Source organism: Pseudomonas citri, assembly GCF_025336485.1.
GTDB classification, from domain to species: Bacteria; Pseudomonadota; Gammaproteobacteria; order Pseudomonadales; family Pseudomonadaceae; genus Aquipseudomonas; species Aquipseudomonas citri.
Genome location: NZ_JAODAB010000001.1, coordinates 285569 through 341868, shown reverse-complemented (window position 1 = coordinate 341868; position 56300 = coordinate 285569). Strand labels below are relative to the sequence as shown.

General features: G+C 61.5%; 54 protein-coding genes and 1 pseudogene (2 of these 55 running past the window's edge). 25 read left to right on the top strand and 30 right to left on the bottom strand.

Annotated elements, in window-relative coordinates:
* Positions 1-28, top strand: the 3' end of a protein-coding gene (locus N4Q37_RS01520) for a putative bifunctional diguanylate cyclase/phosphodiesterase (RefSeq protein ID WP_260954697.1). Its footprint begins 2051 nt before the window's first position; 28 of the gene's 2079 nt are visible here — the last part of the coding sequence; the start codon falls outside the window, past its left edge; it ends in the stop codon at positions 26-28.
* Between the two features lie 12 nt (positions 29-40).
* Here N4Q37_RS01520 and N4Q37_RS01515 read toward each other — a convergent pair whose 3' ends face one another.
* Both N4Q37_RS01515 and N4Q37_RS01510 read right to left on the bottom strand, forming a co-directional pair.
* On the bottom strand, positions 41-364 hold the full coding sequence (locus tag N4Q37_RS01515; RefSeq protein WP_053122893.1) for a protealysin inhibitor emfourin: 324 nt from the start codon (positions 362-364) through the stop codon (positions 41-43).
* A complete protein-coding gene (locus N4Q37_RS01510; protein ID WP_260954696.1) occupies positions 364-1425 on the bottom strand; it encodes a M4 family metallopeptidase in 1062 nt (353 codons plus the stop codon). Before N4Q37_RS01510 ends, N4Q37_RS01515 begins: the two co-directional genes overlap by 1 nt.
* Positions 1426-1572: 147 nt before the next feature.
* Between N4Q37_RS01510 and N4Q37_RS01505 the strand changes: the two genes are divergently transcribed.
* Positions 1573-1914, top strand: coding sequence for an FKBP-type peptidyl-prolyl cis-trans isomerase (locus N4Q37_RS01505; RefSeq protein WP_260954694.1), 342 nt, complete (start codon positions 1573-1575; stop codon positions 1912-1914).
* A gap of 90 nt (positions 1915-2004) precedes the next feature.
* Entirely contained in the window at positions 2005-2757 is a 753-nt protein-coding gene (locus N4Q37_RS01500; RefSeq protein ID WP_260954693.1) for an ArsR/SmtB family transcription factor, read from the top strand.
* Positions 2758-2833: 76 nt separating this feature from the next.
* Here the strand turns inward: N4Q37_RS01500 and N4Q37_RS01495 are convergent, their stop codons facing one another.
* From N4Q37_RS01495 to N4Q37_RS01475, 5 genes are all read right to left on the bottom strand, one after another.
* A complete protein-coding gene (locus tag N4Q37_RS01495) occupies positions 2834-3853 on the bottom strand; it encodes a branched-chain amino acid aminotransferase (RefSeq protein ID WP_260954692.1) in 1020 nt (339 codons plus the stop codon).
* 184 nt (positions 3854-4037) lie between these two features.
* Entirely contained in the window at positions 4038-5420 is a 1383-nt protein-coding gene (lpdA, locus tag N4Q37_RS01490) for a dihydrolipoyl dehydrogenase (RefSeq protein ID WP_260954691.1), read from the bottom strand.
* An 18-nt stretch (positions 5421-5438) separates the two neighbouring features.
* Positions 5439-6701 carry a dihydrolipoamide acetyltransferase family protein gene (locus tag N4Q37_RS01485; RefSeq protein ID WP_260954690.1) on the bottom strand — a complete coding sequence of 421 codons (1263 nt, stop codon included), beginning with the start codon at positions 6699-6701 and terminating at the stop codon, positions 5439-5441.
* Entirely contained in the window at positions 6702-7760 is a 1059-nt protein-coding gene (locus tag N4Q37_RS01480) for an alpha-ketoacid dehydrogenase subunit beta (RefSeq protein ID WP_260954689.1), read from the bottom strand.
* 1 nt (position 7761) lies between these two features.
* Positions 7762-8997, bottom strand: a complete 1236-nt coding sequence (locus N4Q37_RS01475) for a 3-methyl-2-oxobutanoate dehydrogenase (2-methylpropanoyl-transferring) subunit alpha (RefSeq protein ID WP_260954688.1) — start codon at positions 8995-8997, stop codon at positions 7762-7764.
* A gap of 191 nt (positions 8998-9188) precedes the next feature.
* Between N4Q37_RS01475 and bkdR the strand changes: the two genes are divergently transcribed.
* Entirely contained in the window at positions 9189-9677 is a 489-nt protein-coding gene (gene bkdR / locus N4Q37_RS01470) for a Bkd operon transcriptional regulator BkdR (RefSeq protein WP_260954687.1), read from the top strand.
* A 50-nt stretch (positions 9678-9727) separates the two neighbouring features.
* On the opposite strand, the gene N4Q37_RS01465 is transcribed toward bkdR, so the two are convergent.
* The 7 genes from N4Q37_RS01465 to N4Q37_RS01435 all read right to left on the bottom strand — a co-directional run bounded on the left by N4Q37_RS01465 (position 9728) and on the right by N4Q37_RS01435 (position 16715).
* Positions 9728-10591, bottom strand: coding sequence for an MBL fold metallo-hydrolase (locus N4Q37_RS01465; RefSeq protein WP_260954685.1), 864 nt, complete (start codon positions 10589-10591; stop codon positions 9728-9730).
* Positions 10592-10713: 122 nt separating this feature from the next.
* Positions 10714-11994 (bottom strand): TRAP transporter large permease, encoded by a 1281-nt coding sequence (locus N4Q37_RS01460; protein ID WP_260954684.1) that lies wholly within the window; start codon positions 11992-11994, stop codon positions 10714-10716.
* On the bottom strand, positions 11994-12521 hold the full coding sequence (locus N4Q37_RS01455; protein WP_260954683.1) for a TRAP transporter small permease: 528 nt from the start codon (positions 12519-12521) through the stop codon (positions 11994-11996). The genes N4Q37_RS01460 and N4Q37_RS01455 overlap by 1 nt, the downstream gene beginning before the upstream one ends.
* Before the next feature lie 76 nt (positions 12522-12597).
* Complete coding sequence (locus N4Q37_RS01450; protein ID WP_260954682.1) at positions 12598-13566, bottom strand: TRAP transporter substrate-binding protein; 969 nt, start codon at positions 13564-13566, stop codon at positions 12598-12600.
* Between the two features lie 57 nt (positions 13567-13623).
* Positions 13624-14529, bottom strand: a complete 906-nt coding sequence (locus N4Q37_RS01445) for an SMP-30/gluconolactonase/LRE family protein (protein ID WP_260954681.1) — start codon at positions 14527-14529, stop codon at positions 13624-13626.
* Positions 14530-14573: 44 nt separating this feature from the next.
* Positions 14574-15392, bottom strand: coding sequence for an NAD-dependent epimerase/dehydratase family protein (locus tag N4Q37_RS01440; RefSeq protein ID WP_260954680.1), 819 nt, complete (start codon positions 15390-15392; stop codon positions 14574-14576).
* A 21-nt stretch (positions 15393-15413) separates the two neighbouring features.
* Positions 15414-16715, bottom strand: coding sequence for an OprD family porin (locus N4Q37_RS01435; protein ID WP_390897878.1), 1302 nt, complete (start codon positions 16713-16715; stop codon positions 15414-15416).
* Positions 16716-17425: 710 nt separating this feature from the next.
* On the opposite strand from N4Q37_RS01435, the gene N4Q37_RS01430 reads away from it, so the two are divergent.
* Positions 17426-17791: a DUF6124 family protein gene (locus N4Q37_RS01430; RefSeq protein WP_260954679.1), complete on the top strand. Its 366-nt coding sequence runs from the start codon at positions 17426-17428 to the stop codon at positions 17789-17791.
* 326 nt (positions 17792-18117) lie between these two features.
* Here the strand turns inward: N4Q37_RS01430 and N4Q37_RS01425 are convergent, their stop codons facing one another.
* The 4 genes from N4Q37_RS01425 to alaE form a co-directional block, all read right to left on the bottom strand.
* The gene (locus N4Q37_RS01425) at positions 18118-19173 is read right to left on the bottom strand and encodes an RHS repeat-associated core domain-containing protein (RefSeq protein ID WP_260954678.1); all 1056 of its coding nucleotides are present in this window, start codon (positions 19171-19173) and stop codon (positions 18118-18120) included.
* A 256-nt stretch (positions 19174-19429) separates the two neighbouring features.
* Positions 19430-20575: a cysteine desulfurase family protein gene (locus N4Q37_RS01420; protein WP_260954676.1), complete on the bottom strand. Its 1146-nt coding sequence runs from the start codon at positions 20573-20575 to the stop codon at positions 19430-19432.
* Positions 20576-20583: 8 nt separating this feature from the next.
* Positions 20584-21585, bottom strand: coding sequence for a hypothetical protein (locus N4Q37_RS01415; RefSeq protein ID WP_260954674.1), 1002 nt, complete (start codon positions 21583-21585; stop codon positions 20584-20586).
* Positions 21586-21594: 9 nt separating this feature from the next.
* Positions 21595-22056 carry an L-alanine exporter AlaE gene (gene alaE / locus N4Q37_RS01410; RefSeq protein WP_260954673.1) on the bottom strand — a complete coding sequence of 154 codons (462 nt, stop codon included), beginning with the start codon at positions 22054-22056 and terminating at the stop codon, positions 21595-21597.
* Positions 22057-22856: 800 nt separating this feature from the next.
* Between alaE and N4Q37_RS01405 the strand changes: the two genes are divergently transcribed.
* A complete protein-coding gene (locus tag N4Q37_RS01405) occupies positions 22857-24341 on the top strand; it encodes a helix-turn-helix transcriptional regulator (RefSeq protein ID WP_260954671.1) in 1485 nt (494 codons plus the stop codon).
* Between the two features lie 197 nt (positions 24342-24538).
* Positions 24539-24784 carry a DUF1652 domain-containing protein gene (locus N4Q37_RS01400; RefSeq protein WP_260954669.1) on the top strand — a complete coding sequence of 82 codons (246 nt, stop codon included), beginning with the start codon at positions 24539-24541 and terminating at the stop codon, positions 24782-24784.
* A 126-nt stretch (positions 24785-24910) separates the two neighbouring features.
* Here the strand turns inward: N4Q37_RS01400 and N4Q37_RS01395 are convergent, their stop codons facing one another.
* Positions 24911-26296: a sensor histidine kinase gene (locus N4Q37_RS01395; protein WP_260954668.1), complete on the bottom strand. Its 1386-nt coding sequence runs from the start codon at positions 26294-26296 to the stop codon at positions 24911-24913.
* A complete protein-coding gene (locus N4Q37_RS01390; protein ID WP_260954667.1) occupies positions 26274-26957 on the bottom strand; it encodes a response regulator transcription factor in 684 nt (227 codons plus the stop codon). Before N4Q37_RS01390 ends, N4Q37_RS01395 begins: the two co-directional genes overlap by 23 nt.
* A gap of 279 nt (positions 26958-27236) precedes the next feature.
* Between N4Q37_RS01390 and hcnA the strand changes: the two genes are divergently transcribed.
* From hcnA to hcnC, 3 genes are read left to right on the top strand one after another with little or no spacing between them, the layout of a single operon-like run.
* Positions 27237-27560 carry a cyanide-forming glycine dehydrogenase subunit HcnA gene (gene hcnA, locus N4Q37_RS01385; protein ID WP_260954936.1) on the top strand — a complete coding sequence of 108 codons (324 nt, stop codon included), beginning with the start codon at positions 27237-27239 and terminating at the stop codon, positions 27558-27560.
* Positions 27557-28966 (top strand): cyanide-forming glycine dehydrogenase subunit HcnB, encoded by a 1410-nt coding sequence (gene hcnB / locus N4Q37_RS01380; protein ID WP_260954665.1) that lies wholly within the window; start codon positions 27557-27559, stop codon positions 28964-28966. Before hcnA ends, hcnB begins: the two co-directional genes overlap by 4 nt.
* Entirely contained in the window at positions 28959-30236 is a 1278-nt protein-coding gene (gene hcnC, locus N4Q37_RS01375; protein ID WP_260954663.1) for a cyanide-forming glycine dehydrogenase subunit HcnC, read from the top strand. Before hcnB ends, hcnC begins: the two co-directional genes overlap by 8 nt.
* Here hcnC and N4Q37_RS01370 read toward each other — a convergent pair.
* A complete protein-coding gene (locus tag N4Q37_RS01370) occupies positions 30191-30802 on the bottom strand; it encodes a glutathione S-transferase family protein (RefSeq protein WP_260954662.1) in 612 nt (203 codons plus the stop codon). The genes hcnC and N4Q37_RS01370 overlap by 46 nt on opposite strands.
* Positions 30803-30832: 30 nt before the next feature.
* Complete coding sequence (locus tag N4Q37_RS01365) at positions 30833-31753, bottom strand: MurR/RpiR family transcriptional regulator (protein ID WP_260954660.1); 921 nt, start codon at positions 31751-31753, stop codon at positions 30833-30835.
* A 267-nt stretch (positions 31754-32020) separates the two neighbouring features.
* On the opposite strand from N4Q37_RS01365, the gene N4Q37_RS01360 reads away from it, so the two are divergent.
* From N4Q37_RS01360 to N4Q37_RS01305, 12 genes are all read left to right on the top strand, one after another.
* A complete protein-coding gene (locus N4Q37_RS01360; RefSeq protein ID WP_260954659.1) occupies positions 32021-33958 on the top strand; it encodes a bifunctional 5-dehydro-2-deoxygluconokinase/5-dehydro-2-deoxyphosphogluconate aldolase in 1938 nt (645 codons plus the stop codon).
* 112 nt (positions 33959-34070) lie between these two features.
* On the top strand, positions 34071-34964 hold the full coding sequence (iolE, locus tag N4Q37_RS01355; RefSeq protein ID WP_260954658.1) for a myo-inosose-2 dehydratase: 894 nt from the start codon (positions 34071-34073) through the stop codon (positions 34962-34964).
* Positions 34961-35770, top strand: a complete 810-nt coding sequence (gene iolB / locus N4Q37_RS01350; RefSeq protein ID WP_260954657.1) for a 5-deoxy-glucuronate isomerase — start codon at positions 34961-34963, stop codon at positions 35768-35770. Before iolE ends, iolB begins: the two co-directional genes overlap by 4 nt.
* Positions 35771-35804: 34 nt before the next feature.
* A complete protein-coding gene (locus tag N4Q37_RS01345; protein WP_260954656.1) occupies positions 35805-36626 on the top strand; it encodes a TIM barrel protein in 822 nt (273 codons plus the stop codon).
* Positions 36627-36702: 76 nt separating this feature from the next.
* The gene (gene iolD, locus N4Q37_RS01340) at positions 36703-38634 is read left to right on the top strand and encodes a 3D-(3,5/4)-trihydroxycyclohexane-1,2-dione acylhydrolase (decyclizing) (protein WP_260954655.1); all 1932 of its coding nucleotides are present in this window, start codon (positions 36703-36705) and stop codon (positions 38632-38634) included.
* A gap of 19 nt (positions 38635-38653) precedes the next feature.
* Complete coding sequence (locus N4Q37_RS01335; protein ID WP_260954654.1) at positions 38654-39664, top strand: Gfo/Idh/MocA family protein; 1011 nt, start codon at positions 38654-38656, stop codon at positions 39662-39664.
* Positions 39665-39695: 31 nt separating this feature from the next.
* Positions 39696-40736, top strand: a complete 1041-nt coding sequence (locus N4Q37_RS01330; RefSeq protein ID WP_260954653.1) for a Gfo/Idh/MocA family protein — start codon at positions 39696-39698, stop codon at positions 40734-40736.
* A gap of 336 nt (positions 40737-41072) precedes the next feature.
* Positions 41073-41999, top strand: coding sequence for a sugar ABC transporter substrate-binding protein (locus N4Q37_RS01325; RefSeq protein ID WP_260954652.1), 927 nt, complete (start codon positions 41073-41075; stop codon positions 41997-41999).
* A 64-nt stretch (positions 42000-42063) separates the two neighbouring features.
* On the top strand, positions 42064-43620 hold the full coding sequence (locus N4Q37_RS01320; protein ID WP_260954650.1) for a sugar ABC transporter ATP-binding protein: 1557 nt from the start codon (positions 42064-42066) through the stop codon (positions 43618-43620).
* Between the two features lie 34 nt (positions 43621-43654).
* The gene (locus tag N4Q37_RS01315) at positions 43655-44677 is read left to right on the top strand and encodes an ABC transporter permease (protein WP_260954649.1); all 1023 of its coding nucleotides are present in this window, start codon (positions 43655-43657) and stop codon (positions 44675-44677) included.
* A 345-nt stretch (positions 44678-45022) separates the two neighbouring features.
* Complete coding sequence (locus N4Q37_RS01310; RefSeq protein WP_072396172.1) at positions 45023-45427, top strand: TraR/DksA family transcriptional regulator; 405 nt, start codon at positions 45023-45025, stop codon at positions 45425-45427.
* A 177-nt stretch (positions 45428-45604) separates the two neighbouring features.
* Positions 45605-47209: a methyl-accepting chemotaxis protein gene (locus N4Q37_RS01305; RefSeq protein ID WP_260954934.1), complete on the top strand. Its 1605-nt coding sequence runs from the start codon at positions 45605-45607 to the stop codon at positions 47207-47209.
* A 64-nt stretch (positions 47210-47273) separates the two neighbouring features.
* Here the strand turns inward: N4Q37_RS01305 and N4Q37_RS01300 are convergent, their stop codons facing one another.
* Complete coding sequence (locus tag N4Q37_RS01300) at positions 47274-47489, bottom strand: hypothetical protein (RefSeq protein ID WP_260954646.1); 216 nt, start codon at positions 47487-47489, stop codon at positions 47274-47276.
* 426 nt (positions 47490-47915) lie between these two features.
* Here N4Q37_RS01300 and N4Q37_RS01295 point away from each other — a divergent pair, with 426 nt between their 5' ends.
* The 3 genes from N4Q37_RS01295 to N4Q37_RS01285 all read left to right on the top strand — a co-directional run bounded on the left by N4Q37_RS01295 (position 47916) and on the right by N4Q37_RS01285 (position 50133).
* Positions 47916-48365, top strand: a complete 450-nt coding sequence (locus N4Q37_RS01295; RefSeq protein WP_260954933.1) for a hypothetical protein — start codon at positions 47916-47918, stop codon at positions 48363-48365.
* A gap of 172 nt (positions 48366-48537) precedes the next feature.
* On the top strand, positions 48538-49548 hold the full coding sequence (locus tag N4Q37_RS01290; RefSeq protein WP_260954644.1) for an ABC transporter substrate-binding protein: 1011 nt from the start codon (positions 48538-48540) through the stop codon (positions 49546-49548).
* Between the two features lie 147 nt (positions 49549-49695).
* A complete protein-coding gene (locus N4Q37_RS01285; protein ID WP_260954643.1) occupies positions 49696-50133 on the top strand; it encodes a DUF3995 domain-containing protein in 438 nt (145 codons plus the stop codon).
* A gap of 15 nt (positions 50134-50148) precedes the next feature.
* Here the strand turns inward: N4Q37_RS01285 and N4Q37_RS01280 are convergent, their stop codons facing one another.
* From N4Q37_RS01280 to N4Q37_RS01250, 7 genes and pseudogenes are all read right to left on the bottom strand, one after another.
* Positions 50149-50502 carry a Na+/H+ antiporter subunit G gene (locus N4Q37_RS01280; protein WP_260954642.1) on the bottom strand — a complete coding sequence of 118 codons (354 nt, stop codon included), beginning with the start codon at positions 50500-50502 and terminating at the stop codon, positions 50149-50151.
* Positions 50499-50777 (bottom strand): K+/H+ antiporter subunit F, encoded by a 279-nt coding sequence (locus N4Q37_RS01275; protein ID WP_260954641.1) that lies wholly within the window; start codon positions 50775-50777, stop codon positions 50499-50501. Before N4Q37_RS01275 ends, N4Q37_RS01280 begins: the two co-directional genes overlap by 4 nt.
* Positions 50774-51262 carry a Na+/H+ antiporter subunit E gene (locus N4Q37_RS01270; protein WP_260954640.1) on the bottom strand — a complete coding sequence of 163 codons (489 nt, stop codon included), beginning with the start codon at positions 51260-51262 and terminating at the stop codon, positions 50774-50776. The genes N4Q37_RS01275 and N4Q37_RS01270 overlap by 4 nt, the downstream gene beginning before the upstream one ends.
* Complete coding sequence (locus tag N4Q37_RS01265) at positions 51259-52938, bottom strand: monovalent cation/H+ antiporter subunit D (RefSeq protein ID WP_260954639.1); 1680 nt, start codon at positions 52936-52938, stop codon at positions 51259-51261. The genes N4Q37_RS01270 and N4Q37_RS01265 overlap by 4 nt, the downstream gene beginning before the upstream one ends.
* Entirely contained in the window at positions 52935-53279 is a 345-nt protein-coding gene (locus N4Q37_RS01260) for a Na+/H+ antiporter subunit C (RefSeq protein ID WP_260954638.1), read from the bottom strand. Before N4Q37_RS01260 ends, N4Q37_RS01265 begins: the two co-directional genes overlap by 4 nt.
* Positions 53279-56203 carry a monovalent cation/H+ antiporter subunit A gene (locus tag N4Q37_RS01255; protein WP_260954636.1) on the bottom strand — a complete coding sequence of 975 codons (2925 nt, stop codon included), beginning with the start codon at positions 56201-56203 and terminating at the stop codon, positions 53279-53281. Before N4Q37_RS01255 ends, N4Q37_RS01260 begins: the two co-directional genes overlap by 1 nt.
* Positions 56204-56283: 80 nt before the next feature.
* Positions 56284-56300 (bottom strand): annotated as a pseudogene (locus N4Q37_RS01250) (DMT family transporter); it runs 1020 nt beyond the window's last position.

The following is a 56300-nucleotide window of genomic DNA, read 5'->3' as shown; positions in this document are numbered from 1 at the left end:
CCAGGCCAATCGCACGGCGACGGCCTGAGACGCCTCCAGGCTAGAGCACTTCCCCTTTGTCCCACAAATGAACCAGCTCGCCAGGTGCCCGGTCCTCGGGCACCTGCAGCACCATTTCGTCGTCCTGGTCGTTGGCGCGGTAGCGCACTTCGATCTGGAAGAAGCGTTGATCGCCCCGGCCCGGCGTGGATGAGGTCAGCGGCAGGCAGCCTTCCAGCACCGAGCAAATGCGCGTGCGCTGGTCGAGGTCGCACTGGGCGAACTCGATTTCCCGGGGGCGCGTCAAGGCGTGGATGGCTGCCACGCCACCCTGGCGTGACAGCCGGACCACGGCCTTGTCGTCAAGGTCTGGGAGGGTTTTCATCAGGACTCCTCTGTCGGATCGACGCCAACCTGGGCCCAGCCATCCTGCACCGCTTGCACTTCCCGCGCACCGAAACGCTGGCGTGCGTGCTCGACGGTCAAGCGGGCGAAAGCGCTGAAGGACGCGTCATTGGCCAATGTTCTGTCACACAAGGTTTCATACCAGATCCGGCCGGCTTTTTCCCAGGCAAATCCACCCAGGGCGGTGGCCACCAGATAAAAGGCTCGGTTGGGGATGCCGGAGTTGATGTGCACGCCACCGTTGTCCTCGCGGGTGATGACGAACTGGCGCATGTGCGCCGGTTGCGGGTCCTTGCCCAGCAGCGGGTCATCATAGGCCGTGCCCGGGTTGGACATGCTGCGCAGGCCGTCGCCCTGGATCTTGTCGGTGAGCAGGTCGGCGCCGATCAGCCAGTCGGCCCTATTGGCGGTCTGGTCGAGGACGAATTGCTTGACCAGTACGCCGAACACATCGGAGATATGCTCGTTCAAGGCGCCGGACTGATTGGCATAGATCAGTCCCGCCTCGCTTTCGGTGACACCATGGGCCAACTCATGGGCGACCACGTCGAGGGAGCGGGTGAAGCGTTGGAAGATCTCGCCATCGCCGTCGCCGAAGACCATTTGCGCGCCGTTCCAGAAGGCGTTTTCGTAGCCTTGGCCGTAATGCACGCTGCCCACCAGGGCAAAGCCCTTGTTATCGATGGAGTCGCGCCCCAGCACCTTCCAGAAAAACTCATAGGTGGCACCCAGTGCGTCATAGGCTTCGTCCACGGCCGGGTCGCCGCTGGCCGATTGGCCTTCCACGCGTATCGGCTGGCCGGGCAGTTCCATGGTGTTCTGCGCATCGTGCACGCTGCGTTGCGGGTGTCCGGCCTTGCCCGGCCTGGGCAGCTTGGCGGCCGCCGGCACGGTATTCGGTGGGCCGGGGTTGTGGCGCAGGTTGCGCACGTGGGTCAGGGTGCCGAGGGCCCGGGAACGTTGCTGTTCGGAGCCGTGGGCGATGATGCGGTTGAGGACGTAGGGAGGAATGAAGCTGTGGAGTGGACGAGGGTCGATCATCAGAAAATCCTTATCTGAAAGGCAGGGTCGATACCCATGTGAACCGAAGCGGCTGCAGCGGTTCCCTTGCACATGCAATACACAAAAGTTTGCCAGGCCGGCAAATTTCTGCGAAAAACCGCGCCTCGATCCACACGGGAATACCCCATGAACGAAGAGCTGCAAATCATCGACCTGGAACAAGGCGACGGCAAAAGCGTAGTCAGAGGCGCGCTGATCACCACCCAATACCGCGGCACGCTCGAAGACGGCACCGAATTCGATTCGTCCTACAGCCGTGGCAAGCCCTTCCAGTGCGTGATCGGCACCGGTCGCGTCATCAAGGGGTGGGACGTGGGGCTGATGGGCATGAAGGTGGGCGGCAAGCGCAAGCTGTGGGTGCCGGCCCACCTGGCCTACGGCGAGCGTTCCATGGGCGCGCACATCAAGCCCAACACCAACCTCATTTTCGAAATCGAGTTGCTGGAAGTGCTGACCCGGGACGATTGAGTGGCCTCAGCTCCGGGCCAGCAGCGTCCAGTTGAAAGTGTTGCTACTCTTTGCAGGCGATGCATGGCTTTATTCGTCAGGGAGCGAAATATGGAGGCGGAACTGCATGACCTGGGTGTCTCCCAAGTGGCTGCGGCCATTGCCGAGCCGGCCCGGACCCGCATGTTGTGTGCGTTGATGGACGGCCACGCCCGGACCAGCACCGAGCTGGCCAGTATTGCCGACGTCGGTGCTTCCACCGCCAGTGCCCACCTGGCGAAGCTCAAGGACCTGGCCCTGGTGCGCGTGCATGTGCAGGGGCGTCATCGTTACTACAGCCTGGCGGACAAGCGCGTCGCCCAGGCCCTCGAAGCGCTGATGGTGATCGGCCAGAGCGCCGCGCCGACCTTCACCCCGCGCACCCCGGATCGCCTGCAATTTGCCCGCACCTGCTACGACCACATGGCCGGCACCCTGGCGGTGCGGCTGCATGATCGCCTGCTTGAGGCCGGGTGGCTGGTGGAGGCGGGGCAGGGCTATGGGTTGAGCGAGTCGGGCGAGGAACTGTTTGCGGGGCTGGGCATTGACGTTCAAGTCCTCGCCGCGCAACGACGCCGGTTCGCCTGCCCATGCCTGGACTGGAGCATGCGCCGTCCACACCTGGGGGGGGCCTTGGGGGCGGCATTGCTGCAAGCGGCGATCAAGCGCAAATGGGTGGTCCAGGACCTGGACAGTCGGGCGCTCGGGCTGACCGCCAGCGGCCACAAGGAAATGGCCGCGCGGTTTGGGATCTGTACCGAAATGGATGTGAAACCCGTTGGCGCTATCGGGAGCAGGCTCGCACCTGCGGTGGAGCTGCGGTGAAGCAAGGCTTGTGCATCGAGCGCGGCCCCATGTGGCGAGGGAGCAAGCCCCCTCGCCACAAAAGCCGAGGCGTGGATCAGACCTTGACGATCCAGCCCGCCGGGGCTTCGATGTCGCCGGTCTGCACGCCGGTCAGCTCTTTGTAGAGCTTCTGGGTGATCGGGCCGACTTCGGTTTCGCTGTGGAATACGTGCAGCTTGTCCTTGTAGCTGATGCCACCGATCGGGGTGATCACCGCGGCGGTCCCGCAGGCGCCGGCTTCCTTGAAGTCCGACAGTTTGTCGATGAACACGTCGCCTTCGACCACTTCCAGGCCCAGGCGCGATTTCGCCAGTTCGATCAGCGACAGGCGGGTGATGCCCGGCAGGACCGACGGGGAGTTGGGGGTGACGAACTTGTTGTCGTGGGTGATGCCGAAGAAGTTCGCCGAGCCGACTTCTTCGATTTTCGAATGGGTCAGCGGGTCGAGGTAGATGCAGTCGGCGAAGTGGGCTTTCTTGGCCTGGGAGCCGGGCATCAGGCTCGCGGCGTAGTTGCCACCGACCTTGGCTGCGCCGGTGCCTTGTGGGGCGGCGCGGTCGAAGCTGGAAATCAGGAAGTTGTGCGGGGTCAGGCCACCCTTGAAGTAGGCACCGACCGGGATGCAGAAGATCGAGAAGATGAACTCGGGGGCGGTGCGCACGCCGATGTTGTCACCCACGCCGATCACGAACGGGCGCAGGTACAGCGCGCCGCCGGTGCCGTAAGGCGGAATGAAACGCTCGTTGGCGCGGACCACTTGCTTGCACGCTTCGACGAACTGCTCGGTGTCGACATGCGGCATCAGCAGGCGGGCGCAGCTGCGCTGCATGCGGGCGGCGTTCTGGTCAGGGCGGAACAGGTTGATCGAACCGTCCTTGCAACGATAAGCCTTCAGGCCTTCGAAGCATTGCTGGCCGTAGTGCAGGGCGGTGGAGCCCTCGCTGATGTGCAGCACGTTGTCGTCGGTCAGGGTGCCGGCGTCCCATGCGCCATTGCGCCAGTGCGACAGGTAGCGCTTGTCGGTCTTGATGTAGTCAAAGCCCAGTTTGTCCCAATTGATGCTCTCGTTACCCATGACACCCTCTATTTCTTAACAAGCGTCGAAACGGTTCAGGCTTCTGACGTTTTTGGATGGGGACAACAATACTTCATTCCGGGGGCGTTTCGCAGCCTGCTCGATAGGTGACAGGCAGATTTTCCCGGTGCACTCACCTCTGTGGCGAGGGAGCAAGTTCCTTCGCCACAGGTGAAACGCATGCCTATAGATGCAACGCATGCCCCAACGCCCGCAGCGCCGCTTCCTGCACGGCCTCACCGAGCGTCGGATGGGCATGGATGGTGCCGGCGATGTCTTCCAGGCGCGCGCCCATTTCCAGGGACTGGCCGAACGCGGTGGACAGCTCCGACACACCGACGCCGACCGCCTGCCAGCCCAGCACGAGATGGTTGTCCCGCCGCGCCACGACCCTGACGAAGCCGCTTTTCGATTCCAGGGTCATGGCCCGGCCATTGGCGGCGAACGGGAAGCTCGACACGATGCAGTCGAGCCCGGCGGCCTTGGCCTCGTCGGGTGTCTTGCCGACCACCACCAGCTCTGGATCGGTAAAACACACAGCCGCAATGGCCGCCGGGTTGAATTCCCGGTGCTGGCCGGCGATCAGCTCGGCGACCATTTCACCCTGGGCCATGGCCCGGTGGGCGAGCATCGGTTCACCGCTCAGGTCGCCGATGGCCCAGACATTGCGCATGCTGGTCTGGCAACGGTTGTCGATTTTCACGGCCGGGCCGTTCATCGCCAGGCCCAGGGCCTCGAGGTTCCAGCCCTGGGTGTTGGGTTTGCGACCGACGGCCACCAACACCCGGTCGGTGTCCAGCTTCAGCGTGTCGCCATCGGGGGCACGCACCTGCAAGGTGCTGGCCTCGGCATCGAAACCCTCGACGCTGTGCTTGAGGTACAGCTTCACGCCCAACTGCTTGAGCGCCTCGTGCACCGGTTGGGTCAGTTCACCGTCATAGGCCGGCAGGATCCGCTCCTGGGCCTCGACCACGCTGACTTCGGCACCGAGTTTGCGGTAGGCGATGCCCAGCTCCAGGCCGATGTAGCCACCGCCGACCACCACCAGGTGCTTGGGCAGCGACGTGGGGGCGAGGGCTTCGGTGGACGAAATGATCGGCCCGCCGATGGGCAGCATCGGCAGCTCGACGCTCTTCGAACCGGTGGCCAGCAGCAGGTGTTCGCACTGGATGCGCGTATCACCGACCTCGACAGTCTTGCCATCGACCACGTTCGCCCAGCCGTGAATGACCTGGACCTTGTGCTTTTTCAACAGCGCCGCGACGCCGGTGGTCAGGCGATCGACGATACCGTCCTTCCATTCCACGCTTTTGCCGATGTCCAGGGTCGGCGCCGACACGCTGATGCCCAGCGCCGAGCCCTGGCTGTGATGCCGGGTCTGCTGGAACTGCTCGGCCACATGGATCAAGGCCTTGGACGGAATGCAGCCGATGTTCAGGCAGGTGCCGCCCAACGCCTGGCCTTCCACCAGAATGGTCGGGATGCCCAGTTGCCCGGCGCGGATCGCCGCCACATAGCCACCGGGGCCGCCACCGATGATCAGCAGCGTCGTGTTCAAAGTTTGCATTGCCTGCTCCATTAATGATCAGTCCACAAACAAGGTGGCGGGTTGTTCGAGCAGGCCACGCAGGGCCTGGATGAATTGCGCGGCGTCCATGCCGTCGACCACCCGGTGATCGAAGGAGCTGGAGAGGTTCATCATCTTGCGGACCACGATCTGGCCTTTGATCACCACTGGCCGTTCGACGATTTTGTTCACCCCGACAATCGCCACTTCCGGCAGGTTCAGCACTGGCGTGCTGACGATGCCGCCGAGCGCGCCGAGGCTGGTCAGGGTAATGGTCGAGCCGGACAGCTCATCGCGGCTGGCCTTGCCATTGCGCGCGGCGGTTGCCAGGCGCGCGATCTCCGCGGCGCTGTCCCACAGGCTGCGGGCCTCGGCGTGACGCACCACTGGCACCATCAGGCCGACGTCGCTCTGGGTGGCGACACCCACGTGCACGGCGCCTGAGCGGTGGATGACCTGGGCTTCGTCGTCGTAACGGGCGTTCATCTGCGGGAAGTCGCGCAGGGCCACGACCATGGCGCGGACCAGGAACGGCAGCAAGGTCAGCTTGCCGCGACTGGCGCCGTGTTTTTCATTCAGGTGGACCCGCAGCTCTTCCAGCGCGGTGACGTCGATTTCTTCTACATAGCTGAAATGCGCTGCGCGCTGGGTCGCTTCCTGCATGCGCTGGGCGATCTTGCGACGCATGCCGATCACCGGGATCTGCTGCTCGTCGTGGCGTTCGGCATAACCCGAACCGCCTTGGGCCGGGCTCGAGGGACCTTGGGCCAGGTAGGCCTCCAGGTCCTCATGCAAGACGCGTCCAGCGGGGCCGCTGCCTTGGACCAGGCGCAACTGGATGCCCAGGTCCAGGGCATGTTTGCGCACCGCGGGCGAGGCCAACGGACGCTCGTCAGCCTCGCGGGCCACGGGTACTTGTGGGGCGCAGCGCGGTGCGGCGACGGCTTTTTCCACCACCGGTTGCGGTGTCGCCACGGGTGCGGGTTTCGGGGCCTGCACCGGGGCGGCCGGTTCGGCCGACTCCTTCAGGTTGCCTGCGCCTTCGACTTCGATGCGGATCAGTTCGCTGCCCACCGCCATGACTTCACCCGGCTCGCCACCCAAGGCGATGACCCGGCCATGCACTGGCGAGGGAATGTCCACCATGGCTTTGTCGGTCATGACGTCCGCCAGCACCTGGTCCTCGACCACCAGGTCGCCGACCTTGACGTGCCACACCGACAGTTCTACTTCCGCGATGCCTTCGCCGATGTCCGGCATCTTGATAACGTGCGTGCCCATTCAGACCTCCATGACCCGTTTCAACGCCGCGCCCACACGGGACGGCCCTGGGAAATACGCCCACTCCTGCGCATGCGGGTAGGGGGTGTCCCAACCGGTGACGCGCTCGATGGGCGCTTCCAGGGAGTGGAAGCAATGTTCCTGGACCAACGACACCAACTCGGCGCCGAAGCCGCAGGTGCGGGTGGCTTCGTGGACGATCACGCAACGGCCGGTCTTCTTCACCGACTTGACGATGGTGTCCAGGTCCAGCGGCCACAGGCTGCGCAGGTCGATGACTTCGGCGTCGATGCCGGTTTCCTCGGCGGCGGCCTGGGACACATAGACCGTGGTGCCGTAGGTCAACACGGTCACGTCCTTGCCCGGACGGGTGATGGCGGCGACGTCCAGCGGCACGGTGTAATAACCGTCCGGCACCTGGGCGGTCGGGTGTTTCGACCACGGCGTTACCGGGCGGTCGTGGTGACCGTCGAACGGGCCGTTATACAGGCGCTTGGGTTCGAGGAAGATCACCGGGTCATCGTTTTCAATGGAGGCGATCAACAGGCCCTTGGCGTCATAAGGGTTCGAAGGCATCACCGTGCGCAGGCCGCAGACCTGGGTGAACATCGCTTCGATGCTCTGGCTGTGGGTCTGGCCGCCATAGATGCCGCCGCCGCAAGGCATGCGCAGGGTCATCGGCGCGGTGAATTCGCCGGCCGAGCGATAGCGCAGGCGCGCCGCTTCGGAAATGATCTGGTCGGAGGCGGGGTAGACGTAGTCGGCGAACTGGATCTCGGCCACCGGCCGCAAGCCGTAGGCGCCCATGCCCACCGCCACGCCGACGATACCGCTTTCGGAAATCGGCGCGTCGAACACCCGCGAGGTGCCGTATTTGCTCTGCAGGCCTTCGGTGCAGCGGAATACGCCGCCGAAATAGCCCACGTCCTGGCCGAACACCACGACGTTATCGTCGCGCTCGAGCATCACGTCCATGGCCGAGCGCAGGGCCTGGATCATGGTCATGGTGGTAGTGGTCATGGCGGTGTCCAACGCAATATTGTTGTTGTGATCGTTCATGTCAGATCCCCAACTGCTGACGCTGGCGCTTCAAGTGCTCCGGCATCTCTTTGTAGACGTCTTCGAACATGGTCGCGGCGCTTGGAATCTGGCCGCCGGCGAGGGTGCCGTACTGCTCGGCTTCCTTCTGCGCGGCGATGACCTCGGCTTCGAGCTCGGCGGTGACAGCGGCGTGTTCCTCTTCGGACCAGTGGCCGATTTTCACCAAGTGCTGTTTGAGGCGGGCAATCGGATCGCCCAACGGGAAGTGGCTCCAGTCATCGGCGGGGCGGTATTTCGAGGGATCGTCGGAGGTGGAGTGCGGGCCGGCGCGGTAGGTGACCCATTCGATCAACGCCGGGCCACAGTTGCGCCGGGCGCGTTCGGCGGCCCAGCGCGAAGCGGCATAGACGGCCATGAAGTCGTTGCCATCGACCCGCAGCGAGGCGATGCCGCAACCGACGCCGCGTCCGGCGAAGGTGGTGGCTTCACCGCCGGCGATGGCCTGGAAGGTGGAGATCGCCCATTGGTTGTTGACCACGTTGAGGATCACCGGCGCGCGATAGACGTGGGCAAAAGTCAGCGCGGTGTGGAAGTCCGATTCGGCCGTGGCGCCGTCACCGATCCAGGCCGAGGCGATCTTGGTATCGCCCTTGATCGCCGAGGCCATGCCCCAGCCCACGCCCTGGATGAACTGCGTGGCGAGGTTGCCGGAAATAGTGAAGAAGCCGGCGTCCTTGACCGAGTACATGATCGGCAATTGCCGGCCCTTGAGCGGATCGCGCTCGTTGGACAGCAGTTGGCAGATCATGCCCACCAACGGCACGTCGCGGGCCATCAGGATGCTTTGCTGGCGGTAGGTGGGGAAGCACATGTCATCGATGTTCAGCGCCAGGGCCTGGCCGCTGCCGATGGCTTCTTCGCCGAGGCTCTGCATGTAGAACGACATTTTTTTCTGGCGTTGGGCGACCACCATGCGGTTGTCGTAGATCCGTGTCTTGAGCATCGCGCGCATGCCTTTGCGCAGGATCTCGAGGGGCACGTCTTCGGCCCACGGACCATGGGCATTGCCCTGGTCGTCGAGCACGCGGATCAGGCTGCGGGCCAGGTCGGCGGTGTCGGACGGTTCAACGTCGATGGAGGGTTTGCGCACCGTGCCGGCATCGCTCAGATGCAGGTAGGAGAAGTCGGTCTTGCAGCCGGGACGACCCGAGGGTTCGGGAACGTGCAGGCGTAGCGGTTCATACGCTGTGGTCATGGCTTTCTACGCTCGATCTTGTGAATTTCTTGTAGTGGGCGCGCTAGCTGACAAATTCCCTGGGTAAGGGAAATTGTCCTACAACAATCATAGGCTCGACGCGGAAGAATATTTTTCTCTGTTGGCTTGCTGTTCAGATCATTTGCAGATAAAAAATCTTCACAATGATAAAAAACAGGAAGATTTTTCTCATGCGCAAGTTGGATCGCACCGACATCGGGATTCTGAACAGCCTCCAGGAGAACGCCCGCATCACCAATGCCGACCTGGCCCGTTCGGTCAATCTGTCGCCGACGCCGTGCTTCAATCGGGTCCGGGCCATGGAAGAGCTGGGGGTGATCCGCGACCAGGTGACCTTGCTCGACGCCGATCTGTTGGGGCTGCACGTCAATGTGTTCATCCATGTCAGCCTGGAGAAACAAGTGGAGGAGGCGCTGCAGCACTTCGAGCAGGCGATCGCCGACCGGCCCGAAGTCATGGAGTGCTACCTGATGGCCGGTGACCCGGACTACCTGATCCGCGTACTGGTGCCGACCATCCAGGCGCTGGAGCGTTTCATGATGGACTTCCTGACCAAGGTCCCGGGCGTGGCGAACATCCGCTCCAGCTTCGCGCTCAAGCAGGTGCGCTACAAGACCGCGCTGCCGCTGCCGGCCAATGGCTTGACCTTGGGCACCTGAAAAATCACAGGGGAGCCGCTTCGCGCCTCAGCGGGAGCAGCCCCCAACTGTTAGAACTGGTTGATCGGAATCTTCAGGTAGACCACGCCATTGTCCTCGGCTGGCGGCAGGTTGCCGGCCCGCACGTTCACCTGGATCGCTGGCAGCAACAGCGTCGGCGCGCCCAAGGTTTCGTCGCGCTGGGTACGCATGGCGACGAACGCGGCCTCGTCGATGCCGTCGTGGATGTGGATGTTGTGCTGGCGCTGTTCACCCACGGTGCTCATGCATTGCGGCGCTCGGCCTGGCGGCGGGTAGTCGTGGCACACATAAAGTCGCACCCCGGCAGGGAAGGCCAGCAGCTTGCGGATCGAGGCATAGAGCAAATGAGCATCGCCACCGGGAAAGTCGCAACGGGCCGTGCCCACGTCGGGCATGAACAGCGTGTCGCCCACCAGGATCACATCGTCGTCGATCAGGTAGGCCATGTCCGCCGGGGTATGGCCGGGCACGTGCAGCGCGGTGGCCTTGAGGTGGCCGATCCGGAACGACTCGTCGGGTGCGAACAGATGATCGAACTGCGAGCCATCCACTGCAAATGACGGTTCGAGGTTGAACCGTGCCTTGATCACCTCCTGGACCTGGCCGATGGCTAGGCCGATGGCGATCTGACCGCCCAGAGACTGGTGCAGATACGGGGCGGCGGACAAGTGGTCGGCGTGAGCGTGGGTTTCCAGCAACCATTGCACCGTCAGGCGATGTTCGCGCACAAAAGCGATGACCCGGTCGGCCTGTTCGGTGCCGCTGCGTCCCGAGGCCGAGTCGTAGTCCAGCACCGGGTCGACCACCGCGCATTGCCCGCCATCGTATTCATGGACCACGTAGGTGTAGGTCTTGGAAACCGGATCGAGAAAGCTCTGAATCTGCGCGGGCATGGTCGCGAACCTGTGCGGGAAGGGCCATGATCAGTCTAGAACACAACGCCCGCAGTGCCTCCATCGCGGGCAAGCCTTGCGCACAGTGAGTCCCCTCGCCACAAGGGGACTGTCGTTGTGTCTTACAACACCAAATGCGGCAACCACAGTGAGATGGCCGGGATGTAAGTCACGATCATCAGTACCACGAACAGCATGGCGTAGAACGGCAGCAAGGCCTTGACGGTGTGCTCGATGCTGACCTTGCCAATCGCCGAGCCGACGAACAGCACCGCACCCACTGGCGGTGTGATCAGCCCGATGCCCAGGTTCACCAGCATGATCATGCCGAACTGCACCGGGTCCACGCCGATGCCCATGATCACCGGCATCAGGATCGGCGTAAGGATCAGGATCAACGGTGCCATGTCCATCACGGTGCCAAGGATCAGCAGCATCACGTTGATGCACATCAGGATCACGTAGCGGTTGTCCGACAGGGTCAGGAACGCGGTAGTGATCTTCGCCGGGATTTCCATCAGCGTCATGATGTAGCCGAAGCTGGCGGCGAAGCCGATCAGGATCATCACGATGGAGATGGTGCGCACCGTGCGGTGCATCAGTTTCGGCAACTCGCTCCACTTGTAGTCGCGGTAGATGCACATGGTCACGAAGAACGCCCACACCACGGCAATGGCGGCGGATTCGGTGGCGGTGAAGACACCGGAGAGAATGCCGCCGAGAATGATGAACAAAGTCATCATGCCCCACATGGCTTCCTTGCAGATTTTCAACGCTTGCTTGAGCGGAATCACTTCGCCCTTGGGGTAATTACGCTTCTTCGCGAAAACCAGGCACAGCGCCATCAGGCAGAGGTTCATCATGATGCCCGGGACAATGCCGGCCATGAACAGCGAGCCGATCGATACGGTGCCGCCGGCCGCGAGCGAGTACAACACCGCGTTATGGCTGGGCGGCGTCAGCAATGCTTGCACCGAACCACTGACGGTGACGGCGGTGGCGAACTCACGCGGATAACCCCGTCGCTCCATTTCCGGGATCAGCACCGAGCCGACCGAGGCGGTGTCGGCAACCGAGGAACCGGAAATCGCGCCAAAAAAACTCGAGGCCACGAGGTTGACCAGGGACAGGCCACCGCGAACGAAACCCACCAGCACGCTGGCGAAGGCCACCAACCGGCGGGACATACCGCCCTCGGCCATGATCGCCCCGGCCAGCACGAAGAACGGAATGGCCAGCAGGGAGAATTTGTTCACCCCACCCGCCACCTGGATCATCATGGCCTGGAACGGAATGTCGATCCACCACGCCCCGATCAGGGCGGCAGCGCCCAGGGCGTAGGCGACCGGCATGCCGATCAGGATCAACAACAGAAAACTGCCCAGCAGTATCAGAGCGTCCATTAAGCGGCACCTTCATTTTCTTCAACCAGATCGAACTGCACGACCCGACGCTGGCTTTGATCGCCCAGCAAGAGTTTTTCAACGACAAAGATCAGTGTCAGGAAACCACCCACCGGAATCGGCATATAGGTAATGCCGACGCGCAGGGTGGGGATGGCGCTCATGAATTGATTCCAGGTGGTCATGCACAGCTTGGCGCCCCAGATGGTCATGAAAATGCAGACCGCCGCCATCAATAGCTGGGAGAGAATCGACGCTGCGGTTTTCAAGTTTGGTGGCAGGCGGCTGGTGACCATGTCCACGGCCATGTGGGAGCCGGAGCGGTAGCTGGCGGCCGCACCTATGAAGGTGAACACGATCATCAGCAGGATCGCCGTCGGTTCCGGCCAGCTCGAGCCTGAGCCGAGCACATAGCGGGCGAACACGCCCCAGGGAATCATCAGCGCAACCGCCAGGACCGAAAGGCCGGCCACCCAGATGCAGGTCATGTAGATCTTGTCGTTGATACGCAGCAGCAAATTCTTCATCGGGTTTCACCCTGACTGGGCGCGCCTTTTAACCGCAGGCACGCCCAGCCTTGTCATGAGTACAGCGTGAGGGGACTTACTGAACGGCTTCGATGCGCTGGATCAGGTCGGCATACGGCGCACCGTATTTGGCCCGGATCGGCGCTGTAGCGTCGTAGAAGGGTTTTTTGTCCACGGTGATGAACTCGACGCCGGCGGCCTTGAGTTTTTCTTCACTGGCGGCGGACTTCTTGTCCCACAGCACACGCTCCTCGGCCTGGGCGGCCTTGGCAGCTTTCTTCACCATGTCTTGCTGCTCTGGCGTGAGCTTGTTCCAGGTGATTTTCGACATCACGATGGGCTCGGGCAGGATCAGGTGACCGGTCAGGGCGTAGTACTTGGCGTTCTGATAGTGGTTGTGCTCGAGCAGCGTTGGCGGGTTGTTTTCCGCGCCGTCGATCACACCGGTCTGCAAGGCGCTGAAGATTTCCCCGGTGTCCATGGCGATGCCGTTGCCGCCCATGGCATTGATGGTTTCGATGAACATCGGGTTGCCTTGTACCCGGATCTTCATGCCCTTCATGTCTTCGAGCTTGCGCACCGGCTTCTTGGTGTAGAGGTTGCGGGTGCCGCCATCCATCCAGGCCAGGGCCACCAGGCCGAATTCGGAGTTGGTGATGCGGTCGAGGATCGCATCGCCGACCTCACCGTCGATGACGGCACGCATGTGGGCCTGGTCGCGGAAGATGAATGGCATGTTGAAGACGTTCACGTCCGGCACCACCGGCCCAACGATGCCCAGGCTGACCCGGGACATCTGGATCGCGCCGGCTTGCATCTGCTCGATGACTTCCTTTTCTGAGCCCAGTACGCCGCCCGGGAAATACTTGAACTTCAGCTCGCCGTTGGTCTCTTTCTCCAGGGTTTTACCCATGGACTCCTCGGCAATCACGGTCGGGTAGCCCTTGGGGTGGATGTCGGCGATCTTGATGTCAAGGGCGTGGGCCGCCTGGGCCAGGAAGGCCAGGGGCAGGGCTGCGATCAGAAGCGTACGTTTGAAATTCATGGTCCATCTCCAGTCTTGTTGTTTTTATGAGCTCATCCAGTGACGCGGTCATGCAGATCAGTTCGCGCAGTGTTTCAGGCCTCCAAAGGCAGGTTCGGCGAGCCCCTTCACGCCAGGGTCGAGGGCGAATACACCGCCGGCCAGGGAATGTGGGTCGGTGTCGTCGGCGGGGCGGATCGAGGTGACGAACAGGGTGTCCAGGCGACTGCCGCCAAAGGCGCACATCGTCGGTTTCTTCACCGGCACTGGCAGCGAGCGGTCCAACCGGCCATCCGGGGTGAAGCGGTGAATCAGGCCGGCGTCGTTGGCGCAGATCCAATAGCAACCCTCGGCGTCCACCGCCGCACCGTCCGGGCGACCGGCCAGCGGCATCATGTCGACGAACAGCCGCCGGTTGGACGGCGTGCCGCTGTCGATGTCGTAGTCGAAGGCCCAGATCTGCTGCACCAGTGGGTGCGAATCGGAGAGGTACATCGTGCGTCCGTCCGGGCTGAAGCCCAGGCCATTGGGTACGATGAACCCGCTCAATTGCGCTTCCACCGGATCGCGCTGCCCGGCCTCATAACGGTACAACCGGCCTTCATTGATGTTGGCGCCCATGTTCAACACCATGCTGCCGGCCCAGAGGCGCCCCTGGCGGTCGCAGCGACCATCGTTGAGGCGCATGTCGGCGCGGCGGTGTTCGACGCTTGCGCACAGTTCGCTGTCCAGGCTGCCATCGTCGTGAGGGTGCAGGCGGAAGAAACCACTCTCCATGCCCGCCACCCAGCCACCGTCCTGGTGGCGAGCGATGCAGGCAAGCATCTCCGGGGTTTCCCAGCCTTTGAGCAGGCCGGTGTCGGCATTCCAGCATTGCAACCCACCGCTGGGAATATCGACCCAGTACAAAGCGTTTTCCTCGGGCACCCACACCGGGCTTTCCCCGACGGCGTTGCGCGCGTCGACAATCAATTCGGCTTGCATGGCGGTTCCTTTGTGCGTTCGTTTCCCATGAGATGCCCGCCGGTTCAGTCGAACGGGCCGGCGGCGACAAAGGCACCACCCTGGTAGATCCGCACCGGGTCATCGGCGTCCGGCATCGGCTGGGCCTCGACCTTGGCACGGAAAACTTCCGAGCTGTCCTTGGGCTGGTAACCCAGGTGCGCGGCCTGGCTGTTGTCCCACCACACGTCGCGGTTGGCAGACACGCCGTAGACCACGGTGTGGCCGACGTTCGGCGTGTAGAGCGAGCATTCGATCAGTTGGGTCAGGTCGTCGAAGCTCAGCCAGGTGCTCATCATCCGGCGGTTCTGCGGTTCGGCGAACGAGGAGCCGATGCGGATGCTCACCGTCTCGATGCCGTAGCGATCGAAGTAGAAACTCGCCATGTCCTCGCCGTAGGACTTGGACAAGCCGTAGTAGCCATCCGGACGGCGAGGGGAGTGGGCGTCGAGGGCTTCGTCCTGTTTGTAGAAACCGATGACGTGGTTCGAGCTGGCGAAAATCACCCGCTTGACTCCATGCTTGCGGGCGGCTTCATAAATGTGAAAGACGCCGCTGATGTTGGCCCCGAGGATCTCCTCGAACGGGCGCTCCACCGAGACGCCGCCGAAGTGCAGGATGGCATCGACGCCTTCGACCAATTGATGTACCGCTTGCTTGTCCGACAGGTCGCACAGCACCACTTCTTCGCTTTCGTCGATGGCCGGGGCCATGGTGGCGATGTCCGACAGGCGAATCTGTCGGGCGAATGGCTTGAGGCGTTCACGCAAGACTTTGCCCAGGCCGCCGGCGGCGCCGGTCAGCAGCAGGCGATTGAGGGGGTGGCGAATGAGTGTCGTCGTCATGGGATTCCCTGGGTCAAGTGCTTAAAGCAGCGAGATCGGATAGCTGATGAAGAGACGGTTCTCGTCGAATTCGTTGGTGCTGAAATCCCGCCGCATCGTCGAGTTGCGCCATTTCACATTCAGGTTCTTCAGCGCGCCGCTCTGTACGGTGTAGGCCAGTTCGGTTTCGCGGCCCCATTCCTTGCCATCGTCGACGGTGGCGGTGTGCACGTTGTCGCCGCTGATGTAGCGGTTCATCAGGGTCAGGCCCGGCACGCCGACGGCGGCAAAGTTGAAGTCGTGGCGCAGCTGCCAGGATTTTTCCTTGGCGTTGTCGTAGCTGGAGTTGTAGCTGTCGTTGGCCAGGGTGCCGCCGCTGGTGCCGTTGACGCGCATCCAGGCATCGTCGCCGCTGACTTTTTGCAGGCCGATGTAGAACGTGTTGCCGCCGTATTTGGCCGAGAGCATGGCGAAGGCGGTCTTGTTGTCCAGGTCGCCGGCCAGGGCGCTGCCGTCTTCCTTGCCGGTGAAGTAACCGAGGTTCGCGCCCAGGGTCCAGTCGCCGATGGGCTGGCTGTGGGTCAGGTTGAAATACTGCTGTTGGTAGATGTCGGACAGTTCCGCGTACCACACGCCGACCTGGGTGCGCTTGTCATTGAACGCATATTCGCCGCCGCCGAAGTTGAAGCGGTCGGACGTGAAGGCGCCGCGGCCGTTCATCGACATGTCTTCCATGCTTGCGTCATTACGTGGGCTGTTGCCGCGGAACTGGCCGCCGTAGAGGCTCAGGCCGTTGATTTCGGTGGACGTGACCTGGCCGCCGCGAAAAGTTTGCGGCAGGGAACGGCCATCGTCGGAGCGCAGGATCGGCAGCACCGGCATCCACTCGCCAACCTTCAGTTCAGTCTTCGACACCTTGGCCTTCAGCGCGACGCCCAGGCGGCCGAAGTCATCGGCGGGGCGACCGTCGTCATGCACCGGCAGCAATTGCGTGCCGGCGGTGCCCTTGCCGCCGTCGAGCTTGACCGAGTACAGGCCCAGCACGTCCACGCCGAAACCGACCACGCCCTGGGTGAAACCGGACTTGGCGTCGAGGATGAAACTTTGCGTCCACTCTTCGGCCTTGCCCTGGGTCGCGTTGGAGTTGACGAAGTTACGGTTGAAATAGGCGTTGCGCAGGTTCAGCGTGGCCTTGGCGTCATCGACAAAACCCTCGGCGCTGGCGGTGGTTGGGAGAAACGCTGCCAGGCCACTGCAACCGAGCAAGAGCAAAGCGGGACTGGAATTGAGAAGGGTACGGCGGGTTGGACGGTGGACCGGCGAAAAACGAACGCGTGTGCTCACTATGACGCTCCCTACTTTTTTTGTTGTTTTTATTTGTTATACGTCGTCGTACAACATGGCTTGGATTATTTGGAAGCCGTTCCTCGTTGTCAACTGGCCATTACCGGAAATGTCCAACTCCAAGAGGCTTGTAAATGAGGCATATCAGGGGTTGCCAGCGATCGTGGTGAAGAAGACAGGCTGGGGCACCGGGCAGAATCGTTGACCTTCGAAGCGCGGGGGATGCTGTTGGTTATGCGATGACCGGTCTAAGACATTAGTCGAATGCTCGCGATTGAACGGTCAAAAAAGCATGCTCTTGTGGCGAGGGAATAAATCCCCCCGCCACGCAGGTGTGTTGTTAACCCAGGTTTCCAGTCCAAACAGGTCTTTGTTTATCCAAATGTAGGATCGTTCTGTATCGGGCTACGTTGCCTTGCGCCGTTGCCTACAACTACGCCAGAATCCGCCGGCTTGTGCGCCGTGGGGCCGGGTTCTATCGTTTCCGGGTCGCTGAGGAATCAGCGATCGGGTTTGGTAGCCCGGTTTTCTGGTGCGAGTGCCGCCTCATGCAGGGGATCCCTACATCCTCTGTTTTATGGTGGCCATGCGCAGGGCGTCCTCGGACGCGCCGGGTTTCCAGATGACCGGTCTACCAACCTTCGTATGGCCACCACCTTCGTTTGGTAGCGAGGATGATGGCTCCAATTTCTTAATCTGGAGATTCATCTATGTTCAAAGTAACCCCCAACCCACCGGATACCGATCCGACTTCCCCGCGCACAAAAACCAAGCCCCAAAAACTCGACGAAACCGCCGAGCGCGTCCTCGACCATTACCTGAACCCCAAACCGAACAAATCCGAAGCAGAGGCGGCCGACCAACTCTTCACCGTCATCAAGGGCATCGACACCGAAAGCCTGCTCGCCAACCTCAGCGAAACCCTGGCCTCGGCCAACGCCATGGTCGGCGACCTGGCCTTTGACCTGGAAGGCTCGCGGCGGCATGTTGTCCTGGGCATTCAACAGTTGATCGAACTGGGCACATTGTTGGCGAACCGCGCATTGGACAACATCGAACCCCGCCAGCCGACATAGCGCATCCCTGTGGCGAGGGAGCTTGCTCCCGCTCGGCCGGTCCGCGTTCGGGCGCAGCAGTCGTAAAATCGGCTGATGCGCTCTGTCTGGAAAACGGCATTAGCTGGCTTGGGCCTGCTGCGCAGTCCAGCGGGAGCAAGCTCCCTCGCCACAAGAGCTTGGCGTATACAAAATGTGGGAGATTGCTCGCGATGACGGCAGCACCTTCATCACACCAGCTGACCTACCTTTATCGCGGGCAAGCCTTGCTTGTATGGCAGGGCTTGAAGGGAGGAGGAGGGATGTTTATTCCGATGTAGGATCGTTCTGTATCGGGCTACGTTGCACTAATCGGTGCGAATTGTCTGGGCTGCTCTCATTGTTTCGAGAAGCCTCTCCTTGAGTGCATGGCGAGCGTCTTTTACTACTGCGCGTGCTGCTTTTTTCTCGGCCGTGGTCGCCGATGTCTTATTTTTCAGCAGCGCGGTTAAATCTGCTTGAGCTTGCAGGTACTTTTCCAGCCATTGGGAATTGTCCGATATCTGAACCTGTCCGTTCTGTTGCACGAACTCGTCGAATTTCCGTGCGCTCTCAGCACGGCCTCTCTTCCAACGACCTTGTCTTGTTAAGTCACTACCTGGCCGCTTGAGGCCATAGGCCGGTTTCTCCCAAGGTAGTACAAAGGTCTTGTCACTTTGTTCAGGAACAACTGCCGGAGTAGCGAAGGTTGAGCTGGTCTCGATCTCGGAGATCCGGGACACAGGAGGCGACACACGAGGAGAAGTAGTTCCGGATGAAGAGTTCAACGTGCCTGAGGCGTTTGGATTCGTCCCCCGTGGCCGGAAGTATCTTTGGCGAGTCCATGGTCGGAAAAATGTAACATTCCCACTCGGATCATACCGATTAACCGGATCCCCCCCACAATACGCATACGCATTAATCCCCCCATCCCCAAAAGGACTCAACTCATCCGGGCTGTTGAACCGCATCAACACCGGATTGAAAGCCCGATTACCCTGTCCCAGTAAATAGTGCCCGGTTATCGAGTCGGGGCGTTCGCCGTTAAAGCCAAGCAAGCTGCCCAGGCCACTTTCGACAGGGCGGTGACCGTATGCGGTGTAAGCCAGGTGTTGGGGACCTATGAGGCTCAGGGTTTGCAGGACGGAATGTTGTTGATCCGTTGCCAGCAGAGCTGTGTCCATGACGTCATCCACTTCGCGTCGTTGTGCCAGCGGCTGGGCTTCATTTCTCAGGATGGTCAGCTGTGCCTGACCTTCTATTTCATTCACCCAATGGTTTTCTTGGTAGAACCGTTGTGTGCCCGCGCGCTCCAGCGGCTTCAAGCCAGTGAGGCGATCCAGAGGGTCATATTGGTAGCGGCACAGCACCTTTAATGATGACATCGGCGTGGTTCTCCCGGGCGAACAGGGCTGTTTCAGGCTCGGGCATTTTTCGGGGGGTGTCTACTAGCAGAACTGTTAGTTCTGGGGGAGGCTTCGGGCGGTCGATACCTGGGTGGGAGCAAAGCGCGCTCGCGAGGGTGGTGGCACATTTAACATCACCAGCAGAAAACCCACAGCAGTACGCCGACTTCGCAGTACGACGAACGCCTATTCGTCGTACTGCTTCTATCAGTGATGTGGCTTACATCTGGTTTTGTTATTCCAGAGTCGAGGTTTCGACGTCATATGATTGCAGTTCTTTCATGACGGCACAGAAGGTGAGAACGTCATCCTCAACGTTTAGCGGACTGAAAGAGACACGCAAAGTAGAGCTCATCTGAGCAGGGCTAAGCTTCATAGCGCTTAAAACCCGAGAAGGCGTAGAAGACACACTGCTACAAGCTGAGCCTTTCGAGACACAAATTCCCCTTTGCGAGAGAAACTTGATCGTTCTGCTGGCATCGATGCCGTGAAAACAGATTGAGAGTATATAGCCCGAAGTCTCACCGTCATGGGTATTGATCGAGAACGGGATGTTTGACTCTTCGAGGGTCTTTTGAAGCAGCAGGTTCAAGGCGCGAACGTGTTTATGGTATCGCTCGGCGTTTTCCTGATGATGTTCAAGAGCTCTATATAAAGATTCCACCCCGTAGAGATTTTCTGTGCCAGGCCTGACGCCGGCCTCCTGTTCGCCTCCGAACAGCAAGGGAGATAGTCTGAAGCGCCGATTCAGGTAAAAAAAGCCGATCCCCTTTGCTGCCCCCAGTTTATGGCCAGAGCCAATAAGGGCATCGATATAGGTTAAATCAGGGGAGGTGACTTTTGTCAGTACTTGTACGCCGTCACAAATAAAAGCGATTTCCGGGTTTATGCTTTTTAATTTTTTGGCGATGTCGTCGATGGGTTGGCGCGCCCCCGTTTCATTGTTAACGCCCATGACTAATACCATCGCGGTATTCTCATTGAGCATGTCAAAAATAAAGGAGGCTTCTATGATGCCACGATGATCGACGGGAGCAATGTGGACGATAAAGCCGGACTGTCGCATGTGTTCGACCGTATTGAAGATGGCCGGGTGTTCAATGGCACTAACAATTATTTCGTTTCTTGTCGGATTGGCAATTTTCAGAAAGCGGCATCTTCCTTGAATGATCAGGTTGGCCGCTTCGGTGGCGCCTGAGCAAAAATGATACTCGCTTGGTCGCCCACCGAACATCGAGCTCAGCAACCCCCTGGTTTTTTCCATTACGGCGTTGGCTTGACGGCCGACAGGATGAGCGCTTGAAGGGTTTCCAAGCGCTGGCGAGAAAACTACAGCATCTTCGAAAGGTAATGCAGAGGCTGCGCTGTCTAGATAAATCATATATGTCCTTATATCAGTTCCATGTTATTGCGCTGCAGCATGTCTTGTATCTGTTTGGTGAACTGGGTGCTGTCCATGTCGGAGCGACCAAGGGTGTCTTTTTCAAAGAAGCTGTGCTCCACCAGCTCTTCGTTGTTAATGATGATCTGTGCGCAGTTTCTGGAGAAGTTATCGATCAGCAAGTTGGCTGATATGACGCCGCGGTAGACCTTCTCTCCAACGAACTCGTCATCGGCCCTTGCGTAAATTGCGATATGGTCGACGGAGTTGTCATATTGACAAAGCAAGCCGCCGTAAGTCGCGGGACAAAGAACTCGCCCACCTGTTTCGTAGAGATTTATGACGGGGTTCTTTTTAAGGCGGGCCATGGGGCAGTTTTCCAGGTCGCTTTGCTTGATCTGGCTCTCATTGCTCTTCCACCACGAACCTCCAAAATAAGCGTCTTCCTCATCGGTGTCGAACAGATAGGGAGTGGTCAACGAAAACATGCTCTGATCTTCGGTGGAGAGCAACAGGGAGTTTGTTTTTTTGAATGTCTCCTCGATGTAGTTCGTATGGGTTGACTTGAGCAGCTCAAGGCCGGATCGCGTCCGACGCATGATTTTCCTGAAGAGATCATTGCCTTTGGATTGCAGGTGAATGGTTACGTTATCTAAAGGTATTCCACTTTCTGCGAGTATGTTTTTATAGACATTGGGGATATAGGCGGTCTTTTGATCGTGTTGGATGTCCTGGTGGATTTTCCGTCGCTCATCGTTTCCACCTTTGATGCCTATCAGGTCGGAAAGATACAGGTTGATCGATACCTGCTTGTCATGGCGTTTTAAAGCGTCATGTAATTTGACGCCTAGCTTGAATGTCAGGAACTCTGTCGGGCTGGGTTCTCCTTTTATGCCGAAGGAATAGCCGTCGTGAGATGAAAATATGGGTGTGTGACCGCAATCGATTACAATTTTATCCCTTAGACTATTCTGTGATGTGAGGGTGTGAACTATTGAATCAATGTCCATGTTGTCTTCTCAGTTCAGGTTGAATAGCTTGTTTCTGATGAACGCTCGGTAAATTCCGTAGGGCCTGCCCACAAAGCCCGCAATAATGCAGAATATCAGGGCCGCCCTGATGGCCTGCATTAGCGTTGCGCCACTGATGCTCATATTGATCATGTAGAGAGGTAGTTCAAATGAGAGATAGGCCAGCGTATCGACAAGGTAAGGTTTCAGGCCTTTGTCACTGTCGGAAATCCTGAATTTTCTAAAAATGTAATCGCGCCATATGCCGAAGGGGCGGGCAGTGCTGGTGATGATGAACAATCCTACGAGGCGGGCGCTTAGATGTGTGCTGAGTGTCATCTGTGCAAAGCCAAGTTCGATAGGCAAGGAAATCAAGTAGCAAAATGTATTCAGTGCGAAGGTGTCTGCCCAGAAGTTCTTTAGAGGCTGGCTACTTTTTTCTATAGATAGTTCGTTGTCTGTAGATAGCATGGTTGACCTGTGGCTTGTCTTGATGGGATATAGTCGCCAGCAAGGGGCTGTGTGACTGCCATGCTGCGCAACCTGGGGTCGTAAGACGTATGGGGTTGATTGGTTGATTCGGAGATAGGAATAGCCTCTAAAAGCAGGAGTCCCGTCGATTCATTGAAAGGGGCGCTTTTGTTGAGGTTTCAATAGGGGGGTAAGATCGCGATAAAAGTAGTTTTTTGGAGCGATAATAAGCATATTGATGACCCATCCATTGGTCGTAACGCTTCAAGTGCTATATTGGTGATCGAATATCAGGTAGGCGATCGCAGAATGTTGTTTTAGCTGCGGATCGTATTCAATGGTTTTTGGCAGCTAAGTAAATGATTGTCGCAGCGTGCGGTTTGGTGAGGGTTTGAATGTATTAACATAAATGCCTCCATGGCAGCGATGCTCTACTTTGGCACTACTCTAATCCATGAAATACAGCGTCGTCTACCCCCTGTGTTTAGCGGTGTGTGGTGCGCGAAAGCAGAATTGTTCGAATGATCTCTTATAGTTCAGGTGTTGATATTTAATAAAATTCGTAAAGATCACCAATAATCTCGGGATGGCTTCTATTTTATTGCGCAAATTGCCTTTCAATACCTGTGATTCGCAATTTTTCACCCGGAGTTTCGCTTGGAATCAGTTGCTATGTGAGACAAGAGTTGGGCGACGCGCAATTGCCAGCCGCCTCGCTGCACTCGGCAACGCCTACAGGGAACGTGTCATCACCACAGAGAGTCGTAACCTCCATGTGCCGCTGACCACAGGGAGAGCCGATGAATCAACAAGTCCCGACCACCGACACCAATCGTCGCCAATTGCTGCAGATCATTGCCGGACTGTCCGACGGGGTGATGCTGATCGAGGTCGACCAGACCATTGCCTGGGCCAACGAAGCGGCGTTGGCTATGCATGGCGTCAAGGACCTCGCTGAGCTGGGCGTCAATGCCCAAGCGTACGCCCGGCGTTTCAAGCTGCGTTATCGCAACAACCACCCACTGAGCGAAGATAACTACCCCATTGCCCGGGTGGCCCGTGGTGATGAGTTCAGCGATGTGCTGGTGGAAGTGACGCCCCAGGCGGACCCTGATCGCACCTGGGTCCACCGGATCCGCAGCATGGTGCTCACCGACCGCCAGGGCGAGCCGGAATACCTGGTGCTGATCCTCAGCGATGCCACCGAGTGGGCCAGCGCCGAGCAGCGTTTTGAAAAGACCTTTGCCGCCAACCCCGCGCCGGCGGTGATCTGCCGCCTCAGTGACCTGCGCTATATCAAGGTCAACCAGGGTTTCCTGGAAATGACCGGCTTCAGCCGTGAACAGGTCATTGGGCGTTCGGTGTACGAGCTGGACGTGCTCGAGGCCGCCGAGAAGCGCGACCTGGCCATCGAGCGCCTGGGGCAGGGGGCGACCATTCCGCAAATGCAGGCCGAGTTGAGATTACCCGATGGCACTTGCAAGCAAGTGATTGTCGCCGGCCAGCCGCTGGACCTGCACGATGAAGACTGCATGCTGTTTTCCTTCATGGACATGGAGCCTCGACGCAAGGCCGAAACGGCGTTGCGCCAGAGTGAGGAGCGCTTTGCCAAGTCGTTCCGTTTGTCGCCCGTACCGACCCTGGTGTGCAGCGCTGAACAACAGTTGCTGGAAATCAACGAAGCCTTTCTCCAGACCACCGGTTACGCCAGCGAAGAGTTGTTGGGCCGGACCGTGGAGGAAATCGGCTTTCTCGACAAGGACGCCAGCGTCGCGCTGTTTTCCCGGTTGGAAAAGGCCGCCGCTGTTTCAAGTATCGACGTCAAGGTGCATAAGAAGGGGGGCGAACTCATCGACTGTGAGGTCGCCGCCGACACGGTGCTCATCCAGGACAAGCTCTGCTATCTGCTGGTGCTGATGAATATCACCGAACGCAAGCGCTCGGAGCTGGAGCTGGTGGCGGCCATCGAGGAAGTCATGAAAGACGCCTCCTGGTTCAGCCGCACTCTGATTGAAAAACTGGCTAACGTGAAAAGCATCAATGCCCAAGTGCCCAGCGCAACCTTCACCGAACTGACGGCCCGGGAGCGTGATGTCCTGGGGCTGATTTGCGAGGGCCTGGCGGACAAGGAGATCGCCGCGCGGCTGAAACTGGCGCCCAATACCGTGCGTAATCATGTGGCGACGCTGTATTCGAAGCTGGACGTGCACAGTCGCAGCGAAGCGATTGTCTGGGCCCGGGAGCGAGGGTTGTTCGTCAATGAATGGCGCGTAAAGGCACGATGATAGCCAGTGCAAATGTACCGGGTGCATTGGTGCAAATATGGGTTTTGTGCACGCGCTCGGTTCCTTAGGCTGTGAGGGGTGCGGCGTTGTGCGCAATGTCGCGTCCGCCATGAAACAGTCAAGGAACAGGCCCCAATGTGCAGTCAACCCAACCCAGGTCTCCGTCGACGTGTCACGTCCATGCCGAGGTGCAAGGCATGACTCAGTTGGCCCCTTTGCGTGCCCGCCTCGAAGAAAGCTTCACACCGCTGGCCTGCGAATGCAGCCTCAACGGCGACGGCACCCTCACGGTACGTCTCTATCGCCGCGACAGCGGCGAGGTGGACCTGGTGGTGAGCGGCATGAGTGTTGACAGTGTCCGGTCGGAAGACAGCATCGCCAAGTTGATCGAGGAACTGCGATTTGAACTGCATAACACGCCGTTGCATCGGGGTGAGTCCTGAGTGATCGGCCGGTCCGACGCCTTGGGCGAAGCAAGCCCAAAAAAGCGGCGGCTCAGCCGACATCGGTGCAAGCAGGTCCACCGCTATCGCGGGCAAGCCTTGCTCCCACAGTGGATGAGTGAGTGCCTATAGCAACGTCGCCCGGCAATCGAGCACCAACCGCGCACCGCCTTGTTCGCTGCGGCCCACTTCCAACGTGAATCCATGCAGATTGACGATCGCCGCGACGATCGACAGGCCCAGGCCGAATCCGCCGTGCTGGCTACTGCCTTCGGCGCGGTAGAAGCGGCGGAACACGGCCTTGCGCTCGGCTTCCGGAATGCCGGGGCCGGAGTCGAGCACTTCGATGCGGGTGCTGTCGCCCTGGTCGACGCCACGCAGGATCACCGTACCGCCCGGCGGGGTGAATTTGATGGAGTTGCTCAACAGATTCGACACCGCTTCGAACAGCAACGCCCGGTCACCGTTGAGCAGGGGCAGAGTGTCGGGCACTTCCAGGGTGAACGTCAGTTCACCTTCTTCGGCCAGGGGCAAGTAAAAATCGTGAAGCTCCTGCAATAACTGCAACGGATCGAGGCGTACAAAGCCTGAACGCCGTTGCTGGTCTTCCAGTTCGGAAATGCGCAATAAGCCGCGAAACCGTGCCATCAGGGTGTCGGTCTCGGCGAGCACCTGGTCCATCTGCAAGGCCTCGGGTGAGCCGTCCGGCGCTTGCTGTTGAATGCGATAAAGCTGCGCCCGCAGGCGGGTCAGGGGGGTGCGCAGGTCATGGGCGATGTTGTCGCATACGCCCTTGACCTCATTCATCAAGCGTTCGATGCGCTCGAGCATGGCGTTGACGATGGCCGCCAGCATGTCCAGCTCATCGCGCCGGCTCGACAACGGCAGGCGATGGGTCAGGTCGCCGGCCACGATGGCTTCGGCGCTGGCCTGCAGTTTGCGGATCCGTTGCAGCGGTCGGCGGCGTAGCAGGTGCCAGCCGGCGATGCCTGGCAAAATGGTCAACGACACGCCCCAGAACAATGCGTGCAGGATGATGCGCGTCACGGCGAACAGCGAGCCATTGTCCCGGGCCAGGACCAGCCAGCGGCCGTCCTGGGTCCGGGTTGCCACTGCATCGCAGCTGTCGGAAGGCACGCCGGGATCGTCGGAGTCGACGCAATCGCCGAGCATGTGGATCTTGCCATCCAGCGGCAGGTCGGCAGGGATGCGCTGGATCGGTCCGCTCAGGTGATGCAGTTGCGGATCGAACAGGCCGTAGGCATCGACACCCCGGTCGTCCAGCGTCAGGCTGGCCATGAGGGCGTCTTCCAACTGATCGCCATGAATGCGGGCGAACAAGTGCTGGCGCTGCATCAGGGAGTGCTTGGCCAGGCTGTCGAGGTAGCCGAACACCTCGTAGTACATCACCCCCATCAAAATCGCGCTCCAGATCACGAACAGCGAACTGTACAGCGCCAGCAGGCGGCTGCTGGAGGAGCGCCAGCCCTTAGCGGGGTTCAGCAATGACATAGCCGGAGCCCCGTACCGTGCGAATCAGCGGTTCCAGGCCCGGCGGGTCGATTTTCTTGCGCAGGCGGCCGATGTGGACGTCGATCAGGTTGGTGCCCGGGTCGAAGTGGTAACCCCAGACTTCTTCGAAAATCATCATGCGCGAGAGGATTTGCCCACTGTTGCGCATCAAGAATTCCAGCAACTTGTACTCGGTCGGCAGCAGGCTGAGCAATTGTCCGTTGCGGCTGGCTTCGCGGCTGATCAGGTTCAACTCCAGGTCGGCCACCCGCAGTACGGTTTCCGGCTCGCGGGCGCCGTTGTTGCGGCGCAGCAGGACCTCGACCCGGGCGGCCATCTCATCGGTGGCGAACGGCTTGGTCAGGTAGTCATCACCCCCCGCGCGCAGGCCGCGCACGCGCTCGTCCACGTCGGAGAGGGCGCTGATCATCAGGATCGGCGTGGCCACGCCCATGGTGCGCAGGGTGGTGACGATCACCAGGCCGTCGAGTTCGGGCAGCATCCGGTCGAGGGTGATCAGGTCGTAGTCGCCGCTCACCGCCCGTTCCAGGCCTTCGCGGCCATTGTCGACCCAATCGACGTTCAGGCCGTTGCGGGTCAGCTCGGCGACGATTTCACGGGCGGTTACAGCGTCGTCTTCGATGGTCAGGATGCGGTTCATGGGCGGTACCCTGTTGGGAAATCGGAGCAATTGCGCAGCATTCTGCCAAACAATACCTGTCGGCTTTCTGAAAAAAAGTTCATCGGCCGGTGAGTGGATTTCCTGGCCTGGATCAACACTTGGTCACAAATAATCCCTAACATGAATCTGATATGCACCATCATGCTGCATCTGCTGCCCTGTTCTGGCGCGCTGTCGCTGTCGGGGTTCGATGCACAACGTTGCTGGTGTACCGCAAGGAGCCAAAACCTCACTGAACCTTCAAGGAAGAGCTGCATGATGCAACCTCAAGACCCTCTGCGCCGTAAATTCGATATCCAGCCACTGACCCAGGCCGACATGACGGTGCGCCTGGATGGGCGAACCGTCAATGCCGCCCAGGGCGAAACCGTCCTCACCGTCATCCAGTCCCTGGGGCAACGCCAGGTCGCCCGCAACGACCACGGTCGGATCAGCGGTGCGTACTGCGGCATGGGCGTGTGCCAGTGCTGCCTGGTCAAGATCGACGGTCGTCATAAGCGCCGAGCGTGCCAGACCCTGGTGCGTCCTGGCATGCAGATCGAAACCCGGGCCAACCGCATGACCGACACGGAGGCACCATGAGCCTCGATCCAGTCATTGTTGGCGGTGGGCCGGCGGGCATGTCCGCCGCCATCGAACTGGCCTCCCACGGGGTGCGCTGCACCTTGCTCGAAGAGGCGCCGCGCCTCGGTGGCGTGGTGTATCGCGGGCCACTGCGCGATGGCGTGAGCCTGGACTACCTGGGGCCGCGCTACAGCGAAGCCCTGGACAAGCTCCACGGGGAATACCAGCGCTATGCCGGGTTGATCGACGTGCGCTTGAGCAGTCGCGTCATCGGTGCCGAAGGGTTTCGCTCGTTGATGCTGCTCGACGCCGACGAGCGCCTGGGTGAGATGGCGTATTCCCATCTGGTCCTGGCGGCCGGTTGTCATGAACGCAGCGTGCCGTTTCCGGGCTGGACCCTGCCGGGGGTGATGATGCTCGGCGGCCTGCAATTGCAGATCAAGAGCGGGGTGGTCAAGCCGCCCAGCCCGGTGGTGATCGCCGGCACGGGACCGTTGTTGCCGCTGGTGGCCTGCCAGTTGCACGCTTCGGGCGTGGCGGTGGCGGGTGTCTACGAGGCCTGTGCCTTTGGCAAGATTGCCAAGCAGAGCCTGGCCTTGCTGAACAAGCCGCAACTGTTCCTCGACGGCTTGGGCATGCTGGCCTATCTCAAGCGCCATCGCATTCCCGTGCGCTATGGCTGGGGCGTGGTGCAGGCGGACGGCGAGGATGAACTGAGCACGGTCACCGTCGCACCTTATTCCACCGACTGGGAGCCTGACCTGAAACGCGCCGAACAGGTGCCGGCCCAGACCCTGGCGGTCGGCTACGGTTTCATCCCGCGTACCCAATTGAGCCAGCAGATGGGCCTGGAGCACGGCTTCAGCGAGGACGGCTACCTGCGCGCGGTGTCCGATGCCTGGCAGCAAAGCAGCGAGGCGCACATTCACTTGGCTGGCGATATGGGTGGGATTCGCGGTGGCGAAGCCGCCATGCTGAGCGGGCGCATCGCGGCGCTGTCGATCCTGATGCAGCGCAACGTGCTCGATCCCGTCACCGCCCTGGCGCAGCGCGAGCGCTACCAGGCGCAGCTTGAGCGGATCATTCGTTTTCGCGCCGCCGTGGACCGCTACACTCAGCGTGGCGCCGGGCAAACGGCGTTGCCAGCGGCCGAGACGGTGATCTGCCGTTGCGAACACGCCACCCGCGCCGACATCGATCGGGCCCTGGCGCAGGGCGTGCAAGACATGGCGAGCCTGAAGATGCGCACCCGCGTGAGCATGGGCGATTGCCAGGGACGGATGTGCGTCGGCTATTGCAGCGACCGCTTGCGCGCCGCCACCGGGCGTGCCGATGTCGGTTGGCTGCGACCGCGCTTCCCCATCGAACCGATTCCCTTTTCAGCGTTCCAGCACGTCGGCATGGAGGCCGTTTCCCATGATTAAGCAATATGACGTGGTCATCGCCGGAGGCGGGGTGATTGGCGCTTCCTGTGCCTATCAACTGTCCAAGCGCAAGCATCTGAAAATCGCCCTGGTCGACGCCAAGCGCCCGGGTAATGCCAGCCGTGCCTCGGCCGGCGGCCTGTGGGCCATCGGCGAGTCGGTGGGCCTGGGTTGCGGGGTGATCTTCTTTCGCATGATGTCGGCCAACCGCAAGCGCCAGACCCAGGGTGCCGCCGTGGCTGTGGACGCCAGCACGCCGCACATCCTGCCCCAGTCGTTCTTCGATTTTGCCTTGCAGTCCAACGCGATGTACCCGCAGTTGCACCGCGAGTTGCTGGACAACCATGGCATGGATTGCAAGTTCGAGCGCACCGGGCTCAAGTTCGTGATCTACGACGACGAAGACCGCTTGTACGCCGAACACATCGTGGCCTGTATCCCGCATCTGGCGGACCAGGTGCGCTGGCTCGACCAGGCGGCCCTGCGCGAGGCCGAGCCGAACGTCAGCCATGAAGCCTTGGGCGCGCTGGAGTTTCTCTGCGACCACCAGGTCAGCCCCTTCCGCCTGGCCGACGCCTACACCGAAGGCGCCCGGCAGAACGGCGTCGATGTGTTCTTCAACACCAACGTGACCGAGGTGCTGCGCAGCGGCAAGCGGGTGACCGGTGTGAAGACCGCCGAGGCAGGCACCTTCCTCTGCCGGACCCTGATCAACGCCGCCGGCGCCTGGGCGGCAGACCTGAGCGAGCAGGCCACCGGCGTGCGGATTCCGGTCAAGCCGGTCAAGGGGCAGATCCTGCTGACCGAGCGCATGCCGAAGATCCTCAATGGCTGCCTGACCACCAGCGACTGCTACGTGGCGCAGAAAGACAACGGCGAGATCCTCATCGGCAGTACTACCGAAGACAAGGGCTTCGATGTGACCACCACTTACCCCGAGATCGAAGGGCTGGTGCAGGGCGCGGTGCGTTGCATCCCCCAGTTGGCCGACATCAACCTGAAACGAACCTGGGCCGGTCTACGCCCTGGCTCGCCCGATGAGTTGCCGATCCTCGGGCCGATGGCAGGCGTGGAAGGCTACCTCAACGCCTGCGGTCATTTCCGCACCGGCATCCTGACCTCGGCCATCACCGGGGTGTTGTTGGACAAACTGGTGAACGACGAGCCGTTGCCGCTGGACATCACCCCGTTCCTGGCGGATCGCTTCGAGGTGACGCCCACCCGCTATTCCATCGGCGTACTGACAAACGCCTCCAGCCCTTCGGCATAGGTCGCGAATGCGCTGATCAACGGCAGCGACTTGCCTTGCAACTGTTCCGGCGCCACCAATCGGGTGAAGCTCCAGGCCACGGCCACGGTGATGCCGGCCTGGTCGAGGGGGCCGCTGGTGGCCAGTGGCTGTTTCTCCAGCTCCTGTTCCAGCATGGCGTAGGCCGCTGCCAGTTGGCCTTCTACGCGTTCCGTCCAGGGTGCGTGCTGGACGTGTTCCGGCCGCAGGTTGCGCTCGTAGTACAGCTGCACCGACTTCTCGCAGGCCGCCAATGCCAGCCCGACCAGGCGCAATGACCGCAGACGTTGCGCCAGGTCATTCGGCATCAGGCTCTTGCCTGGCGCGGCCAAGGCCTCCAGGTAGTCGATGATCAACGTAGAGTCCATCAGCACCGTGCCGTCGTCGAGCAGCAGGGTTGGCGCCTTGACCACCGGGTTGATGTCCCGGAACCGTTGGAAATGCCTGAACACCGACACCGGTTCATGCTCCAGGGTAATGCCCAGGCATTTGGCGCTAATAGCGACGCGTCGCACATAGGGTGAGTCCAGCATGCCGATCAGCTTCATGTTGTCTCCTTCAACGATGCGGGCGGGGTGTCAGTCCTCGAACCCCACCTGTTCATGGATTTCGTCCACCTTCATTTCCAACCGGTAAGCCACGGCGATGAATAACGCCTGGCACAGGCACAACGTGGCGCTCAGCGAGCGGAAGGCGAACGAGCTGCCTTCGTTAACCAACAGCACCGCGTTGGCCCGCTTGGCCAACGGCGAGAGGTTGCTGTCGGTGATGATCAGCGTCTTGGCCTGGTGGTGCTGGGCGATGCGCAGGCAGTGCTGGGTTTCCTTGCCGTAGGGCGTGAAGCTGATGGCGATCACCAGATCGTTGGCCCGCACGCTGCGCATCTGCTCGCGATAGCTGCCTCCCAGGCCGGACACCAGATGGATGCGCTTGTTGGTGTGTTGCAGGTTGTATACCAGGTAATCGGCCACCGCGAACGAACGCCGTACGCCCACTACATAGATGTTATCGGCGTTGACCACCAGGTCCACGGCTTTCTCGAATGCCTGGTCGTCCAGTTCCAGGCCCAGGCGCTCGATGCCCGACAAGGTGGCGTTGATGCACTCGCGGGCCAGGTCACCGCCGCTGGCTTTCTGCGACTTGTTGGCGATCATGCTGCGGATGCGCTGCTGGTAGTTCTGCACCGGCGTGGTCTTGTGGGTGTAGGCCTCGCGGAACAATGCCTGCATTTCGCTGAACCCGCTGAACCCGAAGCGTTGGGAAAAGCGCACGATGGCCGATGGGTGCACTTCGCATTCGCGGGCGATGTCGCTGATGCGATCGACCATGATCCGGTCGCGTTGCTGGCTCATGTAACTGGCGATGCGCTTGAGCTGGCGCGGCAGGCTTTCGTATTCGTCGCTAATGAGTTGCAGCAGACGCTCGGCATTGATCGGTGGGCCTGAGAGGGCGGGTTCGGACGTGCTCTCGGATGGCGCCGGCAGATCGGTGCGGGTCATGGAAAATCCTTCTGGCTTTGTTCTTGTGGGCAGGGCGCAGTCTACAACTTAGATGCGGGGAAAATCATGGGCGGACACAATCACTGTCCTGTGCTGAAACGATGCACCGTGCCTGGGGTTCAGCTTGTTGGAAAAAATATTCCAATGTAAAAATTTATAGAATAAATATTGATTATTGGTCTTCGCTCGTTTTAGTCTGCCTGCACCAAGAGCGTTGGTGCCGGTCTCCGGCGGCGACGCAGGCTGATAAAAATAACAGGAGCCAGCATGGGCCAGACTCGTTTTGCCAGTGGGCGTCAATTGGATGTGATCTGCCTGGGACGCCTGGGCGTCGACCTCTATGCGCAGCAAGTTGGCGCACGGCTGGAAGACGTCGCAAGCTTCGCCAAATACCTGGGCGGCTCCTCTGCCAACATCGCCTTCGGCACCGCGCGACTGGGGCTCAAGTCTGCGATGTTGAGCCGGGTAGGCGGCGATCACATGGGACGCTTTTTGGTGGAGTCCCTGGCGCGCGAAGGCTGCGATGTCAGCGCCATCAAGGTCGACCCCGAGCGCCTGACGGCCTTGGTCCTGCTGGGTATCAAGGACCGCGAAACCTTTCCCTTGGTGTTCTACCGGGAAAATTGCGCCGACATGGCGCTGCGCGCCGAAGACATCGACGAAACGTTCATTGCTTCGAGCAAGGCCTTGCTGGTGACCGGTACCCATTTCTCCACCGAAGGCGTCTACCAGGCCAGTCTCCAGGCGCTGGAGCATGCCCGCGAGCATGGGGTCAAGTGCGTTCTCGACATCGATTATCGACCGGTGCTCTGGGGCCTGGCGGGCAAGGCCGACGGCGAAACCCGTTTCGTCGCCAGCCAGAACGTCAGCCAGCATGTGCAGGCGATCCTGCCGCGCTTTGACCTGATCGTCGGCACTGAAGAGGAGTTCCTCATCGCTGGCGGCAGCGAGGACTTGTTGAACGCTCTGCGCAAGGTGCGCTCGCTGACGGCGGCCACGCTGGTGGTCAAGCTGGGTCCACAGGGCTGCACGGTGATCCACGGCGCCATCCCGAACCGGCTCGAGGACGGTGCGATCTTCCCCGGCGTCCAGGTCGAAGTCCTCAATGTGCTAGGGGCCGGCGATGCGTTCATGTCCGGTTTTCTCGCCGGTTGGTTGGAGGAGGCCAGCGACGAGCATTGCTGCCGGCTGGCCAACGCCTGCGGCGCCCTGGTGGTCTCGCGCCACGCCTGCGCCCCGGCGATGCCGACCCGGGCCGAACTCGACTATCTGTTCAATAGTCCGGCGCCGATCACCCGCCCGGACCAGGACATCGCGCTGCAACGCCTGCATCAGGTGAGCGTGCCGCGCAAGGCTTGGAAGCAACTGTTCGTTTTCGCCTTCGATCACCGGCGGCAGCTGGTGGAACTGGCCCACAAGGCCGGGCGCGACCTCAATAGCATTGCGGCGCTCAAGCAACTGTTCGTGCGGGCGGTGGAGCGGGTCGAGGCTGACCTGCGTCGCCAGGGCATCGAGGCCGACGTTGGCCTGCTGGCTGACCAGCGTTTCGGCCAGGACTCGCTGAACGCCGCCACGGGGCGCGGTTGGTGGGTGGCGCGACCGGTGGAGGTGCAGAACTCACGGCCGTTGGTCTTCGAACATGGCCGCTCCATTGGCAGCCACCTGATTGCCTGGCCTCAAGAACAGATCATCAAGTGCCTGGTGCAATTTCACCCGGATGACGAACCGCTGCTGCGCCTGGAACAGGAAGCGCAGCTGATGGCGTTGTACAAGGCTTCGCAAATCAGCGGCCATGAGTTGCTGCTGGAGGTCATTCCACCGAAGGATCATCCGTCGCCGCACCCGGACGTGTTGTACCGCGCCCTCAAGCGCCTCTACAACCTGGGCATTTTCCCGGCGTGGTGGAAGATCGAGGCCCAGACCGCGGAGCAGTGGCGGCAACTGGATGAGCTGATCCAGCAGCGCGACCCGTATTGCCGTGGCGTGGTGTTGCTGGGGCTCAATGCGCCGCCGGCCGCGCTGGCCGAAGGTTTCCGCCAGGCCAGCCAGAGCACCACCTGCCGCGGGTTCGCCGTGGGCCGTACGATCCTCCAGGAACCGAGCCGGGCCTGGCTGGCGGGGGAAATCGATGATGAAGGGTTGATCCGGCAGGTGCAGGGGACGTTTGTGGAATTGATCGAGGCGTGGCGTGCTGCCCGAGCGTGATGGGTCTTGCGCTGGCTGCTCTTGTGGCGAGGGGATAAATCCCCTCGCCACAGATATGTATTCACAACATGGTTTTGTTATTCAGTTTGAAAAACAATAAAAAGGTACCGCCATGCCCGCTATTCGAATTGGCATCAACCCGATTTCCTGGAGCAACGATGACCTGCCTTCCCTGGGCGGCGAGACGCCGCTGAGCACGGCGCTGAGCGAAGGCAAGGCCATCGGCTACGAAGGCTTTGAACTCAACGGCAAGTTTCCCAAGGACGCCAAGGGCGTCGGCGATGTGTTGCGCCCGTACGGCCTGGCGCTGGTCTCGGGCTGGTATTCCAGTCGCCTGGCCCGGCGGTCGGCGGCCGAGGAAATCGACGCCATCGCCAGCCACGTCGAGTTGTTGGCGCAGAACGGCGCGAACGTGCTGGTGTACGGCGAAGTGGCTGATTCCATCCAGGGCCAGCGTATTGCGCTGGCCGAACGCCCGCGTTTCCATACCGACGAAGCCTGGCAAACCTATGCCGAAAAGCTCACCGAGCTGGCGCGCTTCACCTTGTCCCACGGCGTGCGTCTGGCCTATCACCATCACATGGGCGCCTACGTCGAATCCCCCACGGACATCGACAAGCTGATGGCCCTGACCGGCAGCGAGGTCGGCCTGCTGTTCGACTCGGGCCACTGCTACATGGGCGGCGGCGAACCGCTGCACGTGCTGCGCAAGCACATCGAGCGGGTTTGTCATGTGCACTTCAAGGACGTACGCAAACCGGTGGTGCAACTGGCGCGCAACAACCTCTGGAGTTTTCCCGATTGCATCATCAACGGCACCTTCACCGTGCCGGGGGATGGCGACATCGACTTCGCCGCGTTGCTGGATGTGCTGCTGGCCGCCGACTATAAAGGCTGGCTGGTGGTCGAGGCCGAGCAGGACCCGGCTGTCGCGCCGAGTCATGCCTACGCCAAGAAAGGCTACGACACCCTGCATGCCTTGCTGCAGGCAAGGGGGCGGGCATGAGCCTGTTGATCAAAAGCCAGCCCGGCGGGCGGAACATCGTCCAACTGCCCCCGGGTGAACTGGAATACGTCGGGTTCGCCGCCTACCGCCTGAGCCTGGGTGAGACCCTGCCGGTGGCCGCTGCCGACAAGGAGCTGTGCCTGGTGCTGCTCAGTGGCCGCCTCAGCCTCAAGGGCGAGGCGCCGGGGCAGGGGGCCTTCGACTGGGACAACCTCGGTGATCGCCTGTCGGTCTTTGAAGACAAGTCGCCCTACGCCGCCTACCTGCCGCCTGGCAGCCAGGCCCTGGTGACCGCGCTGAGCGATGCACAGGTCGCGGTGTGCGCTGCGCCGGGTTCGGCTCGAAACGAATACGGTCCACGGCTGATCCACCCGCAAAGCATGAAGCGCAGCGTGCGTGGCAAGGGCGCCAACACCCGCTATATCTGCGACATCCTGCCGGACAGCGAGCCGGCCCATTCGCTGCTGGTGGTGGAAGTGCGCACGCCGTCGGGGCACTCGTCGAGCTACCCACCGCACAAGCACGACACCGACGACCTGCCGCACCAGAGCTTCCTGGAGGAAACCTACTACCACCAGGTCAACCCGTCCCAGGGTTTTGTGTTCCAGCGGGTCTACACCGACGACCGCAGCCTCGACCAGGCCATGGCCGTGGAGAACAGTGACCTGGTGGTGGTGCCCAAGGGCTACCACCCGGTCAGCGTGCCGTACGGGTATGAGTCGTACTACCTGAACGTCATGGCGGGCCCGAAGCGGGTCTGGCAGTTCCATAACGATCCGCAGCACAGTTGGTTGCTGGATCTCTAACCCGTTTTTGATGAATGCCGGAGGGAAAACAACAATGAACAAACCCCTGCGTTTTGCCTTGAATCGCATGGTTGCCCCGCACCTGCCACTGCCCGACTTCATCGACTTGGCGTTGGCGTTGAAGACCGACGCCATCGAGATCCGCAACGACCTGAAGGGTGTCGAGATCGAGAACGGCATGCCTCCGGCCCAGGTGCGCCAGTTGTGCGAGGCGCGTGGCATCAGGGTACTGTCGATCAACGCGCTGTACCCCTTCGACGTTTGGAACGAAGAACGCCGTGTCCAGGCCGTGCGTTTGGCTGACTACGCCCGCGAGTGCGGCGCCGGGGGATTGGTGATGTGCCCGCTCAACGACCGCGCCGACCCGCGCAGCGAAGCTGAACGTGCCGCCGGGCTGCGCGTGGCGCTCAGTGAACTGGCGCCGATCCTGCGGGCCTTCGGCATCTACGGTTTCATCGAGCCCCTGGGTTTCGAGGAGTGCTCGTTGCGGCGCAAGCGCACGGCGTTGGAAGCGATCGAGGCGACTGACGGGCTGGATGTGTTTCGCCTGGTGCATGACACCTTTCACCATCACTTGGCGGGCGAACAGGAATGCTTCCCCGAGTTGACCGCTCTGGTGCATATCTCCGGGGTCGAGGATGCCCAGGCCCCGCTGACGACGATCCGTGACGGCCACCGTGTGCTGGTGGGCGAAGCCGACATCCTCGGTAACGCTGCGCAGATCGAAGGGTTGCGGGCTGGAGGGTATGAGGGGTACCTGTCCTTCGAACCGTTTGCCGAAAGCGTCCATGAGTTGGCCGACATTCGCCAGGCGTTGGGGGCGAGCATGAGCCATTTGCAAAACCCTCAGGGCTGACACCGCTATCAACAGGATGAACACCCCTGTGGGAGCGAGGCGGCCACGGGATCTGCATTCCAGACAAGGTGCAAGCATGACCACAACACGACTGACCATGGCCCAGGCCCTGGTGAAATTCCTCGATAACCAATACGTCGAGGTCGATGGCGTCCAGAGCAAATTCGTCGCCGGGGTCTTTACCATTTTCGGCCACGGCAACGTCCTTGGCCTGGGCCAGGCGCTGGAGCAGGACCGCGGCGACCTGGTGGTCCACCAAGGCCGCAACGAGCAAGGCATGGCCCATGCCGCCATCGGTTTCGCCAAGCAGCACCTGCGCCGCCGGATCTATGCGTGCACTTCATCGGTCGGCCCCGGCGCGGCGAACATGCTGACCGCTGCCGCCACCGCGACGGCCAATCGGATCCCGCTGCTGCTGTTGCCCGGCGATGTCTACGCCAGTCGCCAGCCGGACCCGGTGCTGCAACAGATCGAGCAGTTCCACGACCTGAGCATCAGCACCAACGATGCGTTCAAGGCCGTGAGCAAATACTGGGACCGCATCAACCGCCCCGAGCAATTGATGACGGCCGCGATCCAGGCCATGCGCGTGCTCACCGACCCGGCCGAAACCGGCGCGGTGACCCTGGCACTGCCCCAGGACGTGCAGGCCGAAGCCTACGATTACCCCGATTATTTCCTGCAAAAGCGTGTGCACCGCATCGACCGTCGCCCGGCCACCGCAGCGATGCTCGGCGATGCGCTGGCGCTGCTCAAGAGCAAGCGTAAACCATTGATCATTTGCGGCGGCGGGGTGAGGTATTCCGCTGCCAATGCGGCGTTGCAGGCGTTTGCCGAGCGCTTCGACATTCCCTTTGCCGAAACCCAGGCCGGCAAGAGCGCGGTGGTGTCCAGCCATCCCCTGAACGTGGGTGGTGTCGGCGAAACCGGCTGCCTGGCGGCGAACCTGCTGGCCAAGGAGGCCGACCTGATCATTGGCATCGGTACCCGCTACAGCGACTTCACCACCGGGTCGAAATGGCTGTTCCAACATCCGGACGTGCAGTTCCTCAATCTCAACGTCAGCCCGTGCGATGCCTTGAAGCTCGATGGCGTGCAACTGCTGGCCGACGCCCGTGCGGGTCTGGAAGCGTTGTCGGCGGCGATGGGGGATTACCGTGCCGAGTGGGGCGGGCAGATCGCCGAGGCCAAGGCCCGGTTGGAGGCCGAGGTGGACCGGGTCTATCAGGCCGACTATCTGGCCCCGGATTTCGTCCCGGAAATCAACGACCACATGGACCCGGCGGTGTTTCGCGAGTTCGTCGAGCTCACCGGTTCCTGCCTGACCCAGAGTCGCGTGCTGGGCACCCTCAACGAAACCCTGGCCGATGAAGCGATTATCGTTGCCGCGGCCGGCAGCCTGCCCGGCGACTTGCAGCGCAGTTGGCGCAGTAAGGGCGTGAACACCTATCACCTCGAGTACGGTTATTCGTGCATGGGTTACGAGGTGAACGCGGCGCTGGGGGTGAAACTCGCCGAGCCCGATAAAGAGGTGTACGCGCTGGTGGGGGATGGCTCCTACATGATGCTGCACTCGGAACTGGCAACCTCGATCCAGGAACGCCGCAAGATCAATGTGGTGCTGCTGGACAACATGGCGTTCGGTTGCATCAACAACCTGCAAATGGGCAACGGCATGGACAGCTTCGGCACCGAGTTCCGTTTCCGCAACCCGGACACCGGCCAGCTCGATGGCGGTTTCGTGCCGGTGGACTTCGCCATGAGTGCGGCGGCCTACGGTTGCAAGACCTACAAAGTGCGGACCCTCGACGAGCTGCGCGCGGCGCTGGCGGATGCACGCGTGCAAACGGTTTCGACGCTGATCGACATCAAGGTCCTGCCCAAGACCATGATCCACGGCTACCTGTCGTGGTGGCGGGTCGGCGTAGCGCAAGTCTCCACCAGCGCCCGGACCAACGCCGTCGCCAAGGCCCTCAATGAACGACTGGCCCAGGCCCGTCAGTATTGATCACAACAAGGAGTTCTACATGTCTTTGAAGCTGGGCGTCATCGGCACCGGGGCCATCGGCCAGGACCATATCCGTCGTTGCAGCCAGACCTTGCTCAACAGCCAGGTGGTGGCGGTGACCGACATCAACCTGTCCCAGGCGGCGAAGGTGGTGGCCGACCTGAAACTGACCGCCGAGGTCTATCCCGACGGCCATGCCTTGATCACGGCGCCGGAGGTGGAGGCGATTCTCGTGACTTCCTGGGGGCCGAGCCATGAGGCGTTCGTGCTGGCGGCAATTGCCGCGGGCAAACCGGTGTTCTGTGAAAAGCCCCTGGCCGTCACCGCCCAAGGCTGCCGCAACATCGTCGACGCCGAAGTGGTCCACGGCAAGCGCCTGGTGCAGGTCGGCTTCATGCGCCCGTACGACGAAGGCTATCGGGCGCTCAAGGCGGTGATCGACAGCGGCCAGATCGGCGAGCCGCTGATGCTGCATTGCGCCCACCGCAACCCGCGTGTGGGGGAAAACTACAAGACCGATATGGCGATCACCGACACCTTGATCCATGAATTGGACGTGTTGCGCTGGCTGCTGGCCGATGATTACGTGTCGGTGCAGGTGGTGTTCCCGCGCAAGACCAGCAAGGCCCTGGCGCACCTGCGCGATCCGCAGATCGTCCTGTTGGAAACCGCTCGAGGCACGCGCATCGACGTGGAGGTGTTCGTCAACTGCCAGTACGGCTACGACATCCAGTGCGAAGTGGTGGGGGAGACGGGTATCGCCAAGCTGCCAGAACCGTCCCAGGTGCAACTGCGCAGCGGCGCCAAACTGTCCAATGCGATCCTGATGGACTGGAAGGACCGCTTCATCGCCGCCTACGACGTCGAGTTGCAGGCCTTCATCGATGGCGTGCGCGCCGGGCAAGTGGGCGGGCCTTCGGCCTGGGACGGCTACGCCGCGGCGGTGGCGGCGGATGCTTGCATCCAGGCGCAGCGGAGCGGCGGGATCGTCAAGGTCGAACTGCCTGAGCGCCCGGGTTTCTATAGTTGACCCCATCCCACAGGTTCAATAAGGAGTCTTCATGCGAATCGGTCTAGTCGGCTACGGCAAGGGCGGGCGATTTTTTCATGCGCCGCTGATCAGCAGCCTGCCCGGGGCGACGTTCGTCGGGGTGGTGACCCGGTCCGCCGAGCGGCGCCGGCAACTGGCGAGTGATCATCCGCACGTCGAGGCCTTCGATACGCTCGAACAATTGGTCGCGGCCGGCGTCGATGCGGTGGTGGTTTCCACGCCGTTGGACAGTCGCCCGGCCATTGTGATGCAAGCGATCGAGCTTGGCGTGGCGGTGGTCAGCGACAAGCCGTTCGCCCATGACGCCGAACAGGCCGAGGCCATGGTCCTCGCGGCCGAGCGCCGCCAGGTGCCGTTGAGCGTGTATCAGAACCGCCGCTGGGACTCGGATTTCCTCACCGTGCGCAAACTGCTGGACTCCGGTGCCCTGGGGCAGGTCCTGCGTTTTGAGTCCAGCGTCGAGCGCTATTCGCCGACCTCGGTCGGCAAGGGTAACGGTGGCGGTTTCCTGCGGGACCTGGGCAGCCATCTGGTGGACCAGGCGCTGCAACTGTTCGGGCCGGTGGTCCGGGTCTACGCCGAGCTGGAGTACCGCCAGCCAGGCCAGGTGTTCGACAACGGTTTCTTCATGGCCTTGAGCCATGCTGGCGGCGTGGTCTCGCACCTGAGTGGCAACTGTTTACAAAACGCCGCGCGTCCACGCTTCAGAGTAAACGGCACCGAGGGTTGTTACACCGTCGAAGGCCTCGATGGGCAGGAGGCCCAGGCGCTCGCCGGGTTGAGCCCGGCAACCGAGGGCGAACGCTGGGGAACCGAAGAACATCGACGTTGGGGCTGGTTCGAGCACGGCACCGAACGGGAACGGGTGGCCTCGGAACGAGGATGCTGGATAACGTTCTATCAGCACTTGCGGAACGCATTGCAGAGCGCTGGTCCATTGCCGGTGGCGTCCCGCGATGCCCTGGCGACCACGCGTATTCTGGACGCCGCTCGCCAAAGCGCCGAACGGGGTGAAGTCGTTGTTCTGCCTGCGCCAGTAGGCCATGAATGAAAAGCTATTTAAATTCTAAAATTTGTTGATATGGAAAATATTTTCCAATAAAGTCGATTCCAGGTGACCGACAACCCTGTCCGTTCCTGACGGACGAAACAACAACAAGAAACACAGCCAGGTACCGTCGATGAAAACCTTCAACCGTTTTGCGTTTCATCTGCCTCACCTCCAGTACTTGTCCGCAGTCCTTCCCTTGTCCCGATCCCTGTGCCTGCAACGCCAGGTCGCCGAGCGGTGTCGCATGCCTGGTGCGCCCATCGCGCGGCTGCTTCGTTCCTAAGATTCGCTACGCCTTATCCATAAGACCAACAAAAAAGTGGAGAAAGACCGTTCATGAAGACCAAGACCCGTATCGCCTCGCTGGCCCTGTCGCTGATGCTCACCAGCGGCGCTGCCCTGGCGGACCTGAAGATCGGCGTCAGCATGTCGCAGTTCGACGACACCTGGCTGACCTACCTGCGTGAATCCATGGACAAGAAAGCCAAGTCCCTGCCGGACGGCGTCACCTTGCAGTTCGAGGACGCTCGCAGCGATGTGGTCAAGCAACTGAGCCAGGTTGAAAGCTTCGTCAGCCAGAAGGTCGACGCGATTATCGTCAACCCGGTGGACACCGCCGCGACCCAGCGCATCACCCAGTCCGCCGTGGCCGCCGGGATCCCGCTGGTCTACGTCAACCGTCGTCCCGATGACCTGAAGCTGCCCGCCGGCGTGGTGACCGTCGCCTCAGATGACCTGGAGGCCGGGCGGATGCAGATGCAGTACCTGGCCGAGAAAATGGCTGGCAAGGGTGACATCGTGATCCTGCTGGGTGACCTGGCCAACAACTCCACCACCAACCGCACCAAGGGCGTCAAGGAAGTGCTCGCCAAGTACCCGAACATCAAGATCGAGCAGGAACAGACCGGCACCTGGTTGCGGGACAAGGGCATGACCCTGGTGAACGACTGGCTGACCCAGGGTCGCGAGTTCAATGCCGTGGTAGCCAACAATGACGAGATGGCCATCGGTGCCGCCATGGCCCTCAAAGGCGCCGGCAAAGAGAAGGGCAGTGTGTTGATTGCCGGTGTCGACGGCACGCCGGATGGTTTGAACGCGGTGAAGAAGGGCGAGATGGCGGTGTCGGTGTTCCAGGATGCCAAGGGCCAGGCCGATGGCTCGATCGACACGGCGGTGAAAATGGTCAAGAAGCAGCCGGTCGAACAAGCGGTGTGGGTGCCGTATCGTCTGATCACGCCGGAAAACGTCGATCAGTTCAAGTGACGTCCTACCCCTAACAATAAAGAGGCAAGGGCGCAGCGCGACCTTGCCGAGGGAGTACCTGACCATGTTCGCTTCAGCGACTGCTTCGAGCGCCCCGGCGGCGATGACGTTCCGACCGGACGTAATACCTGACGAACCGTACCTGCTGGAAGTCGTCAATGTCAGCAAGGGCTTTCCTGGTGTGGTGGCCCTGTCCGATGTGCAACTGCGGGTTCGCCCCGGCTCCGTGCTGGCCTTGATGGGCGAGAACGGCGCGGGCAAATCCACCCTGATGAAAATCATTGCCGGCATTCATCAGCCCGACGCCGGCGAGTTGCGCCTGCGGGGCCGGCCGGTGACGTTCGACACCCCGCTGGCGGCCTTGCAGGCCGGTATCGCGATGATCCATCAGGAACTGAACCTGATGCCCCACATGAGCATCGCCGAGAACATCTGGATCGGTCGCGAACAGCTCAACGGCCTGCACATGATCGATCATCGGGAAATGCACCGTTGCACCGCCAGGCTGCTGGAGCGCCTGCGGATCGACCTCGACCCCGAAGAGCAGGTGGGCAACCTGAGCATCGCCGAGCGGCAGATGGTGGAAATCGCCAAGGCCGTTTCGTATGACTCCGACATCCTGATCATGGACGAGCCGACCTCGGCCATCACCGAGACGGAAGTCGCCCATCTATTCTCGATCATCGCCGACCTCAAGGCCCAGGGTAAGGGCATCATCTACATCACCCATAAAATGAATGAAGTGTTCGCCATCGCCGATGAAGTGGCGGTGTTTCGCGACGGCGCCTACATCGGCCTGCAACGGGCCGACAGCCTGGACGGTGACGGCTTGATCTCGATGATGGTCGGGCGCCAGTTGAGCCAGTTGTTCCCGGAACGGGAAAAACCCATCGGCCCCTTGATGCTGTCGGTGCGCGACCTGAGCCTGGAAGGTGTGTTCAAGGGAGTGTCCTTCGACTTGCATGCCGGGGAGATTCTGGGCATCGCCGGGTTGATGGGTTCGGGCCGCACCAACGTGGCCGAAGCGATCTTTGGCGTCACCCCCTGCACCGGTGGCGAGATCCTGCTGGACGGTCAACCGGTGCGCATCAGTGACCCGCACATGGCGATCGAAAAGGGCTTTGCCCTGTTGACCGAAGACCGCAAGCTCAGCGGGCTGTTCCCGTGCCTGTCGGTGCTGGAAAACATGGAGATGGCCGTGCTGCCCCATTACGTCGGCAACGGCTTCATCCAACAGAAAGCCTTGCGCGCCTTGTGTGAAGACATGTGCAAGAAGCTGCGGGTCAAGACCCCGTCCCTGGAACAGTGCATCGACACCTTGTCCGGCGGCAACCAGCAAAAAGCCCTGCTGGCGCGCTGGCTGATGACCAACCCGCGGATCCTGATCCTCGACGAACCCACCCGCGGCATTGATGTCGGCGCCAAGGCCGAGATTTATCGGCTGATTGCCTACCTCGCCAGCGAAGGCATGGCGGTGATCATGATTTCCTCGGAACTGCCGGAGGTGTTGGGTATGAGCGACCGGGTCATGGTCATGCACGAGGGCGAGCTGATGGGCACCCTCGACCGCAGCGAAGCGACCCAGGAACGCGTGATGCAACTGGCTTCGGGCCTGGCCTGATGCCAGTCGCCACAGATAAAAAAGGTAAGTGGCTATGAACGCAATACTGGAAAACAAACCCGCGGCGGCACCGGCCCGGACGCGCCGACGGTGGCCGACGGAACTGAGCATCTTCCTGGTGTTGATTGGCATCGGCCTGGTGTTCGAGCTGTTCGGCTGGATCATGCGCGACCAGAGTTTCCTGATGAATTCCCAGCGCCTGGTGTTGATGATCCTGCAGGTGTCGATCATCGGCCTGCTGGCCATCGGCGTGACCCAGGTGATCATCACCACCGGCATCGACCTGTCGTCCGGCTCGGTGCTGGCGTTGTCGGCCATGATCGCGGCCAGCCTGGCCCAGACCTCGGATTTCGCCCGGGCGGTGTTCCCCTCGCTGACCGACCTGCCGGTGTGGATGCCGGTGGCGGCGGGGCTCGGCGTCGGGCTGCTGGCCGGGGCGATCAACGGCAGCATCATCGCCGTCACGGGCATTCCGCCCTTCATTGCGACCCTCGGCATGATGGTCTCGGCCCGTGGCCTGGCGCGCTACTACACCGAAGGCCAACCGGTGAGCATGTTGTCGGATTCCTACACCGCCATTGGCCATGGTGCGATGCCAGTGATCATCTTCCTGGTGGTGGCGGTGATCTTCCACATTGCCTTGCGCTACACCAAGTATGGCAAGTACACCTACGCCATCGGCGGCAACATGCAGGCGGCGCGCACCTCGGGGATCAACGTCAAGCGGCATCTGGTGATCGTCTACAGCATCGCCGGGTTGCTGTCGGGGCTTGCCGGGGTGGTGGCCTCGGCGCGGGCGGCGACCGGTCAGGCGGGCATGGGCATGTCTTATGAACTGGACGCCATCGCGGCGGCGGTGATTGGCGGTACCAGCCTGGCGGGTGGGGTGGGGCGCATCACCGGGACAGTGATCGGCGCGCTGATCCTCGGGGTGATGGCCAGCGGGTTTACTTTTGTCGGTGTCGATGCCTACATCCAGGACATCATCAAGGGCCTGATCATTGTGGTGGCGGTGGTGATCGACCAGTACCGCAACAAACGCAAGCTCAAGCGTTAAACAGCCCTGGGTTGCGACAAAGCGCCACGCCTAATGGGCGTGGCGTTGCCATTTGTCTTCTTGATACAGCCATTGCGGCGAATTTCTTGTTATAAACGCACTCCGATGACCACCGAAAGCTTGTCAGAGAACATTTGCAGGGGTTGTCGGACATTTTCCCTATGTTTTCAGTTGCTGATGCCTCGACTCGGCCTTAGACTGCCGCCCCTCGTAAATTGAGTGCCGGGTGGCGCTTGGGTATAGACGGCGCCTTCCCGATGAGCGTGGCAACTCAGGGGTTGTACAAAGCCTGGTGCGGGACGCTCCATAATTCGCCTTAATGCACGTTTTTTTATAGAGAAATCAATGACAAAGGAAAAGTTGCTGGCCATGCCGGCGGATGACTACATGAATGCCGAGCAGCTGGCTTTCTTCACCAAGCTGTTGCAGAACATGAAAGTCGAAACCCACGAGCGCATCGAACAGAACCGAATCGCCATTGAGAGCCTGGATTCCCCGGCTGACCCGGCCGACGCTGCTTCCGTAGAAGAAGAGCGTACCTGGCTGGTCAACGCCATCGATCGCGACCAGCGCATGCTGCCTCAACTGGAGCAGGCCCTGGACCGCATCAACGACGACAGCTTCGGCTGGTGCGACGACAGTGGTGAGCCTATTGGCCTCAAGCGCCTGCTGATCAGCCCGACCACCAAGTACTGCATCGAAGCCCAGGAACGTCACGAGCAGATCGACAAGCACCAGCGTCAGGCCTGATTCGCGCTTTTTCACAAAAGATCGCGACCTTTTTGAAGAAGGTCGCGATCTTTTGCTTTTGTGCGCCTGTTTGCCCACCTCGTTGACCTACTGCAAGAACGCGACTAATGGACCATGGATAATGGCCCGGTAGTGGCGTTTAATGCGGTCATAACAACGAGAATGTGGGTGATGAACATGGCGACAGACGGAACGCTGGCGGGCGCTGTGCCGGCCTCGGTACCTGAAACAAAAAGCACGGCGCGCTGGTTGACGCCGACCTTGCAGAGTCTCGCCCTCGCATTGCTGCTGTGCGGTATGACGCTGGGCGGCTGGTCGCTGTACCTGGTGCTGCCGCTGGTCATGCTTATCGTCTGGTTGCCGCGCCTGCGCTCGCGCATGGCGACGGTGCCTGCCCCCACGACTGACAACCTGGCGGAGTTGACCCGCGACCTGTCCTACACCACCAGCCATAACGCGCTGTCGGCGGCGGGTGTCGCTTATTCGGTCAGGCAGTTGGCCGGCAAGGTCCAGTCGCAACTCGACGCGGCGGCGCAGATCGTCGGCAATGCCGAAGCGATGATCGCCACCGAACAGGCCACTTCACAATTGAGCCAACAGGCCTTGGGTGCGGCCAGCGAGGCCCATCGCAGCAGCGTGGCCGGACGCGGCGAACTGGTGGAGTCCATCAGCCGCATGCATCAGCTCAGCCAACGCGCCAACGACAGCCGCGAGTTGATCGAGGCGTTGAGTGTGCGCAGCGACGAAATCCAACGGGTCACCCTGGTGATCCAATCGATTGCCAGCCAGACCAACCTGTTGGCGCTGAACGCCGCCATCGAGGCTGCCCGGGCGGGCGAGCATGGCCGTGGGTTTGCGGTAGTGGCCGATGAAGTCCGTGGCCTGGCCGGGCGTACGGCGGCGGCCACCGGCGAAGTCGGCGTGATGGTGGAAGACATCCAGCAACGTACCGCCCAGGTGGTGGAGCAGATCCGCCAACTGGCCGCTGACCTGGACAGTGGCGTGCAACAGGTCGAGCACACCGGCGAGCACCTGGATAACATCGCCCGGCTCGCGGCCGGTGTCGAGACCCAGGTCAGCGCCATCGCCCAGGGCACCGACACCAACCGCGAACAACTCGACAGCCTGTTCCATGCCATCGAACAGATGCGCAGCGACCTGGCCATCAGCGACCAGCAGACCCAGCGCCTGGCCGAAGCAGCGGTGCAGATGGAGGGGCAGGCCGAGACCATCAGTGAGCGCCTGGCCGAGGTGGGCCTCGACGACTATCACCAAAGGGTCTATGACCTGGCGCGGGAGGGCGCGAGCCAGATCGCCGCGCAGTTCGAGGCCGATATCGACCAAGGGCGTGTCAGCCTGGAGGACCTGTTCGACCGCAACTACCAGGCCATCCCCAACACCCAGCCGGCCAAGTACCAGACCCGTTTCGACCGCTACACCGACCAGGTGCTGCCGGCGATCCAGGAACCGTTGCTGGCCCGGCACGAGGGGCTGGTGTTTGCGATTGCCTGCACCCAGCAGGGCTACGTGCCCACCCATAACAAGGTCTTCAGCCAGCCGCTGACCGGCGACCCGCAAGTGGACACGCTGAACAACCGGACCAAGCGCAAATTTTCCGACCGCACTGGGATTCGCTGTGGCAGCCATCAACAACCGGTGCTGCTGCAAACCTATACCCGCGACACCGGCGAATTGATGCATGACCTCTCCGTGCCGATCATGCTCAAGGGCCGCCATTGGGGTGGCTTGCGGCTGGGCTACAAACCTGAGAAGCCGCGCTAGCCCGGTTGTCATCCTTATCTGAGGCGCACGAGCGCAAGGCGTGCGATCGGCGCCCCCGCAGTCCTCAGGCGCTTCGTTCCAGATGCCTGGCCAGGTAGCAGGCCTCGTTGTGATCGGTGCGGAAACCTCTTACACGTCCAGTCGAGGTTTCCTCGATATGAAAGAAACATTTGCCGGCCAGGACGACCCGATAGCGTGGCTGGATCAACGCCACAGGAAGGCAATCGATCCCGCTAATGCAAAGTTCAACGGGTTGATTCAAGGTTGCGAAAGTGTCCATGTGAATTCCTTTTCTATGGTTTACCGACGAATTACCGAATACTTCATGTAGTCTCCACAGCACTTGCTGCTCTAGAATCGGCAGCACGGTATGGACGGCTGCGCCTATCTAAAGCAATTTTTTTTGGGCTCGATGTCAGAAAAATGCTTTTTTAAGTACGAAATTTCCCTAAAGTTAGTAATCCTCCTTTTCCGATACGCAGAGTGGCGTTTTCCTTCGACCTCTGACGACCCCCCGGGAAAGACGGCAAGAGCGGCAACCTTTAGTCTGCTCGGGTCCAGGATGGGGCGCGCCGCCCACTTCGAATTTCAGTGACAGTCCATTGCGACATTGCAGTCGGCACGGGTTCTATTGGTCCGTCCCTTCCAGGGAGTGGACCGTTTTCAGAAAGATGGGGATGTTTCCTTGGCAGTTAGTAATCTCGACATGCACGCGTTGTTTGTATTGGGTGATCTGCGGGCAAAACTGGTCAAGCAATTCCAGTCACGTTTCGTCTACGTCACCGAACAGACCGCGGAAGGCATCTACGTGGCCGAAATCGACACCGAATCGGCGTTGGTGGTGGATGACAAGCCCAGGCTTGAACTCAAGGTCGGCGACCACTTTCGTGCAGCGGTGCTGCCGAGCCGTGAGGGCGGCAAGTTTGAAATCCGTTTTCGCGAGATCAAATTGACGGTCTATGGCCTGGGCGACTATGCGTTCGTCACGACCACCGGTGGGCATGCCATCCTGTTCAAGGAAGGCCACAGCGTGGTGACCGTATTCGCTGCCGACGAACAGTTGCAGGAAGGCTTGACCAAGACCCTCAAGGCGGTGACCGCCAAGGCCGCCAAGTGGCGCAAGGGCGAGCTCGTGAGCTTCAAGGCCAGCGAGTGATGTGTCCGGGCCGGTGAAACGAACCTGGACTGCGCATTCGCGGGTCTTTGGCCTGTTTCGCAAGGCTTCGCTGGAACCTCGGCTACAGTCAGTGGACTGAAATCTTCAGGGGCTTGCGTTTGGTTGCGCAGGACCGTTCAGCGATGACTGTATCTGGCACGAGGTGCAAAGCATGAAACGAGTTCGACAGTGGCTGGCTGCCTGGGCCACCTGTGCTGTGTTGGTTTCGTCATTCCCGGCATCGGCCGCCTCGGCGCCGATCCACTTTGCCGACTTGAATTGGGAAAGTGGCAGCCTGATCACCGAGATCCTGCGAATCGTCGTCGAAAAGGGCTATGGCTTGTCGACCGATACGTTGCCCGGCACCACCATTACCCTGGAAACCGCCCTGGCCAATAACGACATCCAGGTGATCGGCGAAGAGTGGGCCGGGCGCAGCCCCGTTTGGGTCAAGGCCGAGGCCGAAGGCAAAGTGATCGCCCTGGGCGATACGGTCAAAGGCGCGACAGAAGGTTGGTGGGTCCCGGAGTATGTCATCAAGGGCGACCCGGCCAAGGGCCTCAAGCCCCTGGCGCCGGACCTGCGCAGCGTCCAGGACCTGGCGCGCTACAAGCATGTGTTCAAGGACCCGGAGAGCCCGGACAAGGGGCGCTTCCTCAACAGCCCGATCGGCTGGACGTCGGAAGTGGTCAATAAACAGAAGCTCAAGGCCTACGGCCTGGACGACAGCTTCGTGAACTTTCGCAGTGGCTCGGGGGCGGCGCTGGACGCGGAAATCACCTCGTCGATCCGTCGCGGCAAACCGGTCCTGTTCTACTACTGGTCGCCGACGCCGCTGCTGGGACGCTTCAAACTGGTGCAGTTGCAAGAGCCGCCATTTGACGCCCAGGCCTGGAAAACCCTGACCGACGCCGACAATCCCGACCCGAAACCGACCCGTTCACTGGCCTCGAAACTGTCGATTGGCGTGTCGGCACCGTTCCAGCAGCAGCACCCGGACATTACCGAATTCTTCAGCAAGGTCGACTTGCCCATCGAACCGCTGAACAAGGCGTTGGCGCAGATGAATGAAAAACGCACACCGCCCCGTGAAGCCGCGCGAGCGTTCCTCAAGGACTACCCGCAGGTCTGGCAGGCCTGGTTGCCCAAGGAGGTGGCGGACAAGGTCGCCGCCGGTCTCTAGGCTTTGTACGAAAAGTGCCTGCGCGTCGGCCGAACTCTTGATCCTGGGCAATGAGTCCTTCGCCGGAAACTGGCAGTCTGCGCCCGTCATAGCGAGATGCCGAATTCAAGCTAGGATAATTGTTCAACCTTTACAGGAGGCTGGCGAATGACGCTTTTATTGGCACGGACGCTGGTCGCAACGTTTGCGGCCATCAGCTTGATCCATTTGTATTGGGCCCTGGGTGGGCGCTGGGCGACCCGGGCGGTGGTGCCCCAGGTGCCGGTGAAACAGGGCAGTGGGCTGCGTCCGGCATTCGATCCATCGGGCTGGCTGACGCTCCTGGTAGCCCTGGCGCTGTTGCTGATTGCCGTGTTGGTCAGCCTGCGGGTCGGCCTGCTGGCGCAGCCGGTCACCCATCGGGCGTTGCAATGGCTGATCAGCGCGATTGCCTTGCTGATGTTCGCCCGGGCCATCGGCGAGTCGGAGCTGGTGGGCTTCTTCAAGGAAGTCAAGGGCTCGACCTTCGCCCGGCTTGACACCTGGGTGTACTCGCCGCTGTGCGTGGTGCTGGGGGCTGGGCTATTGGCGGTGGCCTGGGCCTGAGCCTTATAAAAGCGGTTAATCGTCTTTGCGACTGCTCACTTCCCCCGGCACGTCATCCCTGGCCATGCGCTTGCGAAACAACGCCGCGCGGGCCAGCAGCAGGGTGGTCACCGGCACGGTGATCGACAGCAGGATCGGGATCAGCCAGGCATGCAGCACCGGCCCGGACTTGAGGGCGGAAAAATACACGATCGAGGCCAGCGCCACGCACCAGGCGCCCAGCGTCGAAGCCAGGGCCGGCGGGTGCATGCGCTGGAAATAGTCCTTCAAGCGCACCAGGCCGATGGCGCCGGTCAAGGCGAAGAAGCTGCCGCACACCAGCAGGATCGCCACCGGGATCTGCACCCACATCGACAGTTCGCCGGTCATTCGATCACCTCGCCGCGCAACAGGAACTTGGCCAGGGCAAACGAGCCGACAAAGCCGAACAGGGCGATCAGCAGCGCCGCCTCGAAATAGGTGTCGCTGGCGTAACGGATGCCCAGCACCAGCATCATCAGCATCGCCACGATGTACAGATAGTCCAAGGCCAAGACCCGATCCTGCGCCGAAGGTCCCTTGAACAGGCGCACCAGCGTCAGGACCATCGCCAGGGAGAACAGGAACAGGCTCAACAGGATCGCATTGGACAGCAGCGGGGTCATTCGAAAATCTCCATCAACGGTCGCTCGTAGGTGGTCTTGAAGTGCGCGATGAATGACGCCTCGTCCTCCAGGTCGAACACATGCATCAACAGGATGCTGCGATCCAGCGCCAGCTCCGACCAGACCGTTCCGGGAATCACCGTGGTGATCATCGACAACGCCGCCAGGCCGTTGGCGTCGCTCAGGTCCAGCGGCACCTTGATGAACCGTGAGCGGGGCGGGCGCCGGTCGGCGTTCAGCACGCCCCAGGCCACCGTCAGGTTGGAGGCCAGCACGTCGCGGCCCACCCGCAGGAACAACCGCAGCATCGCCCACGGTCGGCGGATGTGGATGGGCCGAGGGCGCAACGGACGCATCAGCAGCGGCGCCAGCAGGCCCAATGCCGCGCCCAGCAGCAGATGACCGGCACTGAGGGACGCGTTCAACACCAGCCACAGCAGCCACAGCGCCAAGGACAGCCACGGCGCGGGGAACAGACGCTTCATGGCTGCACCTCCAGCAACGCGGCGCGGGCTTCGGGGCTGGGCACGGCACGGGTGGCCAGCACCGACATCACGTAATGTTCCGGGTTGTTCAGCGCATCGGCGCTCGCCCGGGTGTAGCGCAGCAGCGGCTCGGCCTTGAACGTCAGGGCGATGCCCAAGCCCAGCAGGACGATGATCGGCAGGCATTCGAACGGCCGCAGCAGCGGCGACGGGCGCTCCTGTGGCGTCCAGAAACGCTGGATGCCCAGCCGCGAAAAGGCAATCAGCGACGCCAGCCCCGAGAGGATGAGCAATGCCAGCAAGCCCCACGCCGGTTTCGACAGCGGTTCGCTGGCCCCCAGCCCCTGGGGATTGAGCAGGGCGCTCAGCAGGCTCAGTTTAGCGATGAACCCCGACAACGGCGGCATGCCGATAATCAGCAGCGCGCAGCAGATAAAGCTCAAGCCAAGGAAGGCCATGGTCCAGGGAATCACTTGCCCGACCACGGCTTTTTGTTCGTCATCGAGGTTGATGCCCTTGGGCGGCTGCAAGGATTCGAGCGGTCGCGGCAGCGTATCGAGGTCGTCGTCCAGGGCCGGTTCGTTGGCCGAGCGCGAGCGTTCGATCAACTCCGCCAGCAAGAACAGCGCGCACAGCGCCAGGGTCGAGCTCACCAGGTAAAACAGCGCCGCTGCCACCAGGTTGGGCTGGGCGAAGCCGATCGCGGACAGCAGGATCCCGGCCGAGACCAGGATGCTCAGGCTGGCCATGCGCTCCAGACGCTGGGCGGCGAGAATGGCGATGGCGGCGCAGACGATGGTCGCCATGCCGCCATAGACCAGCCAGTCGGCGCCGAAATACGCCGAGGCGCCGGCCTGGCCGGAGAACAGCAACGTCCACAAACGCAGGATGGTGTAGACGCCGACCTTGGTCATGATCGCAAACAGCGCCGCCACCGGCGCACTGGCGGCGCTGTAGGCCGGCACCAGCCAGAAATTCAGCGGCCACATGCCAGCCTTGGCCAGGAACGCCACTGCGAGGATGCCGGCGCCGGCGTGCAACAGGCCGCGGTCGGCTTCCGGCACCAGCGGGATCTTCAGGGCCAGGTCGGCCATGTTCAAGGTGCCGGTGACGCCGTAGATCAGTGCCGCACCGATCAGGAACAGCGACGAGGCCAGCAGGTTGATGGAGATGTAATGCAGCCCCGACGACACCCGTGCCCGGCCCGAGCCATGGAGCATCAGGCCGTAGGACGCGGCCAGCAGTACCTCGAAGAACACGAACAGGTTGAACAGGTCCGCGGTGAGAAAAGCGCCATACAGGCCCATCAGTTGGATCTGGAACAAAGCGTGGAAGCTCGCCCCGGCGCCGTGCCAGCGGGCCGTGGCGAACAGCAAGGCGCAGACGCCGATGATGCCGGTCAGCACCAGCATCAGTGCCGACAGGTGATCGACCACCAGCACGATGCCGAACGGCGCCTGCCAGTTACCTGGCAGGTACACGCCGATGGAGGCGGGCTCGGCCTGGTCCAGGGTCCAGCGCAGCAACAGCACGGCAATGCCCAGGCCCAGCAGGCTGGAGAACAGGTTGATCCGCGCCTTGAGCGGACGGTGTTTCTCGCCCAGCATCAGCATCAACGCGGCGGTCAGCAGCGGCAGCAGGATGGGCGCGGCAATCAGGTGCGGCGTCAGGCTCATTGCTTGGGCTCCCGGCCGTCCACATGGTCGGTGCCGGTCAGGCCCCGGGAAGCCAGCAACACCACCAGGAACAGCGCGGTCATGGCGAAGCTGATGACGATGGCTGTCAGCACCAGGGCCTGGGGCAACGGGTCGGTGTAGTGCAGCAGGTCCTGGGGCACGCCGTCCTTGATGATTGGCTCCTTGCCGATGAACAGGCTGCCCATGCTGAAGATGAACAGGTTGACGCCATAGGACAGCAGGCACAGGCCCATGACCACCTGGAAGGTCCGTGGGCGCAGCACCAGCCAGACGCCCGAGGCGGCCAGAACGCCGACGGCGATTGCGATGACTTCTTCCATCAGGTGTTGGCTCCTTCGAGGGGGGCGATGGGTTTGGGTTGCAGGCCCGGCTTATGGGCCCGCACCGACTGGTGGGCCAGGGCGGTGAGGATCAACAGCGTCGAGCCGACCACCACGGCGTATACCCCGATGTCGAAGAACAGCGCACTGGCGACATGCAGATCTCCCAGCAGGGGAACCTCGACATGCCAGGTGTGGGTGGTCAGGAACGGATAGCCCACGGCCATCGCCCCGAGGCCCGTGGCCGTGGCGAAAAACAGCCCGGTGCCCATCCAGCGCAGCGGTCGCAGGCGCATTTGCGCCTCGACCCATTGGGTGCCGGCGACCATGTATTGCAGGATGAACGCCACTGACATCACCAGCCCGGCCACGAAGCCGCCGCCCGGCTGATTGTGGCCGCGCATGAACAGGTAGAACGACACCACCAGGGCGATGGGCAGCAGCAGGCGCACCAGCACCGAGGGCACCATCATGAAACCCAGCGCGGTGTCGCTGGCGTGCCGTGGGTTGACCAGGTCGGTGACCACGTCCGGCGCCAGCAGGCGCTGTTGCGCGGGCAGTTGCATGCTCTCCTTCGGCGGGCGAAACCGTCGCAACAAGGCAAATACCGCCAGGGCCACGGCCACCAGCACGGTGATTTCCCCGAGGGTGTCGAAGCCACGGAAATCCACCAGCATCACGTTCACTACGTTGCTGCCGCCGCCTTCGGGCAGGGCGCGGCTCAAGTAGAACGAAGAAATGTCGTTGGGCGTCTGGCGGGTCAGCATGGCGTAGGCCAACAGCGCCATGCCTCCACCCACCGCCGTGGACAACAGCAAGTCGCGCAGGCGCCGCACACGGGCGCGCCGCTCACTGTTGGGCAGGGGCGAAGCGTCCTCGATCCGCCGTGGCAGCCAGCGCAGGCCCAGCAGGATCAGCACCGTGGTAACCACTTCCACCACCAGTTGGGTCAGGGCCAGGTCGGGGGCGGAGAACCAGACGAAGGTCACGCAGGTCATCAGGCCGCAGACGCTGACCATGGTCAGGGCCGCGAGCCGGTGATACTTGGCCTGCCATGCCGCGCCCAGGGCACAGGCAATCGCCAGCAGCCACAAGGTGACGAAGACGATGGAGCCGGGGATCTTCGGCCGGTCGCCCCAGGCCAGGTTGCTGTGCAGCATCGGGATCGCCCCGGCGAGCACGGCGGCCAGTACCAGCCAGAACAACTGGGTTTGCAGGCGGCGGGTACTGAGCCGCCGCTCCAGGTGTCGTCCCTGGCGCATCATCGATATCAGGCAGCGCTCGAACAGCCGCTTGCCGCTGAGCCGGCCAATGAACGGTGGGCGTTTGATGTGCCCCTGCTTGAGTCGGTTACGCAGCAACAGGTAAAGCACGATCCCGCCGGACATCGCCACCAGGCTCATGATCATCGGTGCGTTCAGGCCATGCCAGATCGCCAGGCTGTATTCGGGCAGCGTCCCGCCCACCACCGGCAACGCGGCCGCGGCGAGCAGCGAGCCGACCACCTGGGCCGGGAAAATCCCCACCACCAGGCAGGTGAACACCAGCAACTCCACCGGCGCGCGCATCCAGCGCGGGGGTTCGTGAGGGGTGTGGGGCAGGTCGGTGGCGGTGGGACCGAAGAACACATCCACACTGAAACGCAGGGAGTAGGCGACACTGAAAGTCCCGGCGAGGGTGGCGATGATCGGCAGCGCCAGCTCGACCCAGGCCGTGGCGGAGATGAACACGGTCTCGGCGAAGAACATTTCCTTGGACAGGAACCCATTGAGCAGCGGCACCCCGGCCATGGCCGCACTGGCCACCATCGCCAGGGTCGCCGTAAATGGAATCAGCCGCACCAGGCCGCTGAGCCGGCGAATGTCCCGGGTGCCACTTTCGTGGTCGATGATCCCGGCGGCCATGAACAGCGAGGCCTTGAACGTGGCGTGGTTGAGCACGTGGAATACCGCCGCCACCGCCGCCAGCGGGCTGTTCAGGCCCAGCAGCAGGGTGATCAGTCCCAGGTGACTGATAGTGGAGTAGGCCAGCAGGCCCTTGAGGTCGTTCTGGAACATCGCGCAGTAGGCGCCCAGCATCAGCGTACATGCACCTGCGCCACCGACCATGTAGAACCATTGTTCGCTGCCCGACAGCGATGGCCACAGCCGCGCCAGCAGGAACACGCCGGCCTTGACCATGGTTGCCGAGTGCAGGTACGCCGACACCGGCGTGGGCGCGGCCATGGCGTGGGGCAGCCAGAAGTGGAACGGGAACTGGGCGCTTTTGCTCAAGGCGCCTATCAGGATCAACGACAGCAGGACGGGGTAGAGGGCATGGGCGCGGATCAGCTCGCCGGCGGTCAGGACCTTGTCCAGGTCATAGCTGCCCACCACATGGCCGAGCAGCATCACCCCCGCCAACAGGCACAGCCCGCCAGCACCGGTCACCATCAGGGCCATGTAGGCCCCGCGGCGAGCGTCGGCGCGGTGATGCCAATAGCCGATCAGCAGGAACGAGAACAGGCTGGTCAGTTCCCAGAAGAACACCATCTGGATCAGGTTGCCGGAGATCACCAGCCCGAGCATGGCACCCATGAACGCCAGGAAAAAGGCGAAGAAACGCGGCACCGGATCCGCTGGCGACAAGTAATAGCGGGCGTACAGCGACACCAGCGCGCCAATGCCCAGCACCAGCAACGAAAACAGCCAGGCGAAGCCATCCAGGCGCAACACGAAATCCAGGCCCAGGCTGGGCAACCAGGCATAGTGCTCGCGGATCACACCGCCGTCGGCGACCTGCGGATACAACAAGGCCACCTGGACCGTGCCGACCAGGGCCACGAGACCCGACAGCAATGATTCGGTGTTACGGGCGTTATGCGGCAACAGCGCCGCGACACAGCTGCCGATGAAGGGCAAAAGCAATAGAACTATCAGTGACATAGGCTTCTATTCGGCGGGTGGATAGCGGGGATCATACGTGGCGTGTTCCGGATCACCAACCGCGAGGGTGTCGCAGAATCCTACAAGATAGGTGGAG

Excerpts from the sequence above, each read along its gene's own strand:
- N4Q37_RS01515 (WP_053122893.1), bottom strand. The coding sequence starts at position 364 with ATGAAAACCCTCCCAGACCTTGACGACAAGGCCGTGGTCCGGCTGTCA.
- N4Q37_RS01510 (WP_260954696.1), bottom strand. The coding sequence starts at position 1,425 with ATGATCGACCCTCGTCCACTCCACAGCTTCATTCCTCCCTACGTCCTC.
- N4Q37_RS01505 (WP_260954694.1), top strand. The coding sequence starts at position 1,573 with ATGAACGAAGAGCTGCAAATCATCGACCTGGAACAAGGCGACGGCAAA.
- N4Q37_RS01500 (WP_260954693.1), top strand. The coding sequence starts at position 2,005 with ATGGAGGCGGAACTGCATGACCTGGGTGTCTCCCAAGTGGCTGCGGCC.
- N4Q37_RS01495 (WP_260954692.1), bottom strand. The coding sequence starts at position 3,853 with ATGGGTAACGAGAGCATCAATTGGGACAAACTGGGCTTTGACTACATC.
- lpdA (WP_260954691.1), bottom strand. The coding sequence starts at position 5,420 with ATGCAAACTTTGAACACGACGCTGCTGATCATCGGTGGCGGCCCCGGT.
- N4Q37_RS01485 (WP_260954690.1), bottom strand. The coding sequence starts at position 6,701 with ATGGGCACGCACGTTATCAAGATGCCGGACATCGGCGAAGGCATCGCG.
- N4Q37_RS01480 (WP_260954689.1), bottom strand. The coding sequence starts at position 7,760 with ATGAACGATCACAACAACAATATTGCGTTGGACACCGCCATGACCACT.
- N4Q37_RS01475 (WP_260954688.1), bottom strand. The coding sequence starts at position 8,997 with ATGACCACAGCGTATGAACCGCTACGCCTGCACGTTCCCGAACCCTCG.
- bkdR (WP_260954687.1), top strand. The coding sequence starts at position 9,189 with ATGCGCAAGTTGGATCGCACCGACATCGGGATTCTGAACAGCCTCCAG.
- N4Q37_RS01465 (WP_260954685.1), bottom strand. The coding sequence starts at position 10,591 with ATGCCCGCGCAGATTCAGAGCTTTCTCGATCCGGTTTCCAAGACCTAC.
- N4Q37_RS01460 (WP_260954684.1), bottom strand. The coding sequence starts at position 11,994 with ATGGACGCTCTGATACTGCTGGGCAGTTTTCTGTTGTTGATCCTGATC.
- N4Q37_RS01455 (WP_260954683.1), bottom strand. The coding sequence starts at position 12,521 with ATGAAGAATTTGCTGCTGCGTATCAACGACAAGATCTACATGACCTGC.
- N4Q37_RS01450 (WP_260954682.1), bottom strand. The coding sequence starts at position 13,566 with ATGAATTTCAAACGTACGCTTCTGATCGCAGCCCTGCCCCTGGCCTTC.
- N4Q37_RS01445 (WP_260954681.1), bottom strand. The coding sequence starts at position 14,529 with ATGCAAGCCGAATTGATTGTCGACGCGCGCAACGCCGTCGGGGAAAGC.
- N4Q37_RS01440 (WP_260954680.1), bottom strand. The coding sequence starts at position 15,392 with ATGACGACGACACTCATTCGCCACCCCCTCAATCGCCTGCTGCTGACC.
- N4Q37_RS01430 (WP_260954679.1), top strand. The coding sequence starts at position 17,426 with ATGTTCAAAGTAACCCCCAACCCACCGGATACCGATCCGACTTCCCCG.
- N4Q37_RS01425 (WP_260954678.1), bottom strand. The coding sequence starts at position 19,173 with ATGTCATCATTAAAGGTGCTGTGCCGCTACCAATATGACCCTCTGGAT.
- N4Q37_RS01420 (WP_260954676.1), bottom strand. The coding sequence starts at position 20,575 with ATGATTTATCTAGACAGCGCAGCCTCTGCATTACCTTTCGAAGATGCT.
- N4Q37_RS01415 (WP_260954674.1), bottom strand. The coding sequence starts at position 21,585 with ATGGACATTGATTCAATAGTTCACACCCTCACATCACAGAATAGTCTA.
- alaE (WP_260954673.1), bottom strand. The coding sequence starts at position 22,056 with ATGCTATCTACAGACAACGAACTATCTATAGAAAAAAGTAGCCAGCCT.
- N4Q37_RS01405 (WP_260954671.1), top strand. The coding sequence starts at position 22,857 with ATGAATCAACAAGTCCCGACCACCGACACCAATCGTCGCCAATTGCTG.
- N4Q37_RS01400 (WP_260954669.1), top strand. The coding sequence starts at position 24,539 with ATGACTCAGTTGGCCCCTTTGCGTGCCCGCCTCGAAGAAAGCTTCACA.
- N4Q37_RS01395 (WP_260954668.1), bottom strand. The coding sequence starts at position 26,296 with ATGTCATTGCTGAACCCCGCTAAGGGCTGGCGCTCCTCCAGCAGCCGC.
- N4Q37_RS01390 (WP_260954667.1), bottom strand. The coding sequence starts at position 26,957 with ATGAACCGCATCCTGACCATCGAAGACGACGCTGTAACCGCCCGTGAA.
- hcnA (WP_260954936.1), top strand. The coding sequence starts at position 27,237 with ATGCAACCTCAAGACCCTCTGCGCCGTAAATTCGATATCCAGCCACTG.
- hcnB (WP_260954665.1), top strand. The coding sequence starts at position 27,557 with ATGAGCCTCGATCCAGTCATTGTTGGCGGTGGGCCGGCGGGCATGTCC.
- hcnC (WP_260954663.1), top strand. The coding sequence starts at position 28,959 with ATGATTAAGCAATATGACGTGGTCATCGCCGGAGGCGGGGTGATTGGC.
- N4Q37_RS01370 (WP_260954662.1), bottom strand. The coding sequence starts at position 30,802 with ATGAAGCTGATCGGCATGCTGGACTCACCCTATGTGCGACGCGTCGCT.
- N4Q37_RS01365 (WP_260954660.1), bottom strand. The coding sequence starts at position 31,753 with ATGACCCGCACCGATCTGCCGGCGCCATCCGAGAGCACGTCCGAACCC.
- N4Q37_RS01360 (WP_260954659.1), top strand. The coding sequence starts at position 32,021 with ATGGGCCAGACTCGTTTTGCCAGTGGGCGTCAATTGGATGTGATCTGC.
- iolE (WP_260954658.1), top strand. The coding sequence starts at position 34,071 with ATGCCCGCTATTCGAATTGGCATCAACCCGATTTCCTGGAGCAACGAT.
- iolB (WP_260954657.1), top strand. The coding sequence starts at position 34,961 with ATGAGCCTGTTGATCAAAAGCCAGCCCGGCGGGCGGAACATCGTCCAA.
- N4Q37_RS01345 (WP_260954656.1), top strand. The coding sequence starts at position 35,805 with ATGAACAAACCCCTGCGTTTTGCCTTGAATCGCATGGTTGCCCCGCAC.
- iolD (WP_260954655.1), top strand. The coding sequence starts at position 36,703 with ATGACCACAACACGACTGACCATGGCCCAGGCCCTGGTGAAATTCCTC.
- N4Q37_RS01335 (WP_260954654.1), top strand. The coding sequence starts at position 38,654 with ATGTCTTTGAAGCTGGGCGTCATCGGCACCGGGGCCATCGGCCAGGAC.
- N4Q37_RS01330 (WP_260954653.1), top strand. The coding sequence starts at position 39,696 with ATGCGAATCGGTCTAGTCGGCTACGGCAAGGGCGGGCGATTTTTTCAT.
- N4Q37_RS01325 (WP_260954652.1), top strand. The coding sequence starts at position 41,073 with ATGAAGACCAAGACCCGTATCGCCTCGCTGGCCCTGTCGCTGATGCTC.
- N4Q37_RS01320 (WP_260954650.1), top strand. The coding sequence starts at position 42,064 with ATGTTCGCTTCAGCGACTGCTTCGAGCGCCCCGGCGGCGATGACGTTC.
- N4Q37_RS01315 (WP_260954649.1), top strand. The coding sequence starts at position 43,655 with ATGAACGCAATACTGGAAAACAAACCCGCGGCGGCACCGGCCCGGACG.
- N4Q37_RS01310 (WP_072396172.1), top strand. The coding sequence starts at position 45,023 with ATGACAAAGGAAAAGTTGCTGGCCATGCCGGCGGATGACTACATGAAT.
- N4Q37_RS01305 (WP_260954934.1), top strand. The coding sequence starts at position 45,605 with ATGGCGACAGACGGAACGCTGGCGGGCGCTGTGCCGGCCTCGGTACCT.
- N4Q37_RS01300 (WP_260954646.1), bottom strand. The coding sequence starts at position 47,489 with ATGGACACTTTCGCAACCTTGAATCAACCCGTTGAACTTTGCATTAGC.
- N4Q37_RS01295 (WP_260954933.1), top strand. The coding sequence starts at position 47,916 with ATGCACGCGTTGTTTGTATTGGGTGATCTGCGGGCAAAACTGGTCAAG.
- N4Q37_RS01290 (WP_260954644.1), top strand. The coding sequence starts at position 48,538 with ATGAAACGAGTTCGACAGTGGCTGGCTGCCTGGGCCACCTGTGCTGTG.
- N4Q37_RS01285 (WP_260954643.1), top strand. The coding sequence starts at position 49,696 with ATGACGCTTTTATTGGCACGGACGCTGGTCGCAACGTTTGCGGCCATC.
- N4Q37_RS01280 (WP_260954642.1), bottom strand. The coding sequence starts at position 50,502 with ATGACCGGCGAACTGTCGATGTGGGTGCAGATCCCGGTGGCGATCCTG.
- N4Q37_RS01275 (WP_260954641.1), bottom strand. The coding sequence starts at position 50,777 with ATGACCCCGCTGCTGTCCAATGCGATCCTGTTGAGCCTGTTCCTGTTC.
- N4Q37_RS01270 (WP_260954640.1), bottom strand. The coding sequence starts at position 51,262 with ATGAAGCGTCTGTTCCCCGCGCCGTGGCTGTCCTTGGCGCTGTGGCTG.
- N4Q37_RS01265 (WP_260954639.1), bottom strand. The coding sequence starts at position 52,938 with ATGAGCCTGACGCCGCACCTGATTGCCGCGCCCATCCTGCTGCCGCTG.
- N4Q37_RS01260 (WP_260954638.1), bottom strand. The coding sequence starts at position 53,279 with ATGGAAGAAGTCATCGCAATCGCCGTCGGCGTTCTGGCCGCCTCGGGC.
- N4Q37_RS01255 (WP_260954636.1), bottom strand. The coding sequence starts at position 56,203 with ATGTCACTGATAGTTCTATTGCTTTTGCCCTTCATCGGCAGCTGTGTC.